Annotated in this window: 56 protein-coding genes and 2 pseudogenes (2 of these 58 only partly in view); 50 read left to right on the top strand and 8 right to left on the bottom strand. The window is 51.0% G+C overall.

Annotated elements, in window-relative coordinates:
* Together ACE5LO_RS05210 and ACE5LO_RS05205 are read left to right on the top strand one after the other, a co-directional pair.
* Nucleotides 1–309: the 3' portion of a GNAT family N-acetyltransferase gene (locus tag ACE5LO_RS05210; RefSeq protein WP_375518966.1), read on the top strand. The gene continues 120 nt to the left of window position 1, outside the view; only the last 309 of its 429 coding nucleotides appear in the window; its start codon lies off the left edge, out of view; the stop codon is at nt 307–309.
* A gap of 93 nt (nt 310–402) precedes the next feature.
* The gene (locus ACE5LO_RS05205; RefSeq protein WP_375518965.1) at nt 403–1,020 is read left to right on the top strand and encodes a GDSL-type esterase/lipase family protein; all 618 of its coding nucleotides are present in this window, start codon (nt 403–405) and stop codon (nt 1,018–1,020) included.
* A 74-nt stretch (nt 1,021–1,094) separates the two neighbouring features.
* Here the strand turns inward: ACE5LO_RS05205 and ACE5LO_RS05200 are convergent, their stop codons facing one another.
* The 3 genes from ACE5LO_RS05200 to ACE5LO_RS05190 all read right to left on the bottom strand — a co-directional run bounded on the left by ACE5LO_RS05200 (nt 1,095) and on the right by ACE5LO_RS05190 (nt 5,150).
* Nucleotides 1,095–1,769, bottom strand: coding sequence for a tetratricopeptide repeat protein (locus ACE5LO_RS05200; RefSeq protein WP_375518964.1), 675 nt, complete (start codon nt 1,767–1,769; stop codon nt 1,095–1,097).
* Nucleotides 1,770–1,889: 120 nt separating this feature from the next.
* Entirely contained in the window at nt 1,890–3,098 is a 1,209-nt protein-coding gene (locus ACE5LO_RS05195) for an MFS transporter (RefSeq protein ID WP_375518963.1), read from the bottom strand.
* A gap of 24 nt (nt 3,099–3,122) precedes the next feature.
* Nucleotides 3,123–5,150, bottom strand: a complete 2,028-nt coding sequence (locus ACE5LO_RS05190) for a beta-galactosidase (RefSeq protein WP_375519040.1) — start codon at nt 5,148–5,150, stop codon at nt 3,123–3,125.
* Nucleotides 5,151–5,265: 115 nt separating this feature from the next.
* On the opposite strand from ACE5LO_RS05190, the gene ACE5LO_RS05185 reads away from it, so the two are divergent.
* The 4 genes from ACE5LO_RS05185 to coaD all read left to right on the top strand — a co-directional run bounded on the left by ACE5LO_RS05185 (nt 5,266) and on the right by coaD (nt 8,621).
* Nucleotides 5,266–6,093, top strand: coding sequence for an AraC family transcriptional regulator (locus tag ACE5LO_RS05185; RefSeq protein WP_375518962.1), 828 nt, complete (start codon nt 5,266–5,268; stop codon nt 6,091–6,093).
* A 131-nt stretch (nt 6,094–6,224) separates the two neighbouring features.
* The gene (locus tag ACE5LO_RS05180) at nt 6,225–6,878 is read left to right on the top strand and encodes an SGNH/GDSL hydrolase family protein (protein ID WP_375519039.1); all 654 of its coding nucleotides are present in this window, start codon (nt 6,225–6,227) and stop codon (nt 6,876–6,878) included.
* A 593-nt stretch (nt 6,879–7,471) separates the two neighbouring features.
* Nucleotides 7,472–8,107, top strand: a complete 636-nt coding sequence (gene rsmD / locus ACE5LO_RS05175) for a 16S rRNA (guanine(966)-N(2))-methyltransferase RsmD (protein WP_375518961.1) — start codon at nt 7,472–7,474, stop codon at nt 8,105–8,107.
* Entirely contained in the window at nt 8,100–8,621 is a 522-nt protein-coding gene (gene coaD, locus ACE5LO_RS05170) for a pantetheine-phosphate adenylyltransferase (RefSeq protein WP_375354275.1), read from the top strand. The genes rsmD and coaD overlap by 8 nt, the downstream gene beginning before the upstream one ends.
* Here the strand turns inward: coaD and ACE5LO_RS05165 are convergent.
* A complete protein-coding gene (locus tag ACE5LO_RS05165) occupies nt 8,590–9,810 on the bottom strand; it encodes a nucleoside recognition domain-containing protein (RefSeq protein ID WP_375518960.1) in 1,221 nt (406 codons plus the stop codon). The two genes, coaD and ACE5LO_RS05165, sit on opposite strands and share 32 nt — an antisense overlap.
* Nucleotides 9,811–9,937: 127 nt before the next feature.
* Between ACE5LO_RS05165 and ACE5LO_RS05160 the strand changes: the two genes are divergently transcribed.
* The gene (locus tag ACE5LO_RS05160; RefSeq protein ID WP_375518959.1) at nt 9,938–10,975 is read left to right on the top strand and encodes a SepM family pheromone-processing serine protease; all 1,038 of its coding nucleotides are present in this window, start codon (nt 9,938–9,940) and stop codon (nt 10,973–10,975) included.
* Here ACE5LO_RS05160 and ACE5LO_RS05155 read toward each other — a convergent pair.
* Nucleotides 10,962–12,194 carry a nucleotidyltransferase gene (locus ACE5LO_RS05155; protein ID WP_375518958.1) on the bottom strand — a complete coding sequence of 411 codons (1,233 nt, stop codon included), beginning with the start codon at nt 12,192–12,194 and terminating at the stop codon, nt 10,962–10,964. The two genes, ACE5LO_RS05160 and ACE5LO_RS05155, sit on opposite strands and share 14 nt — an antisense overlap.
* A gap of 181 nt (nt 12,195–12,375) precedes the next feature.
* On the opposite strand from ACE5LO_RS05155, the gene ACE5LO_RS05150 reads away from it, so the two are divergent.
* From ACE5LO_RS05150 to ACE5LO_RS05015, 28 genes are all read left to right on the top strand, one after another.
* Complete coding sequence (locus ACE5LO_RS05150) at nt 12,376–12,882, top strand: YceD family protein (protein ID WP_375518957.1); 507 nt, start codon at nt 12,376–12,378, stop codon at nt 12,880–12,882.
* Between the two features lie 126 nt (nt 12,883–13,008).
* Entirely contained in the window at nt 13,009–13,182 is a 174-nt protein-coding gene (gene rpmF, locus ACE5LO_RS05145) for a 50S ribosomal protein L32 (RefSeq protein ID WP_036645943.1), read from the top strand.
* A 419-nt stretch (nt 13,183–13,601) separates the two neighbouring features.
* On the top strand, nt 13,602–14,198 hold the full coding sequence (gene fapR, locus ACE5LO_RS05140; RefSeq protein WP_375519038.1) for a transcription factor FapR: 597 nt from the start codon (nt 13,602–13,604) through the stop codon (nt 14,196–14,198).
* Nucleotides 14,182–15,174, top strand: coding sequence for a phosphate acyltransferase PlsX (plsX, locus tag ACE5LO_RS05135; RefSeq protein WP_375518956.1), 993 nt, complete (start codon nt 14,182–14,184; stop codon nt 15,172–15,174). The genes fapR and plsX overlap by 17 nt, the downstream gene beginning before the upstream one ends.
* 8 nt (nt 15,175–15,182) lie before the next feature.
* A complete protein-coding gene (locus ACE5LO_RS05130; protein ID WP_375518955.1) occupies nt 15,183–16,172 on the top strand; it encodes a beta-ketoacyl-ACP synthase III in 990 nt (329 codons plus the stop codon).
* A 54-nt stretch (nt 16,173–16,226) separates the two neighbouring features.
* Nucleotides 16,227–17,162, top strand: a complete 936-nt coding sequence (gene fabD, locus ACE5LO_RS05125; RefSeq protein WP_375518954.1) for an ACP S-malonyltransferase — start codon at nt 16,227–16,229, stop codon at nt 17,160–17,162.
* Nucleotides 17,163–17,191: 29 nt separating this feature from the next.
* Complete coding sequence (gene fabG / locus ACE5LO_RS05120) at nt 17,192–17,941, top strand: 3-oxoacyl-[acyl-carrier-protein] reductase (protein WP_375518953.1); 750 nt, start codon at nt 17,192–17,194, stop codon at nt 17,939–17,941.
* Between the two features lie 91 nt (nt 17,942–18,032).
* Nucleotides 18,033–18,266, top strand: a complete 234-nt coding sequence (acpP, locus tag ACE5LO_RS05115) for an acyl carrier protein (protein WP_025334828.1) — start codon at nt 18,033–18,035, stop codon at nt 18,264–18,266.
* A gap of 199 nt (nt 18,267–18,465) precedes the next feature.
* On the top strand, nt 18,466–19,704 hold the full coding sequence (fabF, locus tag ACE5LO_RS05110; RefSeq protein ID WP_375518952.1) for a beta-ketoacyl-ACP synthase II: 1,239 nt from the start codon (nt 18,466–18,468) through the stop codon (nt 19,702–19,704).
* 12 nt (nt 19,705–19,716) lie between these two features.
* On the top strand, nt 19,717–20,415 hold the full coding sequence (gene rnc / locus ACE5LO_RS05105; RefSeq protein WP_375518951.1) for a ribonuclease III: 699 nt from the start codon (nt 19,717–19,719) through the stop codon (nt 20,413–20,415).
* A 151-nt stretch (nt 20,416–20,566) separates the two neighbouring features.
* Nucleotides 20,567–24,136 carry a chromosome segregation protein SMC gene (gene smc / locus ACE5LO_RS05100; protein WP_375518950.1) on the top strand — a complete coding sequence of 1,190 codons (3,570 nt, stop codon included), beginning with the start codon at nt 20,567–20,569 and terminating at the stop codon, nt 24,134–24,136.
* A 47-nt stretch (nt 24,137–24,183) separates the two neighbouring features.
* Nucleotides 24,184–25,191 (top strand): signal recognition particle-docking protein FtsY, encoded by a 1,008-nt coding sequence (gene ftsY / locus ACE5LO_RS05095; RefSeq protein WP_375518949.1) that lies wholly within the window; start codon nt 24,184–24,186, stop codon nt 25,189–25,191.
* A 247-nt stretch (nt 25,192–25,438) separates the two neighbouring features.
* Nucleotides 25,439–26,089, top strand: a complete 651-nt coding sequence (gene trhA, locus ACE5LO_RS05090; protein WP_375518948.1) for a PAQR family membrane homeostasis protein TrhA — start codon at nt 25,439–25,441, stop codon at nt 26,087–26,089.
* 305 nt (nt 26,090–26,394) lie between these two features.
* Nucleotides 26,395–26,772, top strand: coding sequence for a putative DNA-binding protein (locus ACE5LO_RS05085; protein ID WP_375518947.1), 378 nt, complete (start codon nt 26,395–26,397; stop codon nt 26,770–26,772).
* Nucleotides 26,773–26,819: 47 nt separating this feature from the next.
* Nucleotides 26,820–28,196, top strand: coding sequence for a signal recognition particle protein (gene ffh, locus ACE5LO_RS05080; protein ID WP_375518946.1), 1,377 nt, complete (start codon nt 26,820–26,822; stop codon nt 28,194–28,196).
* Nucleotides 28,197–28,250: 54 nt separating this feature from the next.
* Nucleotides 28,251–28,523 (top strand): 30S ribosomal protein S16, encoded by a 273-nt coding sequence (gene rpsP / locus ACE5LO_RS05075; RefSeq protein WP_305755165.1) that lies wholly within the window; start codon nt 28,251–28,253, stop codon nt 28,521–28,523.
* A 23-nt stretch (nt 28,524–28,546) separates the two neighbouring features.
* The gene (locus ACE5LO_RS05070) at nt 28,547–28,777 is read left to right on the top strand and encodes a KH domain-containing protein (protein WP_375354305.1); all 231 of its coding nucleotides are present in this window, start codon (nt 28,547–28,549) and stop codon (nt 28,775–28,777) included.
* A 104-nt stretch (nt 28,778–28,881) separates the two neighbouring features.
* Nucleotides 28,882–29,397, top strand: a complete 516-nt coding sequence (gene rimM / locus ACE5LO_RS05065; RefSeq protein ID WP_375518945.1) for a ribosome maturation factor RimM — start codon at nt 28,882–28,884, stop codon at nt 29,395–29,397.
* A 1-nt stretch (nt 29,398) separates the two neighbouring features.
* On the top strand, nt 29,399–30,166 hold the full coding sequence (trmD, locus tag ACE5LO_RS05060) for a tRNA (guanosine(37)-N1)-methyltransferase TrmD (RefSeq protein WP_375518944.1): 768 nt from the start codon (nt 29,399–29,401) through the stop codon (nt 30,164–30,166).
* A 295-nt stretch (nt 30,167–30,461) separates the two neighbouring features.
* Nucleotides 30,462–30,806, top strand: a complete 345-nt coding sequence (gene rplS / locus ACE5LO_RS05055; protein ID WP_375354310.1) for a 50S ribosomal protein L19 — start codon at nt 30,462–30,464, stop codon at nt 30,804–30,806.
* A gap of 181 nt (nt 30,807–30,987) precedes the next feature.
* The gene (lepB, locus tag ACE5LO_RS05050) at nt 30,988–31,620 is read left to right on the top strand and encodes a signal peptidase I (RefSeq protein WP_375518943.1); all 633 of its coding nucleotides are present in this window, start codon (nt 30,988–30,990) and stop codon (nt 31,618–31,620) included.
* 41 nt (nt 31,621–31,661) lie between these two features.
* Nucleotides 31,662–32,522, top strand: a complete 861-nt coding sequence (gene ylqF, locus ACE5LO_RS05045) for a ribosome biogenesis GTPase YlqF (protein ID WP_375518942.1) — start codon at nt 31,662–31,664, stop codon at nt 32,520–32,522.
* Nucleotides 32,523–32,806: 284 nt separating this feature from the next.
* Complete coding sequence (rnhB, locus tag ACE5LO_RS05040; RefSeq protein ID WP_375518941.1) at nt 32,807–33,433, top strand: ribonuclease HII; 627 nt, start codon at nt 32,807–32,809, stop codon at nt 33,431–33,433.
* 75 nt (nt 33,434–33,508) lie between these two features.
* The gene (locus ACE5LO_RS05035) at nt 33,509–35,479 is read left to right on the top strand and encodes a TP0910 N-terminal domain-containing protein (protein WP_375518940.1); all 1,971 of its coding nucleotides are present in this window, start codon (nt 33,509–33,511) and stop codon (nt 35,477–35,479) included.
* Complete coding sequence (locus ACE5LO_RS05030; protein ID WP_375518939.1) at nt 35,476–35,787, top strand: EscU/YscU/HrcU family type III secretion system export apparatus switch protein; 312 nt, start codon at nt 35,476–35,478, stop codon at nt 35,785–35,787. Before ACE5LO_RS05035 ends, ACE5LO_RS05030 begins: the two co-directional genes overlap by 4 nt.
* Nucleotides 35,784–36,167 carry a YraN family protein gene (locus ACE5LO_RS05025; protein ID WP_375518938.1) on the top strand — a complete coding sequence of 128 codons (384 nt, stop codon included), beginning with the start codon at nt 35,784–35,786 and terminating at the stop codon, nt 36,165–36,167. Before ACE5LO_RS05030 ends, ACE5LO_RS05025 begins: the two co-directional genes overlap by 4 nt.
* 174 nt (nt 36,168–36,341) lie before the next feature.
* The gene (locus tag ACE5LO_RS05020) at nt 36,342–36,896 is read left to right on the top strand and encodes a nitroreductase family protein (RefSeq protein WP_375518937.1); all 555 of its coding nucleotides are present in this window, start codon (nt 36,342–36,344) and stop codon (nt 36,894–36,896) included.
* Nucleotides 36,897–36,990: 94 nt separating this feature from the next.
* Nucleotides 36,991–38,595 (top strand): YifB family Mg chelatase-like AAA ATPase, encoded by a 1,605-nt coding sequence (locus ACE5LO_RS05015; protein ID WP_375519037.1) that lies wholly within the window; start codon nt 36,991–36,993, stop codon nt 38,593–38,595.
* A 418-nt stretch (nt 38,596–39,013) separates the two neighbouring features.
* Here the strand turns inward: ACE5LO_RS05015 and ACE5LO_RS05010 are convergent, their stop codons facing one another.
* The gene (locus tag ACE5LO_RS05010) at nt 39,014–39,649 is read right to left on the bottom strand and encodes a group II intron reverse transcriptase/maturase (RefSeq protein ID WP_375518936.1); all 636 of its coding nucleotides are present in this window, start codon (nt 39,647–39,649) and stop codon (nt 39,014–39,016) included.
* A gap of 945 nt (nt 39,650–40,594) precedes the next feature.
* On the opposite strand from ACE5LO_RS05010, the pseudogene ACE5LO_RS05005 reads away from it, so the two are divergent.
* The 4 genes and pseudogenes from ACE5LO_RS05005 to ACE5LO_RS04990 form a co-directional block, all read left to right on the top strand.
* Nucleotides 40,595–40,916, top strand: a pseudogene (locus tag ACE5LO_RS05005) (hypothetical protein); the annotation flags it as partial.
* 144 nt (nt 40,917–41,060) lie between these two features.
* A pseudogene (locus ACE5LO_RS05000) lies at nt 41,061–41,180 on the top strand (excalibur calcium-binding domain-containing protein); the annotation flags it as partial.
* Nucleotides 41,181–41,237: 57 nt separating this feature from the next.
* On the top strand, nt 41,238–44,267 hold the full coding sequence (locus tag ACE5LO_RS04995) for an HD domain-containing protein (RefSeq protein ID WP_375518935.1): 3,030 nt from the start codon (nt 41,238–41,240) through the stop codon (nt 44,265–44,267).
* A gap of 113 nt (nt 44,268–44,380) precedes the next feature.
* On the top strand, nt 44,381–44,872 hold the full coding sequence (locus ACE5LO_RS04990) for a hypothetical protein (protein ID WP_375518934.1): 492 nt from the start codon (nt 44,381–44,383) through the stop codon (nt 44,870–44,872).
* Between the two features lie 207 nt (nt 44,873–45,079).
* Here the strand turns inward: ACE5LO_RS04990 and ACE5LO_RS04985 are convergent, their stop codons facing one another.
* Nucleotides 45,080–45,508, bottom strand: coding sequence for an organic hydroperoxide resistance protein (locus tag ACE5LO_RS04985; protein ID WP_375519036.1), 429 nt, complete (start codon nt 45,506–45,508; stop codon nt 45,080–45,082).
* A gap of 143 nt (nt 45,509–45,651) precedes the next feature.
* Here ACE5LO_RS04985 and ACE5LO_RS04980 point away from each other — a divergent pair, with 143 nt between their 5' ends.
* Nucleotides 45,652–46,119 carry a MarR family winged helix-turn-helix transcriptional regulator gene (locus tag ACE5LO_RS04980; RefSeq protein ID WP_375518933.1) on the top strand — a complete coding sequence of 156 codons (468 nt, stop codon included), beginning with the start codon at nt 45,652–45,654 and terminating at the stop codon, nt 46,117–46,119.
* 72 nt (nt 46,120–46,191) lie between these two features.
* Here the strand turns inward: ACE5LO_RS04980 and psiE are convergent, their stop codons facing one another.
* A complete protein-coding gene (psiE, locus tag ACE5LO_RS04975) occupies nt 46,192–46,596 on the bottom strand; it encodes a phosphate-starvation-inducible protein PsiE (RefSeq protein ID WP_375518932.1) in 405 nt (134 codons plus the stop codon).
* 271 nt (nt 46,597–46,867) lie between these two features.
* Between psiE and sucC the strand changes: the two genes are divergently transcribed.
* The 10 genes from sucC to fliF all read left to right on the top strand — a co-directional run.
* Nucleotides 46,868–48,028, top strand: coding sequence for an ADP-forming succinate--CoA ligase subunit beta (gene sucC, locus ACE5LO_RS04970; protein WP_375518931.1), 1,161 nt, complete (start codon nt 46,868–46,870; stop codon nt 48,026–48,028).
* 57 nt (nt 48,029–48,085) lie between these two features.
* The gene (sucD, locus tag ACE5LO_RS04965; protein WP_375354334.1) at nt 48,086–49,015 is read left to right on the top strand and encodes a succinate--CoA ligase subunit alpha; all 930 of its coding nucleotides are present in this window, start codon (nt 48,086–48,088) and stop codon (nt 49,013–49,015) included.
* 194 nt (nt 49,016–49,209) lie between these two features.
* Nucleotides 49,210–50,328, top strand: coding sequence for a DNA-processing protein DprA (dprA, locus tag ACE5LO_RS04960; RefSeq protein WP_375518930.1), 1,119 nt, complete (start codon nt 49,210–49,212; stop codon nt 50,326–50,328).
* Between the two features lie 93 nt (nt 50,329–50,421).
* A complete protein-coding gene (gene topA / locus ACE5LO_RS04955) occupies nt 50,422–52,527 on the top strand; it encodes a type I DNA topoisomerase (protein ID WP_375518929.1) in 2,106 nt (701 codons plus the stop codon).
* 44 nt (nt 52,528–52,571) lie between these two features.
* Nucleotides 52,572–53,912, top strand: a complete 1,341-nt coding sequence (gene trmFO / locus ACE5LO_RS04950; RefSeq protein ID WP_375518928.1) for an FADH(2)-oxidizing methylenetetrahydrofolate--tRNA-(uracil(54)-C(5))-methyltransferase TrmFO — start codon at nt 52,572–52,574, stop codon at nt 53,910–53,912.
* A gap of 67 nt (nt 53,913–53,979) precedes the next feature.
* The gene (gene hslV, locus ACE5LO_RS04945; protein WP_375354341.1) at nt 53,980–54,522 is read left to right on the top strand and encodes an ATP-dependent protease subunit HslV; all 543 of its coding nucleotides are present in this window, start codon (nt 53,980–53,982) and stop codon (nt 54,520–54,522) included.
* A 43-nt stretch (nt 54,523–54,565) separates the two neighbouring features.
* Nucleotides 54,566–55,966 (top strand): ATP-dependent protease ATPase subunit HslU, encoded by a 1,401-nt coding sequence (gene hslU, locus ACE5LO_RS04940; RefSeq protein WP_375518927.1) that lies wholly within the window; start codon nt 54,566–54,568, stop codon nt 55,964–55,966.
* A 427-nt stretch (nt 55,967–56,393) separates the two neighbouring features.
* Complete coding sequence (flgC, locus tag ACE5LO_RS04935; protein WP_375518926.1) at nt 56,394–56,843, top strand: flagellar basal body rod protein FlgC; 450 nt, start codon at nt 56,394–56,396, stop codon at nt 56,841–56,843.
* A gap of 38 nt (nt 56,844–56,881) precedes the next feature.
* Entirely contained in the window at nt 56,882–57,196 is a 315-nt protein-coding gene (fliE, locus tag ACE5LO_RS04930; protein ID WP_375354345.1) for a flagellar hook-basal body complex protein FliE, read from the top strand.
* 33 nt (nt 57,197–57,229) lie between these two features.
* Nucleotides 57,230–57,671, top strand: the 5' portion of a protein-coding gene (fliF, locus tag ACE5LO_RS04925) for a flagellar basal-body MS-ring/collar protein FliF (RefSeq protein ID WP_375518925.1). The gene runs 1,142 nt beyond the window's last position; 442 of the gene's 1,584 nt are visible here — the first part of the coding sequence; it begins with the start codon at nt 57,230–57,232; the stop codon falls past the right edge of the window.

Genomic DNA, 57,671 nt, shown 5'->3' with positions numbered 1-57,671 from the left:
CATCTGCATTTGTACGGTTATGAGGATGACGGGCTGATTGTAGGACTGCTGGGGTTCGAGCGCAGGGATGAGGGAGTGATTCATCTGCATCATATTGCGGTGCTGCCGGAGAACCGGCTGAAGGGCTACGGACGGGGAATGCTGCTTCAGCTTATCAAGGATCTTGATCCACAGCAAATCACCGTGGATACTGACGAAGAAGGTGCCCAATTTTTCCGGAATCTCAGCTTTACAGTGCATGGATCAGAGGATACTGTGACAGGTCTGGAATATTTCCACTGTATCTATGATATGGAGGAGGAAGAATAAGCATATACCGTGCCACAGCTGTCTCTCATCTCATAAGCTAGGATATCGGGAGTGAAAATCTGATGATCCGTCGGCCAGGAGGTGAGAGGGTTGATGTACCGCTATACAGCCATTGGCGATTCACTTACGGCCGGGACAGGGGCGCTGCCGGGCAACGGATTTGCTCCGTTATATTCGAGGTCAATCGAGAAATATTCGGGTACCCGGGTCCTCTATCAGAATTTGGGAGTCAATGGAATGACTTGTCCTGAGCTGCTGCGAAATGTGGCAAGTTCCTCTGTCTACAGGACCGCTCTGGCGCAGGCTGATATTATAACCGTCACCATTGGGGGAAATGACCTGATCCGTCTTGCCCAATCATCCGGGGGCAAAAATATCAGTTCCGAATTGGCTCGGCTGCAGGGGTGTTTGCATCAGACCCTTGCCGGACTATACAGTATAAAAGCAGGCAGCCGTTCGCCGTTTCTGATTCGATTCGTTGGCCTGTACAACCCTTTCCCGGAGCTGCCTGAAGCCGTCTGGGGAATTCGCAGCTTCAATGCCTCTTTAAGCTCGCTGAGCGGTCCATACTGTCGTGTGGCCCATATTTATCGCGAATTTGAGGGCAGGGAGCGGCAGCTGCTTTCGGTTGACGGGATTCATCCTAACGGGCGTGGCTATCGCGTGATTGCCGCCCGGCTTAAGAAGCTCGGTTTTGCGCCGTTGTTCTGACTGGAAAAACTCCAAAAAAAAAGGAAGTTCTTGCCCAGCAGGCGAAGAACTTCCTTTTTTTGGAGTCGCGCAACTTAACCTGTCAGCTTGCGGTACCAGCTGCGCAGCGCCCATTTGCGCTCGCTTCGCCGCCGATATTTGGGAAGGGAACGGTAGACAGCCAAGGCTTGTGTAAACGCCTCAGCCGCTGCGGATTTCATGCCGAGGGAGCGGTACAGCATGCCGGACAAGTAATATCCTTCGCTTGAGGAGCTCTGTATGCTCTGAAATTGCTCCAGGTAAGCGAGAGCCTTGTTATGATCGGTGTCCTTGAATGCAGCTGCCAGGCGTAGATAGGGCTCACCATATTGTACACGCGGGTTAATATCCAGGGCCTGCAGCAGATGAGCTTCACCCTGCTCCTTGTCGCCTTCCATCAACTCGGCTGTCCCGACGGCGCACCAGTAATCTGCCGATTGCTCGTAGCTTGAACGAATGTCCTGCAGCAGCCCGATTGCTTCGGCGTGCTTTTTCCTCTCAAGCAGGCTGCGGGCGAGGTCAAAACGGGCGGATACATCGCTTGCGTTCAAGGTGATCTGCTGACGTAGCTTGCTCTCATTGCGTCTCCGTTTCCAGGGCCGGGTAAGGCTCGGGAATATCCCGACAAATTTGCGGTCCAGCGCATAAATAATCACGATTATAATCAACAATGCCAGAAAGGGATTACCTACAAGCCACCACAGCAGGGAAAACAGAATCAATTTGCTCATAATTGTTGTTTCAGCTCCTCAACCCGGATCAGTAATGCGCTAAATCAGTCGCTTCCATATTATAGCACAAGATTATAGCATATGGCCGGATTGAAAGAACGGAATAGGATAGAAAAAGGGCTAGCTGCTTTTGTTGAGCAATGTTGGTCTGTTCGCGCCGCTTTTCCTCCGCTGGATGACAAACAGGACGATACCGAGCAGGCATAACGCGCCGCCGAATACGGCCAGCAGCCAGGCTGACGAGACGGCTCCGCCAAGATCCATGCTTCTTCCCGTCCAGAGTGGAAGGAGTGCTCCTCCGACACCGCCCGCCGCAATCAGCAGACTTGTGGTCATGTCCTCGGTACCCGGCAGCATTCTGCTGGCGAACACGAGGGCGATGGAGAAAATACCGGACATCGCAAGTCCAAGCAAAATGATGAGGGCAAAGGTGCCTGCTGCCCCGTTTGCAAGCGGAAACAGCAGAAACAGCAGCGCGGCGGCAGCCGAACTGATGACCACGTAACGCCCGTATCCGTAGGCATCCGCTATTCTCCCCGAGAATAAACGTCCCACCGACATGGCAAGCCAAAAGCAGGTCACGCTCAGGGCAGCCTGGGCTTCACCAAGCTCCAGTCTTTCAAGCAGCATGGAGGGCAGGAAATTGGCCAGACTCATTTCCGTACCGACATACAGGAAGAAGAACAGGATGAACAGCGCCAGCAGCGGCAGCATTCGTGATTGATATATGATTTTGCGCTCAGAGGCAGCTGTTATAGAAGCTTGCCGTTCATTTAGCATGGGATCAAGCTTCCCGAAGGATGCCGTCAACCAGAATACGGCCATGACCGCCGCCATCAGGGCGATGATGGGGAAGGAGAATCTCCACATGCCAAGCGCGATCAGCCAGCCGGCAAGCGCAGGCATGGCCAGGGCACCCAGGCCGAAAAATACTTCAAGACGGCTCATCACCGAGCCTGTACCTTCCTTGACCCCACCGATGACAATGGTGCCGATGACGGCTTCGACCATGCCAAAGCCGAACCCTGACACCGCGCCTATCAGGTACAACCAGCCCCATGGCGGAAGCAGGGCATATAACATTTGGGCGGCACACAGCAAAAACAGAGCCAGCACGAGAACGGGACGCTTCCCGGTTCTGGCCGCCAGGGCGGGAGAGATAAGCACGCCTACAAGAAAGCCGGCAAACTGGGCAAAAATAAGGGTGCCCCCGTCCGTATAATCTCTGCCGTAGTGTGTCAGCAGCACAGGCAGCAGAGAGCCGATAATAACATGGGCAAGACCGATCAGCAGGTAGGAAAATCCGCCGATCCATAACAATCGTTTCAAAAAAGGTTCAGCTCCTTCGTGTACTTACGCAAGCTCCAGTATTTGTACATCTCTTCCATTCATCGTGACCGGACCTGTTACTTCCGTACCGCTAAGCAAATCACGGGCGCTTCTGTCTCCCAAATTATAGGTTTGCGCTTCGGCGTTATGATTCATGACGAACAAATACTGCTTGCCGTTCTTGGTCCGCATGCTTGCTTCGACGCCTGCCGGAGCTTCAAGCAGCGGGCGAATGCCTTTTTCCTCGCAGATTTGCCGCAGCAGACTGTCAAGAAATGGCTGGTCGGGATCAGTAGCCACGTACCATGCGCTGCCTTGACCGAACCGATTGCGGGTCAGGGCCGGCATGCCCTGGTAGAAATCTTCTCCATATTCAGCGAGAACCTCGGCCCCTTCACTATGCAAGAGGTCGCACAGCATGCCGCATTCGTATTCGCCCTTGAGAGAACCGTATTCCTTGGTCACGACAATACGATTCTTCTGTTCAGGCAGAAGGGCGTCGATTTCTTCCACCCATATTCCAAGCAGCTTCCGCAGCTCTCCCGGGTATCCTCCGAGTGTAACGAGATCGTTTTCATTGACGATGCCGCTGAAGAAGGTAGTCAGGAAGGTACCGCCTCCCTGAACAAAGCGTTCCAGCCGTTCCGCAACCCCGGGCTTCATCATGTACATGACAGGGGCGATGACCAGGTCGTATTTCGCAAAGTCAGTGTCGGTCCCGATCATATCCACTTGTATATTACGGTTGAAGAGAGCGGCGTAGTACTTATGAACCTGATCGACATATTTCAGCGCGACGGTGGGTCCGCTGGATTTTTCCACTGCCCACCAGTTATCCCAGTCAAACAGAATGGCTACTCTTGCCTCCACAAGCGAATCCAGTGTCTTGTCCCCAAGCTGCTGCAGTTCCTTGCCGAGCTGTGCGACTTCCCGGAACACCCTTGTATGCTCATGTCCGGCATGCTCAATGACAGCGCCGTGGAATTTCTCGCAGGCACCTACTGAGCGCCGCAACTGGAAGAACATGATCGTATCCGCTCCACGGGCAACGGATTGATAGCTCCAGAGCCGCATAACTCCCGGCCGCTTCAGCGAGTTGTAGGGCTGCCAGTTTTGCTGGCTTGGCGTTTGTTCCATGAGCATGAACGGCTCTCCGTCCTTCAGCCCGCGCATCAGGTCATGGGCCATGGCTGTGTAGCTATAAGGCGTGTTAAGTCCAGGGTAGCTGTCCCAGGAGACGATGTCCATATGGCGAGCCCATTTGAAGTAGTCCAGTTGCTTGAAAAAGCCCATGAGGTTGGTGGTCACGACAGCATCCGGAATATGCTTCTTAATCACGTTATGCTCCAGCAGGTAGCATTCCAGCATACTGTCCGAATTGAAGCGCGCATAATCGAGCGAGATGCCCTGGAAGGAGGATTTGTTGTCTCCCCAATGCTCGCTGAGATTGCTCGGGAGCACAATTTCGTCCCAGTTATAGAAGGTATGTCCCCAGAAGGCGGTATTCCAGACCCGGTTCAGCTCTTCAATCGAACCGTATTTATTTTGCAGCCAGACTCTGAAGGCTTGTTCGCAATTGTCGCAGTAACAATCCCCGCCGTATTCATTGGAGACATGCCACACCAGCACGGCAGGATGATTGCGGTAGCGTTCGGCGAGCTTGTCGGCAATCCGCTCGGAATATTTGCGGTAAGTCGGGCTGTTCGGACAGGAGTTATGACGGCCGCCGAATTTGCGCTTGCGCCCGTCGGCATCAACTCGCAGAATATCCGGGTATTTTGTTGCCATCCATGCAGGATGGGCGGCAGTGCTTGTAGCCAGGCAGACAAAGACACCGTTTTCATAAAGGCTGTCGATTAACTCATCCAGCCATTCGAAGTGATATGTATTTTCGTCCGGCTGATTTTTGGCCCAGGAAAATACGTTGATCGTTGCCATATCAATTCCGGCGAGCTTGAACAAACGCAGATCTTCTTGATGTGTCGCCTGATCCCATTGCTCGGGATTATAGTCGCCTCCGTAAAACATTTTTGGCAGCTTGCTGCTGATCACAATCTTCACCTCGTTATATAAGAATAATTCCATGGTATATCAATTCAACATCTTTTTAAATATAATAAAAGTAATGATTGGTATAAAAATACGGAACTTATCAAGGAGAGCTTTGATGGAGCCTGTGCATAAAAGATATTTTCTGTCCCACAGGGAGCAGCCCCTTCCTTTATATATGGAAAGCATCGGCTGGAACGGGGGACAGGAGGAGGTTGACCGGCCGGAAGGGTATCCGCTGTATCATTGGCTGCAGACGGTGAAGGGGGAAGGGCGCTTCCAGTTCGGAGGGGCAGAGGTGCAGCTCATTCCCCATACCGGCGTGCTGCTTCCTCCCGGCGAACCGCATGCCTATCTCAGTATGGCGTCGCATTGGCAGACACTTTACATTACTTTCGGCGGGCCTGCGGCGGGGGCTGTGCTTTCCTCTCTCGGCCTGAACCGCGCCTCATGGTATCATTGGGATGCAGGGAGCCTGCTGGAAAGCTTCGGCATGGAATTTGTGGATATTGCAGCTCCGGACCGTGATTTGTCAGGACTTGACGCATCCGCAGACCTCTACAAATTTTTGACCCTGCTCAAGAAGCATGGCAGAACCGGCTCGCTTCCCTCGTTGTCCGAACATGTGGAACGGATTTCACCTGTTCTTGATTTTATGCAGAAGAATTACAGCCGTCCCGAGATCGGGCTGGAGGATATGGCGGCCGTTCTCAACATCAGCGTGCGGCATTTGAATACCCTTTTCAAGCAGTCGCTTGGGGTTACCGCCTATGCCTATCTGATTGCGCTCCGTCTGCGCAAGGCCAAGGAGCTGATGACCAGTGATGCTTCTTTGCCTGTTAAGGAAACGGCAGGACAGGTCGGTTTCCGCGATGCGAGTCATTTTGTGGCGACCTTTCGCAAAATGGAAGGAATGACGCCGCAGCAGTTCAGAACACTGTATTAAACCTGTGATTTTTCTACACAAAATGTAAAGAAAATCGCTTGAACATCTGCGGCCGCTGTGTTTATATGTTACTTGGATTGATTTGTAATTAATTTATATACATTGGAATATTTCCGGGAGGGACCTCAATGATGAAGCTGGGGAACAATGAAAAACTGATTTTTATCGGCGACTCGATTACAGATTGCGGACGGCAGCGTCCTGTCGGAGAAGGCTCCAGCAGTGCTTTGGGAACAGGCTATGTCGCTCAGGTGGATGCGCTTTTGCGGGCAGTTTATCCTGAGCTTGGCATCCGGGTCGTCAACATGGGCATCAGCGGCAATACCGTTCGTGATCTGAAGGAACGCTGGAGCAGCGACGTTATCGGACAAGAGCCGGATTGGCTTGCGGTCAAAATCGGCATTAACGACGTGTGGAGGCAATTTGATGCTTCTAGCCGGCCGGAGATTCATGTATATCTTGATGAATACAAGCGCACGCTGCGGGAGCTGCTTGCTGAAGTCCGCCCAACGGTTAAAGGGCTTGTCCTTATGACCCCTTATTATCTGGAGCCCAACCTCGAAGATCCGATGCGGGCGACAATGGACGTCTATGGTGCGGCTGTGATGGAAATCGCCAATGAGTTCGATGCCATTGCCGTAGATACGCAAAAAGCGTTCGACAGGCAGTGGGAGCATGTGTATCCGGCATCGTTGGCCTGGGACAGAGTTCATCCTGATCAGGCTGGCCATATGGTCATTGCGCGGTCGTTTCTGAATGCCCTGGATTTCGACTGGAACAGATAGTGGAAGCCCTGCGCCGGCCCAATGATCCGCCATTTACATGGCGGATTTTTTGCGTGTGTGTCCCTTAGGCAAAAAAAATTAGGCGCCTCTTACGAGACGCCCATTGATGGGAGAGGAGAAACCGGACGAAGAGCTTATGGGGAAACGTAAGCCTTCTCCGCGGTTGTCTACGGCATTGGTTAAATGCCGATATCTCAAGTGTGACCCGGTTGGGGCAGGAATATACATGCAGAACGTGAATTTTGTGAAAAATCTTTGCACCAGGTTGTATAAGTGTGAGTTCAAAAAGTCAGGTTTTCAGCACCGAGAAGGTTGGATGAAGCAAGGGACTGAGGAGCGGAGCGTACTTGGGGTACGTGAGCACCTGAAATGTTTCCGTAGGAAACATGCTTCGGAAGCATCCACTTAGTCCCGGCTGAATTCAAGATTCGATGTCGAGTCCGCTCCCTGACCTACTTCGTGATCAAAAGATGACTTTTTGAACAACCTCTATGAGCCATTTTCCATATAGATGTGCAATATGTTACGATAACGTCGTATCGGTCTGTCAGGAACAGACGGTCAAGACTACATAGAGAATGGGTGAACATAGCGTGAGAGTTGTATCGGGCAGTGCTAAGGGCAGACCGCTTAAGGCAGTTCCCGGAACGGGAACGAGACCGACAACCGATAAGGTGAAGGAAGCGCTGTTTAGCATGATTGGTCCATACTTTGACGGGGGAACCGCACTTGATCTGTTTGCGGGCAGCGGGGGACTTGGCATTGAAGCGCTGAGCCGTGGCATGGAGAAAGCGGTTTTTATCGATATGGAGCCGAAAGCCATTGAGGTGATCAGGGAAAATCTTCGTAAAACCGGCCTGGACAGCCAGGCTGAAGTGTTCCGCAATGAGGCCGGGCGTGCATTAAAGGTCTTGGCCAAACGCGGGGCTGCTTTTGATGCCGTTTTTCTGGACCCTCCTTACCGCATGAAGAATGGGGATGAGCTGATGGAACAGATGGACAAGCTCGGCCTGCTGCGGGACGGCGCCGTCATAGTCCTTGAATATGAATCCGGCTACAGCTACCCGGAGCAGTTCGGTTCCTTCAACCAGCTCCGTAAAGCCGTTTACGGTGAAACCGCTGTATCCATCTTCAGCTATGAAGGGATGCAAGGACAAACTAACGAACAATCAGGAGCCGCAGATGAATCAGACAAAGAGGCGGCAGACGAGGAGGAGCGGCATGGCTGAGCCGGAAAATAAAAAAAGGATCGCCGTCTATCCAGGGACATTCGATCCGGTCACAATGGGGCACATGGACATTATTCAGCGGGCATCCAAGCAGTTTGACCAGCTGATTGTGGCCGTGCTGAACAATATAAGCAAAAATCCACTGTTCAGCGTGGAAGAGCGGATTGCCCTTCTGCGGCAGGCGACGGAGGATATGCCTAACGTTGAAGTTGATTCCTTTCGCGATTTGACGGCCAATTATGTCAGGCAGAAGGGGGCTCAGGTCATTGTGAGAGGCATCCGGTCCGTAACCGATTTTGAATACGAGCTGCAGCTGGCTTCCACCAATCATAAGCTGAACCCGGAGGCCGAGACGATCTTCATGATGACCAATCCGAAATATTCCTATTTAAGCTCAAGCATGGTGAAGGAAATCGCGCATTTTAACGGCAACGTCATCGACCTGGTATCACCTGAGGTGGAAGAAGCGCTTAGACGCAAAATCAGCGAGAAGAATGGCGGGTCCGCCAACTGATTATAAACGAGGCTGTCAGCAGCACTCCCAGGATGGCGGTCAGCAGGGCAAACGGGACTGCAGCAAGCGTGAGCAGCCGGCCGATGGAAGGGTCAACAGTTCCTTCCTGAAGGGGGAGCAGTTCCAAATAAGCAGGGACGGCAAGCGTGGCGAGCTGCTGCCAGGGATCCCACAGGAACCATAGGGCCAGAAATGACATCCCTGCATGCAGGAGGCGGGTAACGGCAAAGCTGAGCCCTCTGTCGGCAGGTCTTGTCATGGCAATGACTTGCAGTAGCCCGCTGATTCCTCCCCAGCCAAGGATGGCGCCGATCGCTGCGGTCTCCATACGGGAAGCGCCGAAAAAACGGACGGCTGCATGGGCGCCAAGATGCTGCTCCAGCAGCGCAGGCCACAGCAGCATGGGAGCCTGTGGTGTCAAATAGACATTCAGGAGCCGGATCATGACGGCGAAAAAAATGATAAAACCGCCGATCAGCATGAGGGTCTGGACGGCGTTCGACACCGACTCGCCCAGCAATCTGCCGAAGCTGCGTCCGTCTCTTTGGCGGGCGGCGGCCATTTCTGCGTATAAGGCCTGCAGCATGGAAGGACGGCGGGCGGAACCACCCGGGGAAGTGGGGTAAGTGCTCTGCTGTGCTGCTGATTCCTTCGTCCCGAAAAGTCGGACGGAGATGATGGCAGCGAGTATGCCGGTAACCCAATGCACAAGCAGCAGCATATAACCTGTGGAAGGGCTGTGCAGGAAGCCTGCTCCGATGACAAGCACAATCGTCATCGGGTTGCAGAAGCAGGCGGCTCCGGTCAGCAGGCGGACCTGCCGTTCCCCCAGTCCGCCTTGGTCGGCCAGCTGTCTGGCCGCCTCCGCAGCCGCCGGACCGCCAGCGGTCATCCCGAGCGCAAGCACCCACCCGCTGCGGCCCGGAAGGCGAAAGCAGGCGCCCATAAGGGGGGCCAGCAGTACACCCAGCCCATGTACAAATCCGGAGGCGATCAGCATTTCGGACAGCATCAGGAAAGGAAGAAGGGCGGGGAAGACGATGCTCCACCACAGCTTCAACCCTTGTCCTGAAGCCTCATATACCTGCTCGGGCGCGGCGACGACTGCGGCCACCAGCAGCAGCGAGCAGGCTCCAAGCAGCCAGGTCGTCCACAGCCGGTCAGGCTGTTTTTCCTGTATTGTCTGCATATTGCTCCTCCTTCCGGATGAATTAGTAATAAGGATATGCGGCCAAGGGCAGGGACAGACCGTGCTTGTCAGTATTGGCTGTCCTGCTGCCATATTTACTGAAGTGATATCGAAGGGGGAAGTATATATGATGAGGGCGGGAAACCGGAGCTTATGGTTCACCCTGCTGTATGCCGCCATGATTGCGGCCTTGGCCTATGTGCTGATCTACATGCCGACCCCGTATCTGATCTATCGTCCGGGCAGTGCCGAAGAAGTCAAACCGATGGTATCCGTCAGAAATGGCGATTCTGCAGAAAGCGGCACCTTTATGATGACGACCGTATCGGCCAGCTACGCCAATCTGCTCATGCTGGGGTTGGCAAAAGCCGACAGGAATGCGGAGGTGCTGACCAAGGAAAGCCGCCTGCAGGGGAGCAGCGAGGACGAGTATGCGGCCAGGCAGGTTTATTATATGGACAATTCGCAATCATCCGCGATTGAAGCGGCTTATAAAAAAGCAGGCGTAGCCTACAGAATCGTTCCGCAATACATTTATGTGCTGGAGACGGCTAAAGGGGCGGACCCGTTTTTTCATCCAGGAGATAAAATTGTGGAAGTGAATGGCGAAGCCGTGGCGGACAGCGAGGAGCTTCAACACATTCTGGAGGGCAAAAAAGCGGGAGACCGTGTAGACGTCAAGCTGAATCGCAAGGGAGACGCGGTGAGCGGAAAGGTGGAGCTTACGACGGTTACGGACACGGCGTCCGGGGAGCAGCGTACAGGCTTTGGGGTAGGTATAGCCACACTCCAAAAAATCGTGCCTGGAGAAGCGGGGCATGAAATTACCTTCACTTCGACAGATGTCGGGGGCCCGTCGGCAGGTCTGATGTTCACGCTGGAAATCTACAATCAGCTTACACCAGGGGATTTGTCCAAAGGGTACCGCATCGCAGGCACGGGCACAATCGGCGAGGATGGCAAGGTAGGTCCAATCGGCGGCGTTGTCCACAAAATCGTGGCGGCGGACAGGGAGCATGCGGATATTTTCTTCGTGCCTGAGGACAATGCCGAGGCGGCTGAAGCGAAGGCACAGCAAATTGGGACAGGCATGGAGCTTGTGCCTGTCCGCACACTGGACGACGCTTTGCGCTATCTGGAGCAACTGCCGGTCAAGGCCAAATAACAGGGGGCCTGTAATAGTCCCCGTACAGGCTGCGCACGTCCGCCGCCGGCATGCCCGCCGTGTATACGGCCGCTGCATTGATATCCATTTGCAAATGCGGATGCTCAAACCCTGCAGGGCGGATAAGGACGGGAAGGGAGGCAGTCTGCTTCATTTCGGCCAGCATGGCCTGCCCTGTTCGGTTAAAGCCGAGCACGCGGATATAGGCGGGGCCCTCTGCAAGCCGGGCTGGAGCCAACTCGGACTTGGCATGGTTCAGCAAGATATGCGCCAGCATCCGCTGCAGCTTCACATGTGTATAGCGCTTCGTCTTCAGCGCTGAGAGCAGGGCTGTGACCGAGGGCTGCGGCAGTGCTGGAAGCAGCTTCTTCAGCCTGTGCTCCAGCCCCTCGGTCACCTCGTGCAGCCCGGCCAGCTCAGCGGAGCTGCGCGTAATCAGGGCGTTCAGCAGCGGACGGCTGAACGATTCCCATGTCTGCGGCGCACGGCCGGAGGCCCATTCACGCCGCAGAATGTCCAGCACGGCGCCCGGCACATAGGGCGCCGCGGCATCCGGTCCGCCCGCCAGCAGCAGGCGGCGGACCGCAGTGGCGCTGGCGATGCCGTCGGCCGCCCGCGTGTCGTGATAGCCTGCGCCGGTGCGGGCTATCGTGAAGGGCTCGATCGCGCTCTGCAGCCGCTGCAGCGCGATCAAATAATGCAGCCCAAGCGTATTGTTGGGCTGCTGCATAAGGGCGGACAGCTCCGCGCCGTCCGCCTCCCCGCCGGCGAGCGCAGCCGCCGCCCCCGCGTAAGCCGCGGGGTAGCTGGCGCCGCCCGCCAGCCGCGCGGCGATGCCGGCCTTGAGCTCGGCCGGCTCCGCCGCCAGGATGCGCGCGAGCTTGCGCAGCGGCGCGATGTCGCCGCTCTCGCTGCCAAAGCAGAGCGCGTCCACGATGCCGGTCGCGTGCAGCAGCGCGACCGCGCCGTAGGCGAACCATTCCGCCGCCTGCACGGCGTAGGCGACCGGCAGCTCGATCACAAGATCGGCCCCCATGGCAAGGGCCATTTCGGTACGCGACCACTTGTCCACAATCGCCGGCTCGCCGCGCTGCAGAAACGGGCCGCTCATGACGGCGATAGTCCGATCTGCTCCGGCCGCAGCCCTGGATGCAGTCCAGTGATGGGCATGGCCGTTGTGCAGGGGATTGTATTCAACGATGATTCCCAGCGTTTTCATGCTTTCGAGACAGCTCCCTTGTCAAACGGGGTATAATAATCGTATACCATTTTACACGAACATCGGCACTTTTGCCCGCGCCCCGAATGGCGGCTTCCTCCCGAAGGTGTAAAGGAAAAGGTGTTGACAAACCTCTCGTTCAATCGGTATAATAATTTTTGTTTGTTTGGAGTGAACTATTATGCATTTGCACTTTCGCAAGGTTGCCATGAATGACGGTCCGGTTTTGATCCGGGAAAGCTTGAATGTCGAGCCGCTGATTACACACCGCAAGGATATCACTTCAGTTTCACCGCTGACTGCAGACCTTGCAGCCGTAAGCGGGGGAGAAGGAAAGATCGATGTGAGCGGAACGCTGGCAGCCGAACTGGACACGCTGTGCTCCCGTTGCCTGACACCGATTCACGAGCATATGAACATTCCCTTTTCGGAACGCTTCGAGCAGGGGCAGGAACAGCCGGAGGACGAGGAGATGGAATCGATTATGATCGAAGGGGAGTCGTTCGACACCGTTTCTTTTTGTGAGGAATCATTCCTGCTGCATCTTCCGTTTGCGCCGCTGTGCCGGCCTAATTGCAAAGGGCTGTGCCCGACCTGCGGTCAGAACTGGAACGAAGGCTCATGCAGCTGCAACAATGAGCGGATAGATCCACGCCTCGCGGGTCTCAAGGATTTTTTTAAGAAATAAAAGCTTGTAATAATTGATGAGTTATTCACCGGTCGCGGTGGGATTGGCTATGAGCCGTCCTGCCCGGTCTTGAATGAGATAACACATATACCCTTCAGGGTTGATCTCGATAAGGAGGTGGGAATGATGGCAGTACCACAACGCAGAACGTCCAAAACGCGCCGCGACAAACGTCGTACTCACTTTAAACTGGCTGTGCCGGGCATGGTGAAATGTGAACAATGCGGAGAATTGAAGCTTGCTCACCACGTATGCAAAGTTTGCGGAACATACAAATCTAGAGAGATTATCTCTCAATAACATTCGAAGCAGCGTGCTATGAGTGCGTGTTCAAAAAGTCAGGTTTTCAGCACCAAGAAGGTTGAATGAAGATAGGGACTGAGGAGCGGAGCGTACTTAGGGTACGTGAGCACCGGAAGTCCCGGCTGAATTCAAGATTCGATGTCGAGTCTGCTTCCTGACTTACTTCGTGATCAAAAGATGACTTTTTGAACAACCTCTATGATTGTACAGCGGGTTGTCTTGATGTTAAAAAGTAGTGCTTCACCCTGGTGAGGCGCTATTTTTTTTGCAGCCTGGCTTTCTTTTTGGCGGGCGATGCTATATACTGGCTTAGTACCTGGTTCTAAGAAAAGGCGGGTAAATCCGCTTATACATATATTTCTATATTAAGCTTTTGTAATAGTTTGGGAGGAAGGAGGCGTTTGGCCATCGAGCGGCTGCCCAAGAGACTAAGACAGCAGAGGCTGTCGCAATTAATTGAAGACAACCCGTTCGTTACGGATCAGGAATTGACGCGTCAGCTCAAGGTCAGCATTCAGACGATCCGGCTGGACCGGATGGAACTCGGCATCCCCGAGCTGCGCGAGCGGATGAAGCTGATGGCTGAGCGGACATACGATCAGGTCCGGTCGCTGCCTCTGCATGAGATCATCGGGGACATCGTTGATCTGCAGCTGGACAAAAGCGGGATATCGATATTTGAAATCCGTGACGAGCATGTGTTTTCACGGACCGGCATCGCACGGGGGCACTATGTATTTGCCCAAGCCAACTCATTAGCCGTCGCCGTCATCAATGATGAGATCGCGCTGACCGCTTCGGCCGATATCCGGTTTGTGCGGCCTGTCCATCTGGGCGAGAAATGTATAGCCAAGGCCTATGTCCGCTCCCAGCCGGAGCAGAAGGGCAAGGCCAAGGTGGAAGTATTTACTTATGTGGGAGAAGAGATGGTCTTCCAGGGGAACTTTGTCATTTACCGTTCCGCCGGGGAAGAATACAGCGAAGGAGGGAACCAGCATGCGGATCGCCATTGATGCGATGGGGGGAGACAACGCGCCGGAAGCTACAGTTGAAGGCGGACTGGCTGCCGCAGCTGAATGGAAGGATACGGAGATCGTGCTTGTCGGTGACCAGGGCAGAATCGAGCCGCTGCTGAAGGGGAAGCAACTGCCGTCGAATCTGACGCTCCGCCATGCCTCCGAGGTTATAGATGCGGAAGATGAGCCCGTGCGGGCTGTTCGCCGCAAGAAGGACTCATCCATGGTCGTGGCTGGACGCATGGTCAAGGAGCAGGAGGCGCATGCCATGATCTCGGCCGGCAATACGGGAGCGCTGATGACGACCGGTCTGCTAGTTGTGGGACGGATGGAAGGGATTGAGCGTCCCGCGCTGGCGCCGATGATTCCGACGCTTGACGATCTTGGCGTGCTGGCCCTGGATCTGGGTGCCAATATGGACGCCAAGCCCGAGCATCTCGCGCAGTATGCCCAGATGGGCAGCCTTTATCGGCAAAAGGTGCATAATATTGCCGAGCCGCGTGTCGGGCTGCTTAATGTGGGCACGGAGGCCGGCAAGGGCAATGAGCTGACCAAGCTGGCTTATCCGCTGCTGGAACAGCTTCCGATCCGCTTCGTCGGCAACGTGGAGGCCCGGGATGTATTGACAGGCAACTGCGATGTGCTCGTTTGTGACGGCTTTGCCGGCAATATTTTGCTCAAGGCGATGGAAGGGACGGCAGGGGCTATTTTCTCACTGCTCAAGGAGCAGTTCACCAAGTCGCTGAAGACGAAGCTGGCAGCCGCTATGCTGATGCCTGAGCTGCGGGGGCTGAAGAACAAGCTTGACTATACCGAGCATGGAGGGGCTCCGCTTCTCGGATTGAGCGGTCTGGTCGTCAAAAGCCATGGCTCGGCGGACGCGAATGCCGTCAAAAACGCCGTCAGACAGGCGCGAATCGCGCTGCAAAATCGTCTTGTTGAAAGCATATCGAAGGAAATCAGCGGGAAGTGAGTGACAAAATGAATAATTTGAAACCGGTCGGTATTATCGGTACCGGCAAATACGTGCCAGAGAAGATACTGACCAATAGCGATTTGGAAAAAATGGTGGAAACAAGCGATGAATGGATTGTCAGCCGTACCGGCATCCGTGAGCGCCACATCGCTGCTCCCGAGCAGGCAACCTCCGATCTGGCTTATGAGGCTGCGGTCAGAGCCCTTGAATCCGCGGGCATGACTGCCGAAGAATTGGATCTCATTATTATTGCTACGATTACGCCCGATATGGCATTTCCTTCAACCGCATGTATTCTTCAGGATAAGCTGGGAGCGAAGGGTGCGGCGGCATTTGACCTGTCTGCGGCCTGCTCGGGTTTTGTATACGGACTGGCTACTGCCACAAGCTTTATCCAGGCTGGCATGTACAGAAATGCGCTGGTCATCGGCGCGGACTGCCTGTCACGAATCACGGATTATACGGACCGCAATACATGCGTGCTGTTCGGGGACGGGGCAGGCGCGGTCGTGCTGGGTGAAGTGCCGGAAGGCAGAGGCTTCAAATCCTTTGACCTTGGTGCCGAGGGTGCGGGCGGTCCGTTGCTGCGATTAGAAGCGGGCGGATCAAGACTGCCGGCATCAGCGCAGACGATCGAGAACAAGCTTCATTACATTTACATGAACGGACGCGAGGTATTTAAATTTGCCGTTCGTGTCATGGGTACGGCGACAGACGTGGTGCTGGGAAAAGCGGGGCTGGACAAGAGTGATATCGATGTGTTCATACCGCACCAGGCTAACATTCGCATTATTCAATCCGCCATGCAGCGTCTCGACCTGCCTGAAGACAAAGTAATGATCAATGTGGATAAATACGCGAATACTTCAGCCGCCTCCATTCCGCTTGCGCTTGTTGAGGCGGCAGAGGAAGGGCGCATGAAAGCGGGCGACCGGGTGTTGATGGTCGGCTTCGGTGGCGGCTTGACCTGGGGCGCCTCTGTACTTGTCTGGTAATGGGCATTATACTTTGTTATTATCATTAACATCACAGAAGCGAGGTGAATACGAGTGGGCAAAACGGCATTCGTATTTCCGGGACAGGGATCCCAAAGTGCAGGTATGGCAAAGGACGTCTACGAAGCGTCAGAGGCGGCCAAGGTGATATTTCGCCAAGCGGACGAGCGTTTGGGCTTTTCGTTGAGTACTCTTGTTTTTGAAGGTCCTGATGCTGAATTAAAGCAGACCTCCAATACGCAGCCGGCACTGCTTACAGCCAGTACAGCCTTATATGAAGTTTTTAAAGCCAGCGGCATCAAACCTGACTTCGTTGCCGGACATAGCCTTGGGGAATACAGCGCCCTTGTGGCGGCAGATGTACTATCCTTCGCAGATGCCGTCGAGCTGGTCCGTTCCCGCGGCCTGTTTATGGAAGAAGCTGTCCCTGGCGGCCAAGGCGGTATGGCGGCTGTACTGGGTGCCGACCGCAGTCTGCTTTCCGCTCTCTGCAGCAATATTACGGCAGGCGGGCAGACGGTTGAGCTTGCAAATGTCAATTGCCCTGGGCAAATTGTCGTATCCGGGACGAAGGAAGGCGTGGCACAGGTAGCTGAACGGGTAGAGGAGGCGGGCGGCAAGCGTGCCATTACCCTTGAAGTCAGCGGGCCTTTCCATTCGTCCTTGATGAGGGGAGCGGCGGACAAGCTGGCAGCCAAGCTCGAAGGAGTCGATTTTGCAAGAGCTTCGGTTCCTGTGGTGGCGAATGTTACAGCTTCTCCGGTCCAGGACGGCGCAGAAATCCGTACCTTGCTGGTTGAGCAGGTGTACTCCCCTGTGCTGTGGGAAGATAGCGTGGTCTGGCTCATCGGCCAGGGAGTGGATACGTTTGTGGAATTCGGCCCGGGCAAAGTGCTGACTGGTCTGATCAAGAAAATAGATAAAACGTTGACTTTGATTAACGTGAGTGATATGGAATCGTTAGAGAGTGCGGTTCAGGCGCTTTCCTGAGTGGTGAACGATATGAAGGAGGGGAAATGATGTCCAAGCCTTTAAGCGGCAAAACGGCGCTGGTGACGGGCGCATCCCGCGGGATCGGCCGCAGCATTGCCCTTGCGCTGGCGGAAGCGGGCGCCAACGTGGCTGTCAATTACGCCGGCAGCGAGCAGGCGGCAGCCGATACGGCTGACCTGATTCGTGCCAAGGGTGTGGAAGCCATTACGGTGCGCGCCGATGTAGGCAAGGCGGATGAAGCCGAGCAGTTGGTCAAACAGGTGACCGATACGTGGGGCCGTATTGATATACTGGTGAATAATGCCGGAATAACAAGAGATAATTTAATCATGCGCATGAAAGAAGAGGAATTCGATCAAGTAATTGAAACGAACCTCAAAGGAGTGTATAACTGTCTCAAAGCTGTCACACGACCGATGATGAAGCAGCGCTCCGGGCGCATTATCAACATTTCGTCCGTGGTTGGCGTGCTCGGCAATGCGGGGCAGGCCAATTACGTTGCAGCCAAGGCCGGGGTGATCGGGCTGACCAAATCCGCGGCAAGAGAGCTGTCCTCCAGACAGATAACGGTTAATTGCGTCGCTCCGGGCTTCATCGATACGGATATGACGCAGGTGCTGCCGGATGAGATGCGTGAAAAACTTCTTGGAGATATTCCGCTGGCCCGTCTTGGACGACCTGAGGAAGTAGCTGAAGTCGTGCTGTTCCTGGCATCCGATGCTTCCTCATATATGACAGGCCAGACTCTGCATGTGGACGGCGGCATGGTTATGTAGCCGGACGCATGTCCGTTTAGAAGAGGGATAGGTCTCTTCTATGGCATTTTTATTGTGTTTTTCGTATAATACCAAAGAGGAGGTGAGCCGGATGTCCGACGTATTGGAGCGTGTAAAGCGCATTGTCGTTGACCGTTTGGGAGCCGACGAAGCAGAAGTTACCCTCGAAGCATCTTTTAAAGATGATTTGGGCGCTGATTCTCTCGATGTAGTTGAATTGGTAATGGAATTGGAAGATGAGTTTGATATGGAAATCTCTGATGAAGATGCAGAGAAAATTACAACTGTAGGTGAAGTTGTAAACTACATACAATCTCATACCTAAGTCAACACAAGTCCCGTTCTGATTCAGGCGGGACTTTCTCCTAATTCAGGATTTTGCCATGGATGGTACAGCCATACAGACTGAACTAAAGCTCGAATTTTACGGTAATGATGAATTACTGACTTTAGTTGATTCTATATACATGCAGGGCAAGAAGATCTGGTACTTAATTTGCAGCCAAACATTGAGGTGAATATCGTTGAAACAACGTGTTGTTATAACAGGAATGGGTGTGGTCACCGCACTTGGACAGGATTTGAATACGCTGTGGGACAACCTGATGGCAGGCAAATCCGGAGTCAGCAACGTTGATGCGTTTGATGTCAGTGACTACCCTACGAAGATCGCCGCTTCCGTAAAGGATTTCAATCCGGAGGATTATATGGACCGCAAGGATGCGCGCAAAATGGACCGTTTTGTTCAGTTTGCAGTGGCAGCTGGCAAGATGGCTATGAAAGACAGCGGAATTGAAATCGGAACCAACGCTGAAGCCGAGCGGGTGGGTGTATCCATCGGTTCGGGCATCGGCGGCCTGGGCACCTGGGAGGATCAGCACAATACGTTGCTGGAGAAAGGGCCGAAAAGAGTCAGTCCGTTTTTTATCCCGATGATGATCGCGAATATGGGATCAGGTCAGATGTCCATCATCCTGGGCGCAAAGGGGCCGAATACAACGCCGGTTACAGCTTGTGCAACAGGAAGCCACGCGATTGGTGATTCATTCAGAATGATTCAGCGCGGGGATGCCGACGTTATGGTTTGCGGAGGCGCCGAGGCGACGATCCGTCCGACGGGAATGGCCGGTTTCTGCTCCATGCGGGCGATGTCCACCCGCAACGACGAGCCTGAGAAGGCGAGCCGCCCGTTTGATACGGGGCGTGACGGATTTGTTATGGGAGAAGGAGCCGGCGTGCTCATTCTCGAATCCCTGGAGCATGCGCAGAAACGCGGTGCGCACATCTATGCCGAGGTGATCGGCTATGGGCTCTCCGGCGACGCCCATCATATGACAGACCCTGATCCGGATGGAGCCGCACGCTGCATGAAGATGGCAATCCGCGATGCGGGCATTTCCTCGGAAGCCGTCGATTATATCAATGCACATGGCACGTCCACTCCGGCCGGAGACAAATCCGAGACAGAGGCGATCAAGAAGGCCTTGGGCGAGCATGCCTACAAAGTGGCCGTCAGCTCCACCAAGTCCATGACTGGCCACCTGCTTGGGGCAGCCGGCGGGGTGGAGGCGGTCATCTGCGGTCTTGCGCTGCAGAATCAGACCATTCCTCCGACCATTAACCTGGAAAACCAGGATCCGGAGTGCGATCTTGATTACGTGCCTAATGAGCCGCGCAAGGCGGAGCTGGATGTCGTGATGTCGAATTCCTTTGGATTCGGCGGTCACAATGCTACGGTAATCTTGAAAAAATATGAAGCGTAAGGGGTCAGTTCGTTGAGTGGAGATTTGAAGCAGTTACAGCAGAAACTTCATATTCAATTCAACAACCGGCAGCTGTTAAAACAGGCCTTTACTCACGCTTCCTATGTGAACGAACACCGTTTCAGCCAGCATCAGGATAACGAGCGTCTGGAATTTCTGGGCGATGCGGTCCTGGAGCTGACTGTTTCGGAACAGCTCTACAATCAATATCCGAACCGGCCTGAGGGGGAGCTGACCAAGCTGCGTGCGGCCATCGTCTGCGAACCATCGCTTGTGAAATTTGCGGTCAGTCTGGATTTCGGCCAGTATGTGCTGTTGGGCAAAGGTGAGGAGCTCACGGGCGGAAGAACCCGCCCGGCACTCCTTGCGGATGTGTTCGAATCCTTTATAGGAGCGCTGTATTTGGACCAGGGTCTGGAAGCCGTCCGGTCGTTTCTGGAGCGTCATATTTTCCCGCAGATCGCGGTACAGGGAAAGCTTCAGATCAGTGATTATAAAACTGAACTCCAGGAACTTACTCAGCACCACAATATGGGTGTTTTGGAATACCGCATTGTTGAAGAACGCGGTCCTGCGCATGAGCGGGAATTTGTAGCCGAAGTGCATATGGGAAGCGAACGGCTTGGAACCGGTATGGGACGTTCCAAGAAAGAAGCCGAGCAGCAGGCGGCGGCGGTCGCTTTGAGCAAGCTTAAGCTTCCGGAATCCTGATGCAGCAGTATAACCGCCAAGGACAAAGCAAGAGCAAAGAGCAGCCCGCGGGCTCGTCCCGGCCGAACGCTTGGACCGGACTGCTTTTTGCTCTTTTTTCGTTCAAGGGCTGACAGGGTAAAGATATTCAGTATTTAGAGGTGAGGCATATATGTTTTTAAAGCGCATTGAGCTGGCGGGCTTTAAGTCGTTCGCAGATAAGACGGAGATGGAGTTTGTCCGCGGCATCACCGCTGTGGTGGGACCGAATGGCAGTGGTAAAAGCAATATTTCCGACGGCATCCGCTGGGTGCTTGGCGAACAGAGTGCCAAATCGCTTCGCGGCGGTAAAATGGAGGATGTCATTTTTGCCGGCAGTGACGCACGTAAAGCTGTCAATTACGGAGAAGTGTCATTAACGCTGGATAACGAGGATCAAGCCCTGCCGCTCGATTTCGGTGAAGTGACGGTAACCCGCAGGGTGCACCGCAGCGGCGAAAGCGAATATTTTATCAACCGTCAGGCATGCAGGCTGAAAGATATTACGGAGTTGTTCATGGATACCGGCATCGGCAAGGAGGCTTACTCCATTATCGGTCAGGGACGAATCGAGGAAATACTGAGCACCCGGTCCGAAGACCGGAGGGGCATATTTGAGGAAGCATCCGGTATTGTAAAGTATAAATCCCGCAAGCGGGAAGCTGTGCGCAAGCTGGATGATACCGAGCAGAATCTGCTGCGCATCCATGATCTGCTGAGCGAGCTTGAAGATCAAATCGGCCCTTTGAAGGAGCAGTCGGAGAAGGCGACCCATTATAAAGAGCTGCGTGGCCAATTGAAATCGAAGGAAATATCGATGTATGTGCATCAGATCGAAAACATTCATTCCTCCTGGAGCACGGCGAGCGAAAAGCTGGAAAAGCTGCAGGAAGAGCAGCTTCAGCTCTCTACCGTCGTGTCCCGGCACGATGCGAAGCTTGAAAATGACCGCAACGAGCTGCGCCGGCTGGAGGAGGAGATAGAACAGCTGCAAAGCGAGCTGTTGCATTACATCGAGGCGACGGAAAAAAGTGAAGGCTATGGTCAACTGCTGAAGGAGCGGCTGCGCAATCTGGAGGCCAACCGTGAGCAGTTGCAGCAGGCCTTGGCCGCGAATGAAGCCCGCAGCGGCGAACGCAATACGGAGGTGGAAGCGCTGGAGGACAAGCTGGACCGGCTCACCGACGAGCTGGAGCAGCTGCGGTCGCTTCTGTCCGCCGAGCAGGCGAAGCTGGAGGGCGTGACCGGCGGAATCAGCCAGGAGCAGGAGGAAAGCCTCAAAGGCAGCCTGCTGGAGCTGATGAACCAGATGGCCCAGGCACGCAACGAGATCCGGTATACCGATCAGCAGAAGGAGTCGATTGAGCGCCGGATGAATCGGGTCAGCGACGAGTCTGGCAAATGGGAGATCCGGAAGGCGGAGCTGGAGAAGCGCAAGCAGGAAGTTGAAGCGGATGTCGCCAGAATTGCCAAGGAAATCAGCGGGCTGCGTACGGGATACATTACTGAAAGCGAACGCTATCAGTCGCTGCAGAAGCTGCAGGAGGAAAGCCTTGCCGCCGCGCGCAAATGGGAGCAGAAGCGTGAGGCACTCGTCTCCCGCCGGGATACGATGAAGGAAATGCAGGAGGACTTTGACGGCTTTATTCTGGGCGTCAAGGAAGTGCTGAAGGCGTCCCGCAAAGGCATGCTGCAGGGTGTGCATGGAGCGGTGGCGGAGCTGATCCGCGTACCGGAGAAGCTGGAGCAGGCGATGGAGACGGCGCTTGGCGCTTCGGTTCAGCACATCGTCATGGGGAATGAGGCAGTCTCCAGACAGGCTATCAGCTTTCTGAAGCAGCGGCAGTTGGGCAGAGCGACATTCCTGCCGATGGACGTCATCCGCCCGCGCCAGATCGGCGCCGGGGAGCGTCAGATTATCGAAGGGGCGGAGGGTTTTGTCGGCATTGGCGCGGATTTGATCCAATATGACGAACGTTATGCGGGCATCATCGGCAGCCTGCTCGGCAATGTCGTCATTGCCCGCACGCTGGAGGATGCGAACCGGATTGCGGCCCGCTGCCAGTACCGCTACCGTGTCGTCACGCTGGAAGGCGATGTCGTGAACGCCGGCGGTTCCATGACCGGAGGCAGCCAGTTCAAGAAAAATTCGAACCTGCTCGGGCGCAAGCGGCAGCTGGATCAGCTGGATCAGGAAATTGCCGATGCCCAGCAGCAGGTGGAGAAGCTTCGCAGCGGGGTGCTGGATATCAAAAAACAGCTGGAAGAGGCTCAACTCCGGCTGGACGAGCTGCGCCAGGGCGGCGACGTCAAGCGCGGCGAGGAGCAACAGGCCGCATCGGAGCTGAAGCAGATTGAGCATGAGCTGCGCCATGTGCTGGAGCAGGTTGCGGCTTCCGGCCAGGAGAAGAAAGGCTTCAGCCAGGAGCTCAAGGAACTGGGAACGGCACGGGTTGAGGCTGTCCGCAAGCTGGCTGAGCTTGAAGAGGAAGAGAAGAGAACGCATCAGGCCATTCAGGCGGCTGAATTTGCCCGTAAAGCAAACGAGTCGGCGAAGGAAGAGCTGCAAAGCCAGTTGACCGATTTGCGGGTTAAGGAAGGCAAGCTGGAGCAGGAGCGCTTCTCGCTGGAAGAACAACTGAAACGTCTGCAGGGCGACTACAATTCCCTGCACAAGGACGCGAAGCAGAACCGTTCCCTGTTGGCCTCCGTCGAAGCCGACCTGCGCATCAATCGCGAGGAAAGTGTGAAGCAGACGGAGGATTTGAACCGCTACCGCATTCTGAAGGATGAAACGACGGCGAAGCTGGAATTCAAACGGGCCGCCCGCGCTCAGCTTTCCAAAAAGCTGGAGCTGGAGGAAAACGAAACGAGGGAGCAGCGTGTACAGCTCAAGTCGGTGGAAGAGCAGCTCAGACAGACGGAGATCGGCGTGAACCGGCTGGATGTGGAGCTGGACAATATTTTGCGGAAGCTTGCCGATGACTATGAGATGAGCTATGAGCTGGCGAAGCAGCGCTACCCGGTGCCTGAAGATGTGGAAGGCACGCAGGCGGAGGTCCAGAAGCTCAAACGGAGTATTGCCGCACTTGGCGAGGTTAACCTTGGCGCTGTCGAGGAATATCAGCGGGTGAACGAAAGATACACCTTCCTGAACGAGCAGAAAACCGACCTGGTGGAGGCGAAGAGCACCCTGTACGAGGTTATCAAGGAAATGGATGAAGAGATGTCCAAGCGGTTCAAAACGACCTTTGACGCGATTCGCTCCCGCTTCGGAGCCGTATTCGCCAAACTGTTTGGCGGCGGCCGGGCGGATCTGGTGCTGCTGGAGCCGGACAAGCTGCTGGAGACCGGTATCGACATCGTTGCCCAGCCTCCGGGCAAAAAGCTGCAGAATCTGCAGCTTCTCTCCGGGGGGGAACGGGCGCTGACGGCGATGGCGTTACTGTTTGCCATTCTGCACATCAAGCCGGTGCCTTTCTGTGTGCTGGATGAGGTGGAAGCGGCGCTGGATGAGGCGAATGTGGTCAGGTTCGCGCAGTATTTGCGCGAGTTCTCCGAGCAGACGCAGTTCATCGTGGTCACCCACCGCAAAGGCACGATGGAAGAATCGGACGTGCTGTACGGAGTAACGATGGAAGAGGGCGGCGTGTCCAAGCTGGTGTCCGTCAAGCTGGAGGATGAAGAAGCGGAAATCGCCTGAAACCGGTAATTATTTTTGAAGCAGGCTTATTATAGGAGGGAACGGACTTGAGTTTTTTCAGAAAGCTGAGAAACAGCATCGCGAGCAAAACCGAATCGGTGACAAAGCAGTTCAAAGACGGACTGGAGAAAACGCGTAAAGGCTTTGTGGAAAAGGTGTCGGACCTGATGATCCGCCGTAAGAAGATCGACGAGGAATTTTATGAGGAGCTGGAAGAAATTCTGATCGGTGCCGATGTCGGCGTAAATACGGTCATGAATTTGATTGATGAGCTGCGCGACGAGGTGCGGAAGCGCAAAATCGAAAACGCCGCCGAGTTGCAGCCGATTTTATCGGAGAAGCTGTCGGAGCTGCTGCGCGGGGAGGAGAACTCCGGTCTGAGAACAAGCCCGGACGGCATCACCGTGATCCTGTTTGTCGGTGTTAACGGGGTCGGCAAGACGACCACGATCGGCAAAATGGCCCACCGCTTTAAGCAGGAGGGGAAGAAGGTGCTGCTTGCCGCAGGAGACACGTTCCGTGCCGGCGCTATTGAGCAGCTTGAAGTATGGGGGCAGCGTGCCGGGGTTGAGGTCATTAAGCAGCAATCCGGTTCCGATCCGGCTGCCGTTATGTATGATGCGGTACAGGCTGCCAAGCAACGCCAGGTGGATGTGCTGCTGTGCGATACGGCCGGCCGTCTGCAGAACAAGACGAACCTGATGGAAGAGCTCAATAAGATCTTCCGCGTCATTCAGCGCGAGATTCCCGACGCTCCGCATGAGGTGCTGCTCGTGCTGGACGCGACGACAGGCCAGAATGCGCTTAATCAGGCGAAGCTGTTTGGTGAAAAGAGCGGCGTTACAGGTCTTGTATTGACGAAGCTGGACGGCACGGCCAAAGGTGGCATCGTCATTGCCATCCGTCAGGAAATGAACCTGCCCGTCAAGTTTGTAGGCCTTGGCGAGAAAATCGACGATCTGCAGCCGTTCGATTCCGACCAGTTTGTGCATGCGCTCTTTGCGGGTTTGATACAGGAACCGGCCGAAGAGGACGGAACGGAACGGGCTGAATAAAGCAAAGCGATTACAGCCCCCCGCAGTTGGGCGCAATAACGAACAGGACTTGCCGGGTTCCGGGCGCAATAGCGACAGGACTTGCCATGTCCTGTTCTTTTTTTCATATATGCCCTCTTTCCATAGTCAAATTATGTGTTTAAGCTGCAGGCATAGTATAATGAGCATAGGCTAAAATACAAAGTCCGTGCCTGGTAAGGGCTGGCGACAGGGCTTTAAAATTTTGTGTAAGCACAGGAGGAATGTTATGGCTAATACCTACACGTACAGCCGAAGGGAAGAAGTGGCCAATGCCATCACCCACGGAATTGGCGTCTTGCTGAGCATTGCCGCATTGGTTTTGCTTATCGTTGTATCCGCCACGGAAGGAACGGCATGGCATGTCGTCAGTTTTACGGTGTACGGGATCACCATGCTTCTCCTGTATACGAACTCCACGCTTTTGCACATTCTCAAAGAAGGCAAAGCAAAGGACCTGTTTGAAATTCTGGATCATTCGTGCATCTATCTCTTTATTGCCGGCACTTACACTCCGTTTTTGTTAACGGCGATCCGTGGCACGCTTGGCTGGAGTCTGTTTGGCGTCATTTGGGGCATTGCGGTGCTCGGTGTCGTATTTAAAGCTTTCTTCACCAAAAGATTTCTGTTCATGTCAACGCTTTTCTATATTGCCATGGGGTGGCTGATCGTCATTGCCTGGAACCCCCTGATGGCTGTTGTTCCGTATACCGGCATAGTGCTGCTTGCTGCGGGCGGAGTGCTCTATACGCTAGGCACTGTGTTTTATGTGTGGAAGGCATTTCCCTATCATCATGCGGTTTGGCATGTGTTCGTCCTGGGGGGCAGCATTTTGCATTTCTTTGCCGTGCTGCTCTATTTGACACCATTGAAAATTTGATAAAAAGGCTGCTTCAAGTAAGTGTTCAAAAAGTCAGGTTTTCAGCACCGAGAAGATTGGATGAAGCTAGGGACTGAGGAGCGGAGCGTACTTGGGGTACGTGAGCACCGGAAGTCCCGGCTGAATTCAAGATTCGATGTCGAGTCCGCTTCCTGATTTACTTCGTGATCAAAAGATGACTTTTTGAACTACCTCTTAAAATGTGACAAGGTTTAATGCTTGACATACGTTTTCCTTTTAGGTATGATAAGGAACGTTGAAAAGAACTGTAAAGTGTTTTTCCTTGACGTTGGGGGTTGTAATGAATGAGTCAGGAGAATCGGCTCGAGAAGACCAACCGCATCAACCTGCTGTTTGATTTTTATGAACCATTGCTCACAGAAAAGCAGCAGACATTTCTAAAATACTATTTCCATGACGATTTTTCGCTTGGGGAAATCGCCTCGGAATTTGAAATTAGCCGCCAGGCGGTATATGAGCATATCAAGCGGGCTGAGCAGATGCTCGAAATGTACGAAGACAAGCTCGGTTTGCTTGATAAGCATGAACGGCGCAGCCGTGAGCTGGAGCAGCTGTCCGGGATGTTTGCAGTTTTGATAAACGGGCAGGAGCGTCCGGATCCGGAAGTGCTTCAACAGATTAAAGATATTGTCGGCCGGCTGCAGGGAATGCAACGGTACTGACCGATACAAATAAAGTCACAACAGCAGAATCAGGGAGGTGTGACTGTATGGCGTTTGAAGGATTGTCCTCCAGGCTGCAGAGTGTATTCAGCAAGCTGAGAGGCAAAGGCAAGGTATCCGAGGAGGACGTGTCCCAGGCGATGCGCGAGGTTCGTCTTGCGCTGCTGGAAGCGGACGTTAACTTTAAGGTTGTTAAAGATTTTATTGCCAAGGTGAAGGAGAAATCCGTCGGTAAGGAAGTAATGGACAGCTTCACCCCCGGCATGGTTATCATCGACATCGTCAACAGGGAATTGACGGAACTGATGGGCGGGAGCCAGGAGAAGCTGGCCAAGGCCAACAAGCCGCCTACCGTCATTATGATGGTCGGTCTGCAGGGTGCGGGTAAGACGACCACCACCGGCAAGCTGGCCAAGCTGTTGCAAAAGCAAAACCACCGGCCGCTGCTGGTGGCGGGGGACATTTACCGTCCGGCTGCGATCAAACAGCTTCAGATACTGGGTGAGCAAATTAAAGCGCCCGTATTTACATTGGGAGACAAGACAAGTCCGGTTGAAATTGCACGGCAGGGCCTGCAGCATGCCAAGGAAAACGGCAACGATTATGTGATCGTCGATACGGCGGGCCGTCTGCATGTGGACGAAGAGTTGATGGAAGAGCTGAGGCAGATTCACGCGGCGGTCAATCCGGATGAAGTGCTGCTTGTCGTAGACGCTATGACAGGCCAGGACGCGGTAAACGTGGCCGAGCATTTCAACAACCAGCTTCAGCTGACCGGTGTTGTCCTGACTAAGCTGGACGGGGATACACGCGGCGGTGCTGCATTGTCGGTTAAAGCTGTTACCGGCTGTCCGATCAAATTCGCTTCACTCGGCGAGAAGCTGGATGCGTTGGAGCCGTTTCATCCGGAGCGGATGGCTTCACGGATTTTGGGCATGGGCGACATGCTGTCCCTCATTGAGAAGGCGCAGTCGAACATCGATGCCGAAAAGGCGAAAGAGATGGAGCGCAAGATGCGCAATGCCGAGTTCACGTTCGAGGATTTCCTTGAGCAGATGGAACAGGTGAAGAAGCTGGGGCCAATCGACCAGATTCTCGACATGATTCCCGGTATGGGCAATATGAAGCAAATGAAGGACATCAAGGTGGATGACAAGCAGATGAGCCGGATTGAGGCCATCGTTCACTCGATGACGAAAGAAGAGAAGCAGCATCCTGAACTGATCAATCACAGCCGCCGCAAACGGATTTCGGCCGGCAGCGGAACTTCCATTGCGGAGGTGAACCGTCTCATCAAGCAGTTTGACGAGATGCGGCGCATGATGAAGCAGTTTTCGGATATGATGGGGCCGAAGGGCGGCAAGAACAAGGCGCTCAAGCAGCTTAAAGGCATGGGCAAAGGCTTGCGTTTTCCTTTCAGATAAAGCTCTGGTCTCATCGGGATATATCAAGTCTATTTCTTGAAGGAGGTGAATTTCGTGGCAGTTCGTATTCGTCTGAAACGTATGGGTGCGCATAAAGCGCCTTTCTATCGCGTGGTGGTATCTGATTCTCGTTCCCCTCGTGACGGCCGTTTTATCGAAGAAATCGGTTATTACAACCCTGTTGAAGTTCCTGCAGTGGTGAAAATCGATGAAGATAAAGCGCTGAAATGGCTTCAAAACGGTGCGCAAGCATCCGATACCGTTCGCAACTTGCTTAGCAAAGCGGGCGTAATGAAGAAGTTTCATGAGTCTAAATTGCAGAAATAAGCTGCTGATTCGGAGGGTCAACCATGGAAGAATTAGTAATTCTTATTGCTAAGGCTTTAGTCGATCATCCGGAAGATGTAACCGTGAAGACTGTGGAGAAAGATCGGCTTGTCGTATATGAACTTAGCGTGCATCCTAATGATGTAGGCAAGATCATCGGCAAGCAGGGCCGGATTGCCAAAGCGCTTCGCACCGTGGTTACATCGGCAGCAGTTAAGATGGATAAACGGGTAACCGTCGATATCATATCTTAAAAATATACGAAAGGGGGTTAGGATGAATGTCCTAGCCCTTTTTCGTACATGCTGCTAAATTATATCCGGCTCTCATGAAACACCCCAAATGTAGGAGGAGCAATATGCATAAACTGTATAATGTCGGAAAAATTGTAAACACACACGGCATTCGCGGAGAACTGAAAATACTTCCATCTACCGATTTTCCGGAAGATCGGTTTGCGAAAGGCAGTGAGCTCCTGATTTTCCCGGAGAATGGCGGGGCTCCGCTTCTTGTTACGGTAGAGCAGGCACGCTTTCAGAAAAACGTCGTGATCGTTAAATTCAAGGAACATGGCAATATTAACGATGTGGAGAAGTACAAGGGCAGCATGCTGAAGATTTCCGAAGAGCGGCTCGGTGAGCTGGAGGAAGACGAATATTATTACCATGAAATTATCGGCTGCGCCGTTGTTACGGAAGAGGGGGAGGAGCTTGGAGAGATCAAGGAAATCTTGAGCCCGGGCGCCAATGACGTCTGGGTCGTGAAAATGCCGAATGGCAAGGAGCTGCTGCTTCCGTACATCGATGAAGTTGTGCTGGCCGTGGATGTGCAGAGTAAAAAAGTGACGGTTCGTCTTATGGAAGGGCTCCTGTGATATGAAAATCGATGTATTAACGCTTTTTCCGGAAATGTTCGATGGCGTCTTCGGCGCCAGTATTCTCGGCAAGGCCCGGGAAAAAGGCATCATCTCGCTCAGGGCGGTCAACTTCCGGCCCTATGCGGGCAACAGGCATAACACGGTTGACGATACTCCTTACGGCGGGGGGGGAGGCATGGTGCTCAAGCCTGATCCGATTTTTGCTGCCGTGGAGGACCTGTTAGGTGGACAAGCCAAGGAAGCGGAATTCCTCAAGCCGCCACGGGTCATTTTGATGTGCCCGCAGGGGGAGACTTACACCCAGAAAAAAGCGGAGGAGCTGGCACGCGAGGAGCATCTGATCTTTATATGTGGTCATTATGAAGGTTATGATGAGCGGATTCGCGAGCATTTGGTGACCGACGAGCTGTCCATCGGGGATTATGTTCTGACTGGCGGCGAGCTGCCAGCGATGACCGTTATAGACAGCGTCGTGCGGCTTCTGCCCGGCGTGCTTGGCAATGCAACGAGCGCGGTAGCCGACTCGTTCAGCACGGGGCTGCTGGAGCATCCTCATTACACAAGGCCGCTTGATTTTCGCGGGTGGAAGGTTCCGAATATTCTGCTCTCCGGTCATCATGCGAATATTGAGGAGTGGCGGCGCCGCGAATCGCTGCGGCGGACGCTGGAAAGGCGTCCCGACCTGCTGGAGCATGCTGATTTGACCATCAAGGAAAAGGAATGGCTTCAATCCGCGCATGATCAAAAGGCTTCCACGGAAATATAGATGCAAGGCTGAAGACGGCTTCCCTCCGAATGTATCGGGGCTGAAGCGGTCTTTTTTGAGCTTGTGAGCCAGGAGCGACTGCTGCCTATTTGAAAGCTTACATTGTATTGTTTATAATGAGTTATAATTTAATATTTAAATGGTTAAGTCCCTTAATTTTTGTTGCGTAAATGAACTAATCCATGTTATAATTCTTTCGTTGTGTGTAATACGGTGGTCCTCTGTTGATGATGAAGGAAGCAGACGAGCTTCTGGAAGAGGCATGAACACCTGTAGCGGAAGGAGGGAGTCCTAGATGAATATCGTCCAAGCGATTACTCAAGAGCAGCTGCGCAGCGATCTGCCAAGCTTTCGTCCTGGTGACACTTTGAAAGTGCACGTTAAGGTTATCGAGGGTTCACGCGAGCGTGTCCAGTTGTTCGAAGGAGTTGTAATCAAGCGCCGTGGCGGCGGAATCAGTGAGACTTTTACAGTTCGTAAAATTTCTTACGGTGTAGGTGTGGAAAGAACTTTCCCACTGCATTCCCCGAAAATCGATAAAATCGAAGTGGCTCGCCGTGGTAAAGTGCGTCGTGCGAAGCTTTATTATCTTCGTGAACTGCGCGGTAAAGCAGCGAGAATTAAAGAAATTCGTCGTTAATACACGAGTAACAGAAGGGGCTTGTTCAGCAAGCCCCTTTTGTTGTTTTACTGAAGCAGATTCTCTTCGTGAGACCCGAGATGCGCATACTTGTATTTACCAAGGAAGAGAGCGCATGTTTCTACTGTATATGATTACATAGGGAACGTAGAAACTTGACCATAAGAGAGGACAGTGAACGATGGAGCGCGAATTGGAGCAGAGTAATGCACAGCAGCCGGCTGATCAGGGCGGCGGAGCAAAAAACAAAGAAAAAAATGAAGTTTTGGAATGGGTTAAAGCGATCGTCATTGCTTTGGTGCTGGTATTTCTCATCCGCTGGCTTCTATTCAAACCGTTTATCGTTGAAGGACCGTCCATGCAGCCGAACTTTCATACAGGCGAACGGGTGATTGTGAATGAAATTTTGTACAAAATCCGTGAGCCGGAGCGCGGTGAGGTTATTGTGTTCCATGTACCTGAAGAAAACCGTGATTTTATTAAACGCGTGATCGCTGTTCCCGGAGATACAATAACCGTTGATGGGGATGTCGTGAAGGTGAACGGCGAGCAAATTCCTGAAACCTACATTCAGGATGCCGTACAGGAAAAGCATGCCAAGGGTGAAGAATACAATATGCTGGCGGATTTTCCGAACGGTGTGAATCAGGAAACGAAGGTTCCTGAGGGCAGAATTTTTGTTATGGGGGACAACCGTTCGAACAGTACGGATAGCCGCAAGCTGGGCTTTATCGATTTGAATGAGGTCATTGGCCGGGCTGATGTGATTTTCTGGCCTGTCAGTGATATGAAATGGATTAAGCATGACGAATAGAGCATTCTAAACTATATGTTTCTTTACAACGAGGTGATACGGTGACGATACAGTGGTTCCCCGGGCATATGACAAGAGCCCGGCGCCAGATTCAGGAAAAGTTGAAGCTGATTGATCTGGTGATAGAGCTCATCGATGCGAGGCTTCCGCTGTCAAGCCGCAATCCCATGATCGACGAGATTTTGCAGGGCAAGCCGCGGATGATTATTATGAACAAGGCGGACCTTGCAGATGCTGCGGTAACGCAGCAGTGGATTGCTTATTTTAAAGAGCAGGGGCAAACGGCGCTACCGGTGGATGCCCAGACCGGCACGGGCATTAAAGATATTCCCGTTCAGGCCAAGGTGCTGCTCAAGGAGAAAATTGACCGCCAGATTGCGAAGGGCATGAAACCCCGGCCTATCCGCGCTTTGATCGTCGGTATCCCGAATGTGGGCAAATCGACGCTCATCAACCGGATGGCGGGACGCAGCGTGGCGGCGACCGGCGACCGGCCGGGCGTAACCAAGGCGCAGCAGTGGATCAGAAGCGGAGAAATCGAGCTGCTGGATACACCGGGGATATTGTGGCCGAAATTCGAGGATCAGAATGTCGGTTACCGGCTTGCGGTGACAGGTGCAATCAAAGAGGAAATACTTAATGTTGAAGACATTGCCTTTTTTGCGGTAAAATACTTGGTAAGCTATTACTGGGATGCTATGGCGGAGCGCTTTGAGCTGACCGAAAGACCCGGGGACAGCGAAAATCCGGAGGAAATCGTCGGTGTCATGGAAGCGATCGGCCGAAAACGTGGCTGCATCGTAAGCGGCGGACGGGTTGATCTGGAGAAGGCATCCAGTGTACTGCTGCGCGACCTGCGGGCAGGCAAGCTGGGACGTATTTCGCTGGAAGCACCTTACTGAAGATGAACAATTCTGTAATCGCGAGAACTTGCGTCGATGATTTCTTAACAGATTGGAAGAGCGGGCCAAGGCCCTTCTATGAACGGAAAGGAAGAACCTTCCGTGTCTCTGGTGGAGATACGGGAGGTTTTTTTATGGAGAAATCTGGTTCTGTAGAAAAGCGGACACCCCCCTTTTTGACGAAGCAGCCGATATGATAAGCTTAAGGATATGTCGTTATTCTTTACATATGGAAACCGTCCAGTATAGATTGGAAGATTAGAGTAAAGCAGGTGTTGAATATAATGACGGAGATGCTTCGTTATGAACAGGATTGCTGGCAGAAGAATTATAAATATGTCGCGGGAATCGATGAGGTAGGCAGGGGTTGTTTGTTTGGGGATGTTGTGGCTGCCGCGGTTATTTTGCCTACAGGGCTGGTGTTGGAAGGGGTCACAGATTCCAAAAAGCTGACCGACAAAAAGAGAGAGGCCTGTTATGACCTGATTATGGAGAACGCTCTTGCGGTCGGTATTGGCACTGTCGATGCGAAGGTGATCGATGAGATCAATATCAAGCAGGCCACGCGCTTGGCGATGAAAAAAGCGGTACAGGCATTAAGCCTGCAGCCGGACTATTTGCTGGTCGATGCGGAAAAGGTGGATTTTCCTTTGCCGCAGTTGGCGATCATCAAGGGGGATGCAATAAGCCAATCCATTGCCGCGGCATCCATTATCGCCAAGGTGACAAGAGATCGGCTGTGCCGTGGAGAATGGGAAGCCAAATACCCGGAATACGGGATTGCCATACATAAGGGATATGCCACCAAGCTGCACCGCGAACAGATTATAGCCCTCGGGCCGACAGATATGCACCGGCGCAGCTTTTTGGGAAATCTGCTGGTTCAGCAGCCGACTCTGTTTGATCTTTGAGCCTGGTTAAGCTCATCGGGAAGCAGTCATGCGCCGATATATTATAGATAGAGGAATGACAGGAGGATGGGCGGCATGAATATCGGGTCAGTGATCCGGGGACTGCTCGGGGATGCCAAGGCAGGAGAGATGAAAAAGCTGGAGCTGCAAACGGGACAGGTCGTCCGCGGAACGGTGATGAAGGTGTCGGAGCACGGTGAAGAGGCTGTGCTGCAAATCCAGGGCGCACAGGTGCGGGCCAAAGTGGAGACACCGCTGCAGGAGGGACAGACGTTGCTGCTGCAGGTGCAACCGCCGAATGAAGATGGCACCGCTGTGTTAAAGCCGCTGCCCCAGCTGCCTGGTCAGCCTCAATCTGGCATGGATATTGCCAAGGTGCTGCAATCGGTAAAGCTTCCGGATACGCCACAGAACCGCGAGTTGATCCAACTGATGCAGCGCAGCGGCATTCCACTGACGGCAGAACAGACGGCGCTGGTGCGGGAAGCGGCGGATTATCTGCTGCCAAGCGGAGCTAAATTGGAGACAATTGTGCAGGCGGCTGGTGTGGCTTTTCAGCGGGGGTTGCCTATTACCCCGGAAGCGGTGGCAGGACTGCATCAGGCCATCTTTGGTCCCCCGCTGGACGAGCTCTTGTCTTCCCTGGAAAAGCTTGTGGAGCAGGCTTTGCGAGAGGGAAGCGGCGGGAGCGTAAGCGGGGAGCCTGCCGCTGATACACCGGCCGTGAGCGGGCGTGGTAACGCTGCTGGATTGTTGAATACAACAAATGCCGCTGCGGGGACAGGGACAGCCGGGACTATCGCAGGAGATGCGGGTAAGGCGGGATCGGCTCCGGCTGCGGGGATGGCGAATGGCGCGACAGCACAGCAGGTTGACGGAACGGGGGCTGGTGGAGCAGCTGTAGCTTCAGAGGCGGCAAGCGCGAAAATAACGAAGATGGATACGGGGACCGGATCAGCGCAGGGAGAAACGCGTTCTGCAGCTTCCGGGCAGAACGGAGGAGCGCCCGCAGCGGCTGGCAGGGGGGCTGTGAGCCCCCCTGCGGGCGGGTTGGCAGCCCCGGCGGAGGGAAGCGACCGTCAGAAGCCGGCAGGGGATGCTCTCCGGGCAGGCAGCGCGGCTACCGAAGCTGCACCGCAGCAGCACGCGCTGCCGAAGCTGCGCGCACTGCTGCAGGAGCTGCGCAGCCTTGTGGCGCAGCAGGCTTCCCCGGTCCAGTCTGATGGACCGGGTGAGGGGCGGGCGCCTGCGCCGGCAGCTCCGCGGGAAGCGGCTGCTCCAGCGCAGGCAGCCCCGCCGGCCGTGGCATCCGCTGCACAGGCGGACGCCACGGCGGCACCCGCAGCCACCCACCGGGAAGACCCGTGGGTGGGGCGGGTGCTGAAGCTGCTCGGTGCAGAGCACGAGCAGCAGGCGCTGCGCGCGGCGGCCGGGCTGGCGTCGCGCGGGGAGCTGCCGACGGGGGCGGCGTCGGCAGGGCAGGGGGCGGTGGCTCAGGCGGATGCCGCCACCGTCAAGGGGCTGCTGCTGCAGCTGATGGACAGCAGCAGCGTGCCGCCGGCCCTGAAGGAGGCCGCGCAGCAGGTCGTGCAGCAGCTGACCGGGCAGCAGCTGCTGTTGAACACGGACCGAACAGCCCCTTTTGCACAGGTACATATGTTTATCCCTTTTGTTGGGCCGGACGGCCGTGAGACGGCCTCCGTACAGATTCAGTCCAAGAGGGGCAGACGCGGAGAGCTGGATTCATCCAATTGCCGTCTTTGGTTTGACCTTGATATGAAAGCACTGGGGCTGACGATAGTCGATGTGCAAGTTGTGAACCGTGTCGTCAGTGTGAAGGTGCACAATGACAGCGAGTGGACGGAAGCTTTGCTGGACAGCTCACGAGATTCCATAACAGAGGCTTTGAACGGTATCGGTTATCAATTGCTGACACTAAAAGCGGAGCCGATCCCGGTCCGTTCGCAGATGGAAAATGGCATGTCTGCCAATATCGTCGGTGATTATAGCCCGCAGGTGTATAAAGGAGTCGATATCAAAGTATGAAAGAACGGACGGATGGTGATGCTCCTTCCCTGCCGCAAAAAAAAGCGGTTGCCCTTAAATATAGCCCGGGTGAAAATGAAGCGCCTGTTGTAGTAGCCAAAGGCCGCGGCAAAATGGCGGAGACCATTTTGGAAAAAGCGAAGGAGCATGGAGTGCCTGTACAGGAGGATCCGTCGCTTGTGGAGGTTCTGTCCAAGCTTGATTTGAATGAGCAAATTCCGGAAGAGCTGTACCTGCTTGTTGCTGAAGTGCTCAGCTATGTGTATCGTATGGATAAACTGGCGGGAGGCGGTTTGTATCCGGAATGAAGGGGGCAAGGGACGGATTGTCTGATAATCGCAGAAGTAAAGGCACGCTCGGCGAGGAGATGGCCGCACAATATTTAACAGGTAAAGGCTGGCGAATTATAGAACGCAACTGGCGCTGCCGCAGTGGTGAAGTGGACATTATTGCCGAGAAGGAGGGAACGCTCATTTTTATAGAGGTGAGGAGCAGAACGGGGGCGACGCACGGAACGGCAGCCGAATCTGTAACTGCCCGCAAAATAGCCCAGGTTCGTCATATCGCTGAAATCTATTTGCACATGCGCGGCGCGGCGGATATACCTGTACGGTTTGACATGATAGCGGTCAGGCTGCTGCCGGACCAACAGGCTGAGGTTATGGAACATATCGAGGCTGCATTTTAGAAAAATTCAATATCCGTAGCGCGTGAAGAACACGGGTTGCTTCTCATATATTTGGTGGGGAGCAGTCTGTTTTTGTTTTGCCGAATTTGACATGGAGACAGGGAATGGATATATTTATTGAGAAATGTTCTCATTTGCTTACAATGCTGCAGGCTTACATAAGGAGGAACTGAAATGAATGAATCCGTGGTGTTTTCTAAAAATGTAATAGATGTCATTCAGGAACGCAGAACAGTCAAGAAATTCAAAGCAGATCCGGTTCCAGTGGAGACCATAACCAGGCTGCTGGACGCCGCCGTATGGGCCCCCAATCACAAGCTGCGCGAGCCTTGGCGTTTTCTGCTATTTACGGGAGACGGGCGCCAAAAGCTGGCTGACGCGGTAGCGGTGGATCTGGGTGAGGATAATAAATTTGCCCCAACCATGTTGCATAATCCGGTGTCACTGATTGTCGTCATGAAGGAAGATCCGCGCCAAGCCATTTGGGATGAGGATTTTGCCGCTGTCAGCGCATTGATTCAAAACTTTATGCTTGCCGCCTGGAGCGAAGGGATCGGCACCTTCTGGATGACAAAGCCATTTTTTTATTCCCCGGTGTTCCGCGAGCAGCTTGGGATCAAGCCTGGTGAAAAAATTGTAGGATTGGTGTACGCCGGGTATCCGGAGGTTGTGCCAAAAGCCCAGCAGCGCACATCTGCTGCCGAAAAGCTGACCGTGTTTGACCGGTAAAATCCAATATTGAAAAAGAGGAAGCACCCTTTTCAACCGATAAACCGCTGCATGAAGCAGGTGGTAACTCAAAGGTGAAAGAGGTGCTTTTTTGATGTATGGAAAACTGAACAGCGCTTGTTTGTACGGGATTGATGGTGTGCTGATTGAAGTGGAGACGGATTTGTCCAATGGTCTGCCACAGACTTCGATCATCGGGCTGCCGGATTCGGCTGTCCGTGAGGCGGTTGAACGGGTGCGAGCCGCCATTAAAAACTGCGGTTTCAAATATCCTTCCCAACGTGTGACCATTAACCTGGCCCCGGCTGATTTGCGCAAGGAGGGCTCCTCGTTCGATTTGGCGATTGCAGTTGGACTGCTTGCCGTAAGCAGTCAGATCATACTACCCCGAGAAGAAAGAACGCTATTTATCGGAGAGTTGGCTCTGGACGGCAGTGTACGGTCAGTGAACGGTGTGCTGTCCATGGTTGATCTGGCCAAACGGGATGGCTTTGATTCGGTTATGCTCCCATGGGAAAACGTCCAGGAAGCGACGCTGATTAAAGGGATACAGTTATATGGTGTCAAACATTTGCAGGATATTATTCCTGAAGCTGGCTGCTTGTCAATCGAACGGAAAGGAGCAGAACCCGAAAGAGTTCCGGTCCGTATCGCAAGCTTCGGGCATCTGCTGCCGGATAAAAAGGGGGCATTGGTGCCGAAAGACAAGGACAGTCTGCTTCTGTCTGGAAAGACGATTGAGGACTACGCCGATGTACTGGGACAGCAGCATGCCAAACGGGCTTTGGTCATTGCTGCTGCGGGCATGCACAATATTCTGCTGATGGGCCCTCCGGGTACCGGCAAAACGATGCTAATCCGACGGCTTCCGACAATCATGCCGATGCTGGAAGAAGCGGAGGCGCTTGAAGTAACCAAAATATTGAGCGCAGCCGGGAAACTGAAGGAATCCGCCGCCTCCGGTCTGATCCGGACCAGGCCTTTCCGTGCTCCCCATCATACGATTTCTGCTACAGGGCTGATTGGGGGCGGCGCGATTCCGAAACCGGGTGAGGTTAGTCTCGCGCATCGGGGAGTGCTTTTTCTCGACGAGCTTCCCGAGTTCAACCGTCAGGTGCTGGAGGTGCTCAGACAGCCTCTGGAAGACAAGCAGGTGACGATCAGCCGCTCCAGGGCGGTGTTTACTTATCCGGCCCAATTTCTGCTTGCTGGTTCCATGAATCCTTGTTTCTGTGGCTGGTATGGGAGCGAGACGGACTCGCAGCGCTGTACGTGTAGTCCGGGAAGAATAGCCCGTTACCGGTCCCGGATATCGGGACCGATGCTGGACCGGATTGATCTGCAGCTTGAGGTGCCACGCCCCAAGGAGTGGCAGCATGAGCAAGCTTCAATCAGTTCCGCGGAGATGCGACAACAGGTCCTAACCGCCCAGTCCGTTCAGGCGGAAAGATACCGCGAACTGCCGCTGTCCTGGAACAGCGAACTCTCGGGCTCGCTGCTGCGCAAATTTTGCAAAATGGAGCCAGGGGCGCACGCTCTTCTACAGCAGACAGTAGAAGTCCTGGGACTCAGCATGCGCTCCTACGACCGCATTTTAAAGCTGTCCCGCACGATTGCCGACCTGGCAGGGGCAGCACAGATTGGCGTGGAGCATACGGCAGAGGCTATTCAGTATCGTAAATTGGATGTGAAAATATAAACAGCAGTTGGGATTACTTGTGAAAGATAATTGGGCCCCGTAGAGGTGTTTCGGGGCTTGTATATTTACATAGAATTTTTATAAAAGCATGTGGTATATTTATCCTAATACTAAAAGACTATCATTCAAGTACTTGAAATTTTTAAAAAAATTAAGCCTAATGAATTCAGAAATTAAACTTCAGTTGATTAACGGTGGGAAAAATGACGAAATCTGACGAAATCTGCTGTTTTAAAAGGGTAGGAGCAAGAAGCCAGGGACAGAGTTGAGAGGGAAACATATGACACTAGAGAATATACTGCAAGCAGGTTTGCTATTTTGATTACTAGGATGACACTGATTGGCTCTTATACCTGCAAGGGATAAAACTAAACGAAACGCTAAGAGCAGGAATAAAAGAAGTAGTTCTTATAGTTCCTCATCTGATCATTATTATAGTAATGATGATTACTACGAATATAGTTCTGATAATAGAGAGAGTAGTTACAGCAGCGATAGTAGTAGTGATTAAACCACAAAGTTCACAAGTATTATTGAGGAGTCTCGTCACCGATTGGCTTCTCTTTAAAAAGATATTGCTAGTCAGCGATGTACTCTCAATCTGAATAGAGTTTTGATAACCTAATCTGATGCCTCCAAAGTAAGCTTCTAAAGGTTTCTTTCCTTCTCGTTCGACCGTAACCGATAGCGCATTATACGTTCCGTCCTTAGTCTTTCGATATTTACCGTATTTGGCGAATATCTTGTTGACGGTGGTTTTGTGCTTATTGGCCAATGTGTAAGCAAGTGGAAGCTCCATTGTCCGCTTTAAGCTCGCAATCTTATGTGCGTTATATGCCAGAAGATAGTATTGAGCGAAGCCACGAAACTCGGATTGATACTGACTGATGATATCAAAATCATCATTGGTCGTTCGTTCTTTTCGATGTGTAGCTCTACCTTTTGACATATATTCGTTGGCTTTACTCTTGATCTTTTCATTTGGAATACTTAGTCTGATGGAGCCATTGATGTTACGCTGGCCTTGATGGTCATGTTTAGCATCAGAGTGCAAAACATTAACCGCCTAACTTTGTAACTGAAGAACGGAATGAAGGAACCAAGTTTTCTGCAAACGCTCTCGTTGAAACTCCTATGTACTGTGTATCGACAGAATGCATGATATAAAGCTAGGTAAAGACTAGCAGGAAGTAAGCTAGAGCCTCTCAGAAAGAGAAGGTATGTTAACCGATATGCCGGATCACACATGGGAAATGAGCCGCCCTGTAGTTAGGATAACGACTCATTCCTTTTAACCTTTTCCTGGCTGACAGCTTTTTTGCGTTGTTGTACCGGGACCGGCGGCAGCCGGTTATGTTACCAAATCGATAATATTCAGGCAAACGGATTGCCAACATTACTTGGGCTGTCGGCTATTCGGGAATTGCCGACTTGTGAATGGAACGGAAAGAATGTAGTGTAGCTGTCGATGCTGCGGACCATCTGCCGAAGGAAGGGGATTGAAAGGATACTTTCAAATAATTCCCTTATCTTTGGATTATGCTATTATGAGTAGGAGTAAACTACTAAAAGGGGTTAATCCCCCTATGAAAAAGAAAGTAATTACTGGTTCTTTGGTATTGCTTTTAGTATTTTTTAGCGCATACCTTATTTCATAAGAAAGGAAAACTTCTTCTGAGAAACTCCAAACTAACCGTACATAGAGGATTGGTATTGTTGTTAAAAGTTCTTGATTGGATCTTTGCTCCATATGCACTGCTGCGTTTCCAGTGGTATAAAATAACCTCTGTTAAATGATCGCTAGTGATGATTTCGAGTCTTTGCATTATTGTTATAGGGATTGCTGGATGTAGTATTGAGTATACTCTAACTACCGGTTCCGAGATGAAAAAACTCAGAGTCGGCAGTTAAAGAAAGAATACGTCTCCAGAAGTACAATCTAAAAAAAACGCTTCTGCTGTATCCCAGCCAGAGACAGTAACAAACATTTTCAACTGGCCAAGAAGTGGATAACGACTCTTATGATGCCGTTATTCACTTTCCAGCGGAAAAGTACCCAGAAACCGCTTCGCATATCCTGTCCGCTTTGGAAAACGGTGAACCAGCAGTATGCACGATTGATCGAGATGGAGCAGAGGAGAACCGGGATCAGTTCTAGCGGGGATCCCTACAAAGAAAGGTTACGACCGAGATGAATGGCCGATGGCTATGTGAGGAGGGGGAGCTAGGGTATTCCTTCATCGGACAACCGTGGATCAGGATCAAGGGTCGGAAATCAATTAGAGTCTTATACAGATGGTACCCGTGTCTTGTTTGTCATTGATGGCGGAAAAAGCGGGAACGTAGAGGAAGTTTCACCCATACCCAAGAGTTCAGATTATAACTCATCTGCAAGTACAAGTGAGAAGACTACAACAGAGGATACACAAAAAGAAGCTGTAAAGGAAGTTGAATCAACAGAAAACATTTATTGTAAAAACTGCAATGCAGTAAGAGCACTCGGGGCAGCTCCGATTTATGAGGGAGAGCCTGGATACAGCAGAAAGCTTGATCGTGCCGGTGATGGGATTGGATGCGAGAGGTAACACAACATTTTAGCATGAGCAAAACTATTAATATCACCAAGAAGAGAGGTTTTTATTTTGAAGGATTTAAATGTAGAGAATACTGTTTTATTTAAACAACTTTTATTGGTTGAAGATAACTCACTAAAATTATCACAAAAGGTTGTAAATATTGTTAATCATGTAACACCTTTATTAGCTCGTATTCCGGAAAATATGCGCGAATATACACTTCATGATGAAACACATAGTTTAAAAGTAATCCGTATAATGGGACGTATTATTCCTTCAGAAACACTAGTTCAGTTAAACGATATAGAACTTACTTTCTTGATTTTATCAGCTTATCTACATGATGTAGGAATGACCTGTTCCTCCTCAGAACGAGAGGAGATTATCATAGGTTCAACTGAATATCAAACTTTATTGAAAATCGACTCTATGTATGGAGAATATTTAAATTATGAAAAAATAGGTAACCATAGAGCTATCACAAGAATTGAAGATAAAATTTTCACAGAGTATTTAAGGAGAAATCATGTTAAAAGATCGGCTGATTTTATAGAATCTACGTTGTCTGATGGTGAATTCAAACTCGCTATCGACGATATTTTGCTGTACAAGTATCTAATTAATATTTGTAACAGTCATGGTGAACCTGTAACTTGCTTAAAGGACAATCGTAAATATCCTAGGAATACTTTGATAGGTGAGAAGTATGTAAATGTACAATATTTATCTTTGATTCTGCGCCTTGCTGATATATTGGACCTAGATCCTGAAAGAACCCCTAAAGTTATATATGATTTTGTTTCTCCTGAAGACCCAACTAGTATAAAAGAATGGAAAAAGCACAGATCTATTATCGGTTGGGATATTTCATCAAATAGAGTAGTATTTGAGGCCGAATGTACATCTCCAGAAGTAGAAAGAGCTTTGAGAATTTTTATGGAATGGATTGAAATAGAAAGAAAAGAAAGTTTGGAGTTATTGAATAACTATCATGATGATATTTCAAATAAGTACTTATTATTGTTGAAGGAACCGTTAAATATGGATCGAATAAGATCTGACGGGTCTTACATTTATAGTGATGTAAAATTTCAGCTTCATTATGAAAAAATTATAGAATTATTAATGGGCCAACGTTTATATCGAAATCCAATTACAGCGCTTAGAGAAATGCTTCAAAATGCAATTGATGCTATAAAGGCTAGACATTTTCTTTATAGTAATAAATCTGAAAAATTTGAGCCTAAAGTAACTATTGAATATAAAGAAGGATTTCTTGTAATTGAGGATAATGGTATTGGAATGGACGATCAAGTCTTTAGTGAGTTTTTTTTACAAGTAGGTACAAGTTATTACAAACATCCAAGATTTTCTGGTACAAATCTTGATGTTGTAAGTGAATTTGGTATAGGAGTTCTTTCTGCATTTATGGTTGCTGATTCAATGGTTATCGAAAGCAGAATGGAACCAGAAAATCCATTAACACCTCCTTCACCTATATATTATGAAATTCCAACAGCCCATAGTTATTGTGTTAAAAGATATTCAGAACGATTACAAGTAGGTACAAAGATAACTTTAAAATTAAAAAAAGAGCATCCTTTTTCTGATAACTCAATTTTTAAAGTGGTTAAGGAAATTATTCCAACTCCACCTTTTCCGATTCACATCATCGCAACACACCAGGAATACATTCACAAGGGAGTGCCGATAGATAATAATCCGAAATTTGATGAGACATTAGATAAAGTTAGCTACAACATAGATGCACGAAGGCATACTGAGAAAAGCTTTAGTCACTATCTTTTCGAAGTTGATCTTAATAATATGGGAGATATCACTTTAGAAGGCAGATTACAAATTGTAAATGGACAAACCATGAATTTTGATAGTCAGTTATTCGGCTATATTACGCAACGTTCTTTTAATCTTGGCACGCCTGGTGTAAAAGAAGGCCAATTTAAGCTGGAAAATTCAAAATCCTTAAAAGAATTGTTCCCAAAGTGGACAAATGTAAATGCAAATATTAATATCTTTGGGGGTGAATGTTTAACTGTAACACCTGATAGAACTGAGGTCATTAGAGATGAAAAATTTAAAAAAATTAAGATTGCATTGGAGCATGCAATTATATCTACTTTTCAAAAGCACCTTGATAAATACAAAGAAGATCATTCACTAACTCAATATCATGATTATATAGATCTTCTATTTGAGGCAGGTTTTTTAGGGATGCCAGGAGCTTATAATTCTGAACAGCTCTCAGATGAAGCAAAAGCCTTCTTTCAAAATTATGTTTCATTTCCTGTTCTTACTGAGGAAGGAAGTGTAGTTAGAAAGTTTGGTGATGAATTATTGTCAAGTAATACTTTGGGAATATTCGACAGATACTGGAATGGTGAAGTCTTAGGGACAATGGGTGAGTTTGTTGTTCAACAAAAAATGCCCGTAATAGCATTAAGAGAATTTAAGGTGAATTATACTCATATAATAGAGAATTTAATCTTCTCAATATTCGGAAATGTAAACGATGAAGATGCAGATACAGATACAGGAAATTATTTATTAACACCTATTCCGGGGACTAGAATTGAAATTTTATATCCGAAGGGTGAAACAAAGGTGGGAGGTACAAGACTAAATAAATATGAAGTAGCGGAAGAGATACTTATAGACATTAATGATAAGTCAAAAAAAATTATTTGCATCCCCAGCACTACAGGAGGGTACTATCATATATTTAATAAATCCCATCCGATTATATCACCTTTGTTTAACGGAGCAAGCTTCATAAATAGAACTTCTGAGGAAATTTTCTATAAGCTTAGAAAGAATTTTTCTATCATAATGAATAAATTTGTAAGAACGATTGATGATCCAGAAAACGCCCAGTGGCAACGTACATTGAGAAATTCAAGTCATCCTGCACTATCAATCGGATTATTCTACTATATGCCTGAGGCGTTCGAAAAAATGAAAGAGGCAATCGATATATATTGGAATGAATTGATAAGGGAAGACTTAGTTAATGAAACTTTATGTCCGGAAGTTAGGATTTCTGACTTTCCATGGTATTGGAACATAAAAAGGTTTTGATTAATTTGTTATAATTTGGGAATAGTTATAAATCTAAGCATTTGACTGATATATAGAAAGCAGTTAACAGGGATTTTTCAGGCAAACGAATTGTCCACAAAGGAGAGGCTGAAATGAGGCGGTACACTAGCTTTTTTGTACTTGTTGCTTTGGCTCTCTTTACGCTCGGCTGCAATCAAAGAGAAGTGACCGGAGATGAGAGAACAGCAAAAGAATTCATTGAAGGCCAGGGGTACAGAGTAAATTCCTTTTTAGGACTGCTGGATAAGTATAAGCTCAGTAAAAGCATGCTTTATGGACCAGACACAGCTCCTTATCAGCAGATCTGGTCTGTACAGGAAACTGAGCCAGAGCGCTATTTTGGTGAAGAAATCTCGGTATATGGATTTGTTGTCACTAATCACCCTTTGCAAAAACAATACAATGCCCAAACAAGACTGTATATCATGCTTGCTGACGAGAAGGTGATTGGCGGTTATTCCTATCCGGATATGGAGGGCTTAGTGGGTGGTGTGTATTCATTAGACGGTAAGACGCTTGAGGAAGTGACAGGCGAGACTTATACAGAATGGACAGTAGAGTGGAGCCGAAAATATGGTGATTAGCTGTTATTAAAGTCGTCCACCGGTATCAAGTCTGGATTGTTCTGATCCTAAATGTGGAAAAAATGACAAATAACCCTCCACCCAACGGGTGTGAGGGTTATTTGTCCATCATGTATATAAATGAACTGAGGCCGTGCTGCCTGAATGGGGAGTGAGGGGGACAGTACGGCACATTCAGGAAATTTTTATTTTGGATATGGACAGGAATTACAGAACATTAAATTCAACCACAATATTACCACGTGTCGCGCGGGAATAAGGGCACACCTGGTGAGCTTCTTCAACCAGTTTGGATGCCGTTTCACGGTCAACGCCCTTCACCAGGACATCCATTTTAACGCCAATGCCGAAGCCGCCGTCTTCAACTTTGCCAAAAGAGACGGTCGTGTTAATTTCAGTGCCTTCGTGTTTGATCCGCTGTGTGCGTGCCACCAGATTAAGGGCGCTGTCGAAACATGCGCCGTAGCCTGCTGCGAACAGTTGCTCTGGATTGGTGCCGTTTCCGCCGGCGCCACCCATTTCTTTCGGAGTGCGAACATCGAGCCGGAGCTCAGGGGAAGAAGATTCTACATAGCCTTCGCGGCCGCCTACAGCTTTTACAGTGGTTTCATACATTTTTTGTTGGATTGTCATCATTTTCAATCAACTGCCTCTCTTATATATTTTACACAATTTAAATTAACACAATAAAAAGATATTGTAAATATATTTTTCAAAATATATATGCTTCTTTTTTAATTTTGTGATAAAATAATGACGAAAGTAGGTGAATGACAGACATGGAAAGCAACATCGCAGATCAAGCTTTGAAATTAGAAAATCAGCTTTGTTTTACCATATATGCCTGCTCGCGTGAGATCACGAAGCTATATCAGCCTTATCTTGAGCAGTTGGGCGTTACTTATTCGCAGTATCTGGTGCTCATCGTTCTCTGGGAGCGTGAACAGTGTACGGTGAAGGAGCTGGGAGAGGCGCTGTATCTGGATTCCGGTACCTTGACTCCGCTATTGAAGAGACTTCAGACCGCAGGCCTCATTCATCGTGAACGGTCTGCTCAGGATGAACGCAAGGTGCTGATTACATTGACGGACGCGGGAAGCCAATTAAGACATCAGGCGTTAAGCATTCCGGACTCCATTGGTGGTAAAATTTGCAAGGACACTGAGGAGTTCAGAGCATTGCTGGAGCAATTCAACCATCTGCTGAACAGAGTACACCAATACAATAAGGACAGCTGCGGCAAGTAGTCTCTGCGAGAGCATCTGATTTGATCAGTCCCGGATAAACCGGGGCTTTTTGTATTTCGTAAATAAAAATCATCAACCGCCGCTTTTCTTGCGGGGATCGGCTATAAATAACGTGACCACCATGATCAGAATGGCGCCTGAGTACAGGATGGTATCCATCGGATTTTTGTGATCCACAATAATGAGCCGCACGATGGCAGTAATGCCGATATAGATTAGATAACGGAGCGGAAAATGGAAACGGGCTTCGAAATATTTGATGATCAGGGCTATAAATTCGAAATAAAGGAAAAAGTTAAGAATGCTCTCCAGCAGCTCAATCGGCGGGGGGCCGTCTGAAGTGAAGAAAAGCTGATAAATAGTATAGGTCTCTCTTACGAGAAAGACGGAGAGGACGAGGGCCAGCAGAGTTAAAAGGACGTTGAGCACCCATTGCAGAAACCGCGGCACATTGCTGAATTTGCTATCCATTTTCATTAAGTAAGTACCCCTCCGATCAATTGAATACCTTTGATGTTAATATTGAATTTTTTCAGCGAGAACATGTAAGGATCAGAAAAAAATCCGCTCTTTTTCACATATTTATCCAAATATTCGCTTTTAGGAATGATACTGATATAAAAATGCTTGGAGTTCATCTGTCATTTTTAAGGAAAGCGTTTTAAAAACATGTTACAATGATGTGGGTTTATATCAGATTTCCTTGTAAACCGCCTTGCTGCAGTCATGTTGATAGGAGGATTCGAGAATGAATATCCATGAATATCAAGGTAAAGAAGTGTTAAAACAGTACGGGGTAGTGGTTCCGAACGGCAAAGTAGCCTATACGGTGGAAGAAGCGGTAGAGGCCGCCAAATCGCTTGGAAGCGCTGTTACAGTTGTGAAAGCTCAAATTCATGCCGGTGGACGCGGTAAAGCCGGCGGCGTGAAGGTGGCAAAAAGCCTTGATGAGGTGCAGACCTATGCTTCCGAAATTCTCGGTAAAGTATTGGTTACTCATCAGACAGGCCCGGAAGGGAAAGAGGTTAAGCGCCTCTTAATTGAAGAAGGCTGTGACATCCGCAAGGAATATTACGTAGGCGTTGTGGTTGACCGGGCTACCGGACGTGTTGTCATGATGGCATCCGAGGAAGGCGGTACGGAAATCGAAGAGGTGGCGGCAGCCACTCCGGAGAAAATTTTCAAGGAAGTCATTGATCCAGCTGTCGGCTTGCAGACGTTCCAGGCCCGGAAGCTGGCTTACAGCATCAACATTCCGAATGAGCTTGTGAACAAGGCTGCCCAGTTTATGATGGGATTGTATGCGGCATTTGTGGACAAAGATTGCTCGATCGCCGAGATCAACCCGCTGGTGGTTACTGGCGACGGTAACGTTATGGCACTGGACGCCAAGCTGAACTTTGACTCCAATGCGTTGTTCCGTCATAAGGACATTCAGGCGCTGCGTGATCTGGACGAGGAAGATGAGAAGGAAATTGAAGCTTCCAAATTCGATCTGAGCTACATTGCTCTTGACGGCAACATCGGCTGCATGGTCAACGGTGCAGGTCTGGCTATGGCGACGATGGATATTATCAAATATTATGGTGGCGATCCGGCCAACTTCCTCGATGTAGGGGGCGGCGCCACAACGGAGAAGGTTACCGAAGCGTTCAAAATTATTTTGTCCGATCCGAAGGTGGAGGGTATCTTCGTCAACATCTTCGGAGGCATTATGCAGTGTGATGTCATTGCAAATGGTGTCGTGGAAGCGGCGAAGCAGGTCGGTCTCAGCCAGCCGCTGGTTGTCCGTCTGGAAGGCACCAATGTGGATCTCGGCAAGCAGATTTTGTCCGAATCCGGTCTGAATATCGTTTCTGCAGATTCGATGGCGGACGGAGCACAGAAAATTGTTTCGCTCGTGAAGTAAGCTTTAACCATTTTTGCATTCCGGATGAAAGAATAATAGATAGGGGATGTGAGCAGCGTGAGTATTTTGGTCGACAAAAATACAAAGGTCATTACGCAAGGGATTACAGGGAAAACGGCATTGTTTCATGCCAAGGGAGCCCTGGATTACGGAACACAGATGGTCGGCGGTACCTCGCCGGGCAAAGGCGGCACGGAAGTGGAGATCACGCTGGAGAACGGCAGTACGGTAAAGCTGCCTGTCTTCAACACGGTTGAAGAGGCCAAAGCGAAGACTGGAGCAACCGCCAGCGTTATTTATGTACCACCGGCTTTCGCGGCGGATTCCATCATGGAAGCGGTAGACGCGGAGATGGACCTTGTGATTTGTATCACTGAGGGAATTCCGGTAGTGGATATGATCAAGGTGAAGCGGTTTATGGAAGGCAAGAAAACCGTCCTGATCGGACCAAACTGTCCTGGCGTCATTACACCTGGTGAATGCAAGATCGGCATTATGCCCGGGTATATTCACATGCCAGGTCATGTAGGCGTCGTCTCCCGCAGCGGAACCCTTACTTATGAAGCAGTACACCAGCTGACTACCCGCGGCATCGGCCAATCCTCCGCTGTAGGCATCGGGGGGGACCCGGTGAAAGGGTCCGAGTTTATTGACATTTTGCGTCGCTTTAACGAAGATCCGCAGACACATGCTGTCATCATGATCGGTGAAATCGGCGGTACGGCGGAAGAAGAAGCGGCGGAGTGGATCAAGGAAAATATGACCAAGCCTGTTGTCGGCTTTATCGGCGGCGTTACAGCTCCTCCGGGTAAACGGATGGGCCACGCGGGTGCGATTATTTCCGGCGGCAAAGGCACAGCGAAAGAAAAGATCGAGAAACTGGAGTCCTGCGGTATTAAAGTCGCTCCAACTCCGTCCGAAATGGGCTCGACTCTGGTCAGCGTGCTGGAAGAACGGGGCATTCTCAATCTTTGCACTACGCATTAAAGGACTTGAACAATCCGGTTATTGCTGGTATATAATGTAGTAAAGGTAAGCAACCTTTTTGTTTCCGCATGCGGGAATAAAAAAGGTTGCTTTTTTGGCGTTTTCATTTTTTTGGAGAGGAAACGCTTGCAAAAAAACGATCTCTGCCACAAAATAGGGAGGGCACAGCCTTCCCTTTCAGGGAGGAAACGGAAATGGATGAACGCCAGGTGTTAATGGGGCTAACGATGCTGCAGGGGGTGGGCCGTAGAACGGTCAATCGCCTCCTTGCCAGCGGGATCAACCTGTATGAGTTATTTGAATTTGGGGAGAAGCAATGGGCGGGAATCGGTTTGACGGCGGAGTTGGCACGCCAAGCTGCAGCCCTGTTTACGAAGGAGTGGGTCACGCAGCAGTGGCTGAAGATTCAGGAGACTGGTATCGGGGTTATTACGTATCTGGATGACGATTATCCTATATTAATGAAGGAAACTTCTGATCCCGCATGGGTTTTGTACTTTCTCGGTGACAGATCCTTGCTTGATACCATGTCGATAGCGATGGTAGGCACACGCGTGCCAACGGCTTATGGCCGGAAGATGGCAGAGATGCTGGCGGAGGGATTGTGTGCGTACGGATATACAATCGTCAGCGGAATGGCGCGGGGAATCGACAGCATCTGCCATGAAGCTGCGCTCCGCTGTGGCGGCAGCACAATGGCTGTACTAGGCACGGCGATCGATGTTGCATATCCTCCAGAAAATACATCATTATATAAAGAGATTATTCGCAAAGGGCTTGTCATTTCTGAATATCCGCCAGGGACGAAATCGCATTCGGGTTTGTTTCCACAGCGCAACCGCATCATTGCTGGTTTGACGTGGGGTACGCTCGTTGTGGAAGCTGATATCCGCAGCGGGTCATTAATTACGGCCGATGCCGCCCTGGAGGAGAACAGAGATGTGTTTGCGGTGCCAGGTCCCGTTACATCCCCCAAAAGCCGGGGTACCTTGAATTTAATCAAACAAGGAGCTAAGCTGGTTACTGAAGCTTCCGATATCGAAGAGGAGTATAGTATGTGGCTGGCTGCTATCGGCGCAGATTCCAGTCAATCTGCTGCGGCAGGAGCCGGGGATGCGGGCGGATCTTTGCGGCAGGAGTACACTTCGGATGAAGAACGGATGATTGTGCTGCTGGAGCAGGGAACGCTTACGGTGGATGAGCTGCTGACGGCGACCGGCTGGGATTTTGGACTTTTGCACTCAGTTCTGTTATCGTTAATCATAAAAAAAAGGGTCGCTCAGCTTGCGGGTCTGAAATATGAGTTAATTTAATCAGCTATAACGATATTAACTATACATGGATAGGCACTGCTGAATAGCGCTTGGATGTAACAGTAAGGCAAGTAATGGAGAGGAGGATGGTCTGTGGCGGATTCACTCGTCATTGTGGAGTCGCCTTCCAAGGCGAAAACGATCGGCAAGTATTTAGGCAGCAAATATATCGTCAAAGCCTCAATGGGGCATGTCCGGGATTTGCCTAAAAGCCAGATCGGGGTTGAAGTGGAGAACAGCTTCAATCCAAAATATATAACCATTCGAGGTAAAGGTTCTATTTTAAAGGAATTAAAGGATGCCAGCAAAAAAGTGAAAAAAGTCTATCTGGCAGCGGACCCCGACCGTGAAGGAGAGGCTATTGCCTGGCATTTGGCGCATGCGCTGGAGTTGGATGACAAGGCAGACTGCCGCGTCGTATTTAATGAAATAACAAAACAGGCGGTCAAGGATGCTTTTAAAACACCGCGCAAAATCAATATGGACCTGGTGAACGCCCAGCAGGCACGGCGGATTTTGGACCGCCTTGTCGGTTACAAGATCAGTCCGCTGTTGTGGAAAAAAGTAAAAAAGGGTCTGTCGGCCGGGCGCGTGCAGTCCGTTGCAGTCAAGATCATTCTGGACCGGGAAAATGAAATCAGCGAATTTGTACCAGAGGAATACTGGACGATTACAGCTCGTTTGTCTGTGAACAGCAGCAACTTCGAGGCTAAATTTCATAAGCTCAATGGTGAGAAGAAGGAGCTTGCGAGCGAGGCGGATGTGAAAGAGGTTTTGGCCGCCATCGAAAATGCTGCATTCTCGGTCATTAGTGTCAAGGAGAAAGAGCGTCTACGCAACCCGTCGGCGCCTTTTACCACCAGCTCACTGCAACAGGAGGCGGCACGCAAACTGAATTTCCGGGCTTCCAAAACGATGTCCGTTGCCCAGCAGCTCTATGAGGGTGCTGACCTCGGCAAGGAAGGCACGGTCGGTCTTATTACCTACATGCGTACCGATTCCACACGTATTGCTGCTTCGGCGCAGGAGGAAGCCAAAGAATTCATTACCGGGAAATTCGGAGCGTCCTATGTACCGGAAAGCCCGCGCCAATATTCGAAAAAAGCGGCCAATGCGCAGGACGCCCATGAAGCGATCCGTCCGACTTCCGTGCTGCGCGACCCGGACACGGTGAAGCCGTATTTAAGCAGAGACCAGCTGCGGTTATACAAGCTGATATGGGAAAGGTTCATGGCAAGTCAAATGTCATCGGCCATTATGGATACTCTTTCTGTAGATATCGAGGCAGGATCAGCCGTCTTCCGTGCCGCAGGCTCCAAGGTGCGGTTTCCCGGCTTTATGAAAGTATACGTCGAAGGCAACGACGACGGGAACACGGAAGAGGAGAAGCTGCTGCCGCCGCTTGCGGAAGGAGATAAGCTGAAGACGGAAGAGATTGAGCCAAAGCAGCATTTTACGCAGCCCCCGCCCCGGTATACGGAGGCACGGCTCGTAAAAACGCTTGAAGAGCTTGGGATCGGACGTCCGAGCACGTACGCGCCGACGCTTGAAACCATTCAAAAGCGTGGGTACGTGGCGATTGAAGAAAAGAAATTTATGCCTACCGAGCTCGGAGAGCTTGTGATTGAGCAGATGGAGCAGTTTTTTCCCGAAATTCTGAATGTGGAATTCACCGCCAACATGGAGGAGGATCTGGACCATGTGGAGGAAGGGGAAGAGGACTGGGTCAAGGTGCTCAACGATTTCTATGAATCCTTTGAGAAGCGGCTGGAAGTAGCCGAGGAAGAAATGAAGGAAATTGAAATCGAGGACGAGGTCTCTGATGAGATATGTGATAAATGCGGCAAGCCTATGGTTTACAAGCTTGGACGTTTTGGCAAGTTTCTGGCCTGCTCCGGCTTTCCGGACTGCCGCAATACAAAGCCGATCGTAAAAGATATCGGTGTAACCTGTCCGACCTGCAAAGAAGGCAGTGTCGTCGAACGGCGCAGCAAAAAGGGGCGTATTTTTTACGGGTGTACCCGTTATCCGGAATGCGACTTTGTGTCCTGGGATAAGCCTTCAGTCAAGCCTTGCCCGAATTGCGGCAGTCTGATGGTGGAGAAGCGGAACAAACAGGGAACGAAGCTGCAGTGTACGTCCTGCGATCACATGGAAATGGTTGAAGAGACCGATGATGCTGTAGAAGAAACGATGTAAACAGCACACCAAAATGAATGACGACAAAGCAGGAGGATATTGAAGTGGTGGATGTACAAAAGGTAACCGTCATCGGTGCAGGTTTGGCTGGAAGTGAAGCTGCCTGGCAAATCGCAAGCCGGGGCGTGCCTGTCCGTTTATACGAAATGCGCCCGGTAGTCAAAACACCGGCGCATCATACAGATAAATTCGCTGAACTGGTCTGCAGCAATTCGCTGCGGGCCAATGGCTTGACCAATGCGGTCGGTGTGCTGAAGGAAGAGATGAGAATGCTGAACTCGCTCGTTCTGGGAGCGGCTGACCGCAATGCTGTCCCTGCCGGAGGGGCGCTTGCCGTGGACCGTGACGGCTTTTCCGGGGAAGTTACGCGCACGCTTCATCAGCATCCGCTGATCGAGGTCGTGAATGAGGAACTTCAGGAAATTCCGCAGGAAGGGATCGTCGTTGTGGCGACAGGACCTTTGACTTCGCCTGCGCTTTCCGAACAGATCAAAGCAATGATGGGGGAAGAGTATTTTTATTTTTACGACGCTGCTGCCCCGATTGTGGAGAAGGACTCCATTGATATGAGCAAAGTATATCTTGCCTCCCGTTATGACAAGGGAGAGGCGGCCTATCTCAACTGCCCGATGAATGAAGAAGAGTTTAATGCTTTTTATGACGCGCTGATCACAGCGGAAGTGGCCCAAGTGAAAGAATTTGAGAAAGAAATTTATTTTGAAGGCTGTATGCCGATTGAAGTGATGATGCAGCGCGGGAAGCAGACGGCTCTGTTCGGGCCGATGAAGCCGGTTGGCCTTGTCAATCCGCATACAGGGACGCTGCCTTACGCGGTTGTACAGCTGCGGCAGGATAATGCGGCAGGTACGCTTTACAACCTGGTAGGCTTCCAAACCCATCTTAAATGGGGGGAGCAGAAGCGGGTGTTCTCTATGATCCCGGGTCTTGAACATGCCGAATTTGTGCGGTATGGGGTTATGCACCGCAATACCTTTATCAATTCTCCCAAGCAGTTGGAAGACACCTACCAGTTTAAGGGCCGCCGCGGGCTTTTCTTTGCAGGCCAGATGACAGGCGTTGAAGGTTATGTGGAGTCCGCAGCCTCCGGTCTGCTTGCAGGCATCAATGCCGCCCGGGCGGCACAGGGACAAGAACTGCTTGTTTTCCCGGCGGACACGACCCTTGGAAGCATGGCCCGTTATATTACGACAGCTGATTTCAAGCATTTTCAGCCGATGAACGCCAACTTTGGCCTATTTCCCAAGCTGGAAACCCGCATCCGCAACAAGAAAGAGAAAAACGAAGCTCTGGCTCAGCGTGCGCTGAACAGCACTGGAAGCTATATTCAGAATGCACACGTCATGCCTGCGGGCCAGGAAGCGTAGAGCATCATATAAACGTGGGCTGCTGCATGTATTGTGCAGCGGCCTTAGCCATAAAGGAGGGCGCCATATGGACATGTCATTTCATGCTACTACGATTTGTGCGGTTCGCCATAACGGCAGAGGTGCGATTGCCGGAGACGGTCAGGTGACATTCGGCAACAACGTAGTGATGAAGCAGACGGCCAAAAAGGTACGAAGATTATACCGGGGGCAGGTGGTCGCCGGTTTTGCCGGTTCGGTCGCCGACGCCATTACCCTTTTTGAGAAGTTCGAGGGCAAGCTGGAGGAACACCACGGAAACCTGCAGAGAGCGGCTGTTGAATTGGCCAAGGACTGGCGGCAGGACCGCATTCTGCGCAAGCTTGAGGCTCTTATGATTGTTATGGATCAAAGTGGAATGCTGTTGATATCGGGTGGCGGCGAAATCATTGAGCCTGATGATGATGTACTTGCCATCGGGTCCGGGGGCAATTTTGCGCTTGCTGCCGCCCGCGCCTTGAAGCGTCATAGTACAGGCCTTGAAGCAGCGGATATGGCAAGAGAAGCGCTGCAGGTGGCTTCAGAAATTTGTGTATATACAAACAGCAACATTATCGTGGAAGAGCTGTAGTATAGATATCGGCTTTGAGTACTCAGGAGCTGGAGGAATGGATATGAACAGTCAAGCTTTAACACCAAGACAAATTGTCGCTGAATTGGATAAATATATCGTTGGCCAGAAGCAGGCCAAAAAGTCGGTCGCCGTGGCGCTTCGCAACCGTTACCGCCGCAGTAAGCTGGCTGAGGAGATCCGGGATGAGATAGTGCCAAAGAATATCCTGATGATCGGGCCGACAGGCGTAGGCAAGACGGAGATCGCCCGCAGGCTGGCACGCTTGGTCGGAGCCCCATTCGTCAAAGTGGAAGCCACGAAGTTTACAGAGGTCGGTTATGTCGGACGTGACGTGGAATCCATGGTGCGTGATCTGATTGAGACCTCCATACGGATGGTCAGGACAGAGCGTACCGAAAAGGTGAAAGATAAAGCGGAAGAACTGGCTAATGATCGTATTGTGCAAATTCTTGTGCCAGGCAGCCGCAGCGGCAAAACCCAGCGCAATCCGTTTGAAATGCTGTTCGGAGGAAATGCCGGCCAGACGCAGGAAACAGAGCCGGAGCAGCAGGACGGAACCGTGCTGGAGAAACGGCGCAAGGTGAAGTTTGATTTGCTTTCCGGAAATCTGGAAAATGATGTGATTGAAATCGAGGTTGAAGACACCACACCTAATATGTTCGATATGTTTGCCGGTCAAGGCAATGAGCAAATGGGCATGAACATGCAGGAGATGTTCGGCAGTCTGCTGCCTAAAAGAATGAAAAAGCGCAAGCTGACCGTCAAAGAGGCCCGCAAGGTACTGACCCAGGAAGAGGCGGCCAGGCTGATCGACATGGACGATGTCATTCAGGAGTCCGTTACCCGTGCCGAACAATCAGGAATTATATTCATTGACGAAATCGACAAAATTGCCACCCAGGGTAAAGGAAATGGTCCGGATGTTTCCCGTGAAGGGGTACAGCGTGATATTCTTCCGATTGTAGAAGGCTCAACGATCATGACGAAGTATGGCCCGGTAAGAACGGACTATATTCTGTTTATCGCCGCAGGTGCCTTTCATGTGGCCAAACCGTCGGATCTTATTCCTGAGCTGCAGGGACGTTTTCCGATTCGGGTAGAGCTGAGCAGTCTTTCTCTGGAAGAATTTGTCTCCATCCTGACGGAACCACAGAATGCATTAACCAAACAGTATGTGGATCTGCTGCGCACGGAAGATATTGAAATTGAGTTCTCTGATTCGGCAATTAGAGAAATCGCGAAAATTGCCGAATCTGTCAATAAAAACACCGAGAACATCGGGGCCCGCAGATTGCATACCATACTGGAAAAGCTGCTTGAAGACCTTTCCTTTGAATCCCCGGAATTGACGCTGGAACGAATGGTTATAACCCCGGAATATGTAAGAGAAAAATTGGGGAATATTGCGGAGGACCGGGACCTAAGTCAGTATATCCTATAAAACAGATCGGTTTCATATTTTGTTTGGGACTGAAATAACAGGTTTCTTGCAGGATAACGAAATTGCGCCGACCAGCAAAAACGAGATAAATGACCCGATTCTCTGGTAGGAAAAATGAGCTTGTTAAAGATGTAAAGTGATAAAAAATCGATGAAATTCTCTGAAAAAGAACAAAATTTAACAAAAAATCCATGTAAAGCCCTCTTTTTTCGAAAAGATAGGGCTTTTTTCTTATTGTATTTAGTCCCAAGTTCTACGAAACTTAGAATATACAAAAACATGGTAATTGTTTATACTTAAGTCCTAAAGAGTCGTGTATAAAAACGAAAAAAACAGCGTCGGAAAAAGTAGAATGAGCGTAATTTGTTGAATTTTCTTCTTTTTAGACACGAGAAGACATTTTTTGATATGGAAGGGGGAGGACAACTTGAGAATCAGCAACAGTTTTGGTATTAGTTCTTCAGCCCTAACTGCACAACGTTTACGGATGGACGTGATTTCCAGCAACATTGCGAATGCGGAAACGACGCGGGCGCAGATAGTGAATGGACAGGCGGTTCCGTATCGCAGGAAAATGACAGTGCTTGAGCCTAACCAACCCAGCTTTTCCGATATGTTAGATGCACGGATGAATGGAAAAACGACGGCTGCGGGGGTCAAGGTTGCAGAGATTAGGGAAGACGCTTCACCACTTAAACCGGTCTATAACCCTGAGCATCCGGATGCGGATGAGAAAGGTTATGTATATATGCCTAATGTCGATATCGCGAAGGAAATGGTGGATATGATCTCCGCTTCAAGATCTTATGAGGCGAACGTCACAGCACTGAACGCTTCAAAGGCGATGATCAGCAAAGCTCTCGAGATTGGCAAATGATCGCTAGGATCGCTTTAAGAATGGAGGGAGAGAAATAGATGATTCAAAACACAATGTTCAACATTGAATCCCCATCGGTTCAGCAGACTCCATCTGTGAGCAATTTGAAGACGCAGACGACACCTGCGGAATCATTGCGTCAGTTCGGAGATTATTTGGCGGATGCGCTGAACCAGGTGAATCAGCAGGAAATCAATTCGCAGGAAATGTCCAACAAATTCCTGACAGGTCAGGTTGATGTTGACCAGGTTATGATTGCTTCTCAAGAGGCTTTACTGTCATTGCAGTTCACCACCCAAATACGGAACAAAGCGATAGAAGCCTATCAAGAGATCATGCGCACGCAGCTTTAATAGAACCAGCAAAGTTTCGGATGGGGTGACACAGTGAACGAGAGAATAGCCCGATATCGCGACAGCCTTATCGGATATTGGACCAATTTCAGTAAAAAACAAAAAATACTGCTCATTTCGACATTCGCGTTTATCGTGCTTGCAGCTGCGGTGCTGACCATGCAGTTTACAAAAACGGAGTACGAGGTCGCCTTCCGGAATTTGAATGCCAATGATGCTGCTGCGGTAATCGAGTATCTGAACTCAGGCAACATCCCTTATAAATTAAGTGCAAGCGGGACGGATATTGCGATTCCAAGCGCATCTGCAGCAGAAGCCAAAGTTGCCGTCGGATCGAAGGGGCTCATTCAGAATGGGTCGATCGGCCTGGGTGCGTTTGACGAAACCTCAAACGCCATCGGCATGACCGAGAATGAATTCAATGTGAAATACAATAACGCATTGAACGGGGAAGTACAGCAGTTGCTGGGACAGA

Source organism: Paenibacillus medicaginis, from assembly GCF_042138635.1.
In the GTDB taxonomy this organism is placed as follows: Bacteria; Bacillota; Bacilli; order Paenibacillales; family Paenibacillaceae; genus Paenibacillus; species Paenibacillus medicaginis.
The sequence above is the reverse complement of the archived record's forward strand: the minus strand, read 5'-3'. Positions and strand labels throughout refer to the sequence as shown.

Excerpts from the sequence above, each read along its gene's own strand:
- ACE5LO_RS05205 (WP_375518965.1), top strand. The coding sequence starts at position 403 with ATGTACCGCTATACAGCCATTGGCGATTCACTTACGGCCGGGACAGGG.
- ACE5LO_RS05200 (WP_375518964.1), bottom strand. The coding sequence starts at position 1,769 with ATGAGCAAATTGATTCTGTTTTCCCTGCTGTGGTGGCTTGTAGGTAAT.
- ACE5LO_RS05185 (WP_375518962.1), top strand. The coding sequence starts at position 5,266 with ATGGAGCCTGTGCATAAAAGATATTTTCTGTCCCACAGGGAGCAGCCC.
- ACE5LO_RS05180 (WP_375519039.1), top strand. The coding sequence starts at position 6,225 with ATGAAGCTGGGGAACAATGAAAAACTGATTTTTATCGGCGACTCGATT.
- coaD (WP_375354275.1), top strand. The coding sequence starts at position 8,100 with ATGGCTGAGCCGGAAAATAAAAAAAGGATCGCCGTCTATCCAGGGACA.
- ACE5LO_RS05165 (WP_375518960.1), bottom strand. The coding sequence starts at position 9,810 with ATGCAGACAATACAGGAAAAACAGCCTGACCGGCTGTGGACGACCTGG.
- ACE5LO_RS05160 (WP_375518959.1), top strand. The coding sequence starts at position 9,938 with ATGATGAGGGCGGGAAACCGGAGCTTATGGTTCACCCTGCTGTATGCC.
- ACE5LO_RS05155 (WP_375518958.1), bottom strand. The coding sequence starts at position 12,194 with ATGAAAACGCTGGGAATCATCGTTGAATACAATCCCCTGCACAACGGC.
- ACE5LO_RS05150 (WP_375518957.1), top strand. The coding sequence starts at position 12,376 with ATGCATTTGCACTTTCGCAAGGTTGCCATGAATGACGGTCCGGTTTTG.
- rpmF (WP_036645943.1), top strand. The coding sequence starts at position 13,009 with ATGGCAGTACCACAACGCAGAACGTCCAAAACGCGCCGCGACAAACGT.
- plsX (WP_375518956.1), top strand. The coding sequence starts at position 14,182 with ATGCGGATCGCCATTGATGCGATGGGGGGAGACAACGCGCCGGAAGCT.
- ACE5LO_RS05130 (WP_375518955.1), top strand. The coding sequence starts at position 15,183 with ATGAATAATTTGAAACCGGTCGGTATTATCGGTACCGGCAAATACGTG.
- fabG (WP_375518953.1), top strand. The coding sequence starts at position 17,192 with ATGTCCAAGCCTTTAAGCGGCAAAACGGCGCTGGTGACGGGCGCATCC.
- acpP (WP_025334828.1), top strand. The coding sequence starts at position 18,033 with ATGTCCGACGTATTGGAGCGTGTAAAGCGCATTGTCGTTGACCGTTTG.
- smc (WP_375518950.1), top strand. The coding sequence starts at position 20,567 with ATGTTTTTAAAGCGCATTGAGCTGGCGGGCTTTAAGTCGTTCGCAGAT.
- trhA (WP_375518948.1), top strand. The coding sequence starts at position 25,439 with ATGGCTAATACCTACACGTACAGCCGAAGGGAAGAAGTGGCCAATGCC.
- ACE5LO_RS05085 (WP_375518947.1), top strand. The coding sequence starts at position 26,395 with ATGAGTCAGGAGAATCGGCTCGAGAAGACCAACCGCATCAACCTGCTG.
- ffh (WP_375518946.1), top strand. The coding sequence starts at position 26,820 with ATGGCGTTTGAAGGATTGTCCTCCAGGCTGCAGAGTGTATTCAGCAAG.
- ACE5LO_RS05070 (WP_375354305.1), top strand. The coding sequence starts at position 28,547 with ATGGAAGAATTAGTAATTCTTATTGCTAAGGCTTTAGTCGATCATCCG.
- rimM (WP_375518945.1), top strand. The coding sequence starts at position 28,882 with ATGCATAAACTGTATAATGTCGGAAAAATTGTAAACACACACGGCATT.
- trmD (WP_375518944.1), top strand. The coding sequence starts at position 29,399 with ATGAAAATCGATGTATTAACGCTTTTTCCGGAAATGTTCGATGGCGTC.
- rplS (WP_375354310.1), top strand. The coding sequence starts at position 30,462 with ATGAATATCGTCCAAGCGATTACTCAAGAGCAGCTGCGCAGCGATCTG.
- lepB (WP_375518943.1), top strand. The coding sequence starts at position 30,988 with ATGGAGCGCGAATTGGAGCAGAGTAATGCACAGCAGCCGGCTGATCAG.
- rnhB (WP_375518941.1), top strand. The coding sequence starts at position 32,807 with ATGACGGAGATGCTTCGTTATGAACAGGATTGCTGGCAGAAGAATTAT.
- ACE5LO_RS05035 (WP_375518940.1), top strand. The coding sequence starts at position 33,509 with ATGAATATCGGGTCAGTGATCCGGGGACTGCTCGGGGATGCCAAGGCA.
- ACE5LO_RS05030 (WP_375518939.1), top strand. The coding sequence starts at position 35,476 with ATGAAAGAACGGACGGATGGTGATGCTCCTTCCCTGCCGCAAAAAAAA.
- ACE5LO_RS05025 (WP_375518938.1), top strand. The coding sequence starts at position 35,784 with ATGAAGGGGGCAAGGGACGGATTGTCTGATAATCGCAGAAGTAAAGGC.
- ACE5LO_RS05020 (WP_375518937.1), top strand. The coding sequence starts at position 36,342 with ATGAATGAATCCGTGGTGTTTTCTAAAAATGTAATAGATGTCATTCAG.
- ACE5LO_RS05015 (WP_375519037.1), top strand. The coding sequence starts at position 36,991 with ATGTATGGAAAACTGAACAGCGCTTGTTTGTACGGGATTGATGGTGTG.
- ACE5LO_RS04990 (WP_375518934.1), top strand. The coding sequence starts at position 44,381 with ATGAGGCGGTACACTAGCTTTTTTGTACTTGTTGCTTTGGCTCTCTTT.
- ACE5LO_RS04985 (WP_375519036.1), bottom strand. The coding sequence starts at position 45,508 with ATGATGACAATCCAACAAAAAATGTATGAAACCACTGTAAAAGCTGTA.
- ACE5LO_RS04980 (WP_375518933.1), top strand. The coding sequence starts at position 45,652 with ATGGAAAGCAACATCGCAGATCAAGCTTTGAAATTAGAAAATCAGCTT.
- psiE (WP_375518932.1), bottom strand. The coding sequence starts at position 46,596 with ATGAAAATGGATAGCAAATTCAGCAATGTGCCGCGGTTTCTGCAATGG.
- sucC (WP_375518931.1), top strand. The coding sequence starts at position 46,868 with ATGAATATCCATGAATATCAAGGTAAAGAAGTGTTAAAACAGTACGGG.
- dprA (WP_375518930.1), top strand. The coding sequence starts at position 49,210 with ATGGATGAACGCCAGGTGTTAATGGGGCTAACGATGCTGCAGGGGGTG.
- hslV (WP_375354341.1), top strand. The coding sequence starts at position 53,980 with ATGGACATGTCATTTCATGCTACTACGATTTGTGCGGTTCGCCATAAC.
- hslU (WP_375518927.1), top strand. The coding sequence starts at position 54,566 with ATGAACAGTCAAGCTTTAACACCAAGACAAATTGTCGCTGAATTGGAT.
- fliE (WP_375354345.1), top strand. The coding sequence starts at position 56,882 with ATGATTCAAAACACAATGTTCAACATTGAATCCCCATCGGTTCAGCAG.